The organism is Desulforhopalus sp., from assembly GCA_030247675.1.
Lineage (GTDB): Bacteria > Desulfobacterota > Desulfobulbia > Desulfobulbales > Desulfocapsaceae > Desulforhopalus_A.
The window spans coordinates 692,059-749,729 of record JAOTRX010000002.1 but is presented as its reverse complement, the minus strand read 5'-3'; the positions used below and the strand labels follow the sequence as shown (position 1 = coordinate 749,729).

43 protein-coding genes, 1 tRNA gene and 1 pseudogene (1 of these 45 running past the window's edge) are annotated in these 57,671 nt (G+C 54.1%); 23 read left to right on the top strand and 22 right to left on the bottom strand.

What is annotated here, in order from left to right:
- From OEL83_03305 to nhaD, 4 genes and pseudogenes are all read right to left on the bottom strand, one after another.
- Positions 1-57: pseudogene (locus OEL83_03305) on the bottom strand (SLC13 family permease) (it extends 1,422 nt beyond the left edge of the window).
- Between the two features lie 18 nt (positions 58-75).
- A complete protein-coding gene (locus tag OEL83_03300) occupies positions 76-615 on the bottom strand; it encodes a CBS domain-containing protein (protein MDK9706056.1) in 540 nt (179 codons plus the stop codon).
- A 140-nt stretch (positions 616-755) separates the two neighbouring features.
- A complete protein-coding gene (locus OEL83_03295) occupies positions 756-1,196 on the bottom strand; it encodes a response regulator (protein MDK9706055.1) in 441 nt (146 codons plus the stop codon).
- Between the two features lie 135 nt (positions 1,197-1,331).
- A complete protein-coding gene (gene nhaD, locus OEL83_03290; protein MDK9706054.1) occupies positions 1,332-2,618 on the bottom strand; it encodes a sodium:proton antiporter NhaD in 1,287 nt (428 codons plus the stop codon).
- Between the two features lie 1,012 nt (positions 2,619-3,630).
- Between nhaD and OEL83_03285 the strand changes: the two genes are divergently transcribed.
- A complete protein-coding gene (locus OEL83_03285) occupies positions 3,631-4,233 on the top strand; it encodes a TetR/AcrR family transcriptional regulator (GenBank protein MDK9706053.1) in 603 nt (200 codons plus the stop codon).
- Between the two features lie 365 nt (positions 4,234-4,598).
- Positions 4,599-4,790 (top strand): hypothetical protein, encoded by a 192-nt coding sequence (locus OEL83_03280; protein MDK9706052.1) that lies wholly within the window; start codon positions 4,599-4,601, stop codon positions 4,788-4,790.
- Positions 4,791-4,938: 148 nt separating this feature from the next.
- Here the strand turns inward: OEL83_03280 and OEL83_03275 are convergent.
- Positions 4,939-5,028 (bottom strand) — tRNA-Ser (locus OEL83_03275).
- Positions 5,029-5,349: 321 nt separating this feature from the next.
- On the opposite strand from OEL83_03275, the gene OEL83_03270 reads away from it, so the two are divergent.
- The 6 genes from OEL83_03270 to OEL83_03245 all read left to right on the top strand — a co-directional run bounded on the left by OEL83_03270 (position 5,350) and on the right by OEL83_03245 (position 14,031).
- A complete protein-coding gene (locus OEL83_03270) occupies positions 5,350-6,903 on the top strand; it encodes a GGDEF domain-containing protein (GenBank protein ID MDK9706051.1) in 1,554 nt (517 codons plus the stop codon).
- 44 nt (positions 6,904-6,947) lie between these two features.
- Positions 6,948-7,580: a TIGR04282 family arsenosugar biosynthesis glycosyltransferase gene (locus OEL83_03265; protein ID MDK9706050.1), complete on the top strand. Its 633-nt coding sequence runs from the start codon at positions 6,948-6,950 to the stop codon at positions 7,578-7,580.
- Between the two features lie 130 nt (positions 7,581-7,710).
- A complete protein-coding gene (gene sthA, locus OEL83_03260; GenBank protein MDK9706049.1) occupies positions 7,711-9,150 on the top strand; it encodes a Si-specific NAD(P)(+) transhydrogenase in 1,440 nt (479 codons plus the stop codon).
- Positions 9,147-10,028, top strand: a complete 882-nt coding sequence (locus OEL83_03255; GenBank protein ID MDK9706048.1) for a DMT family transporter — start codon at positions 9,147-9,149, stop codon at positions 10,026-10,028. Before sthA ends, OEL83_03255 begins: the two co-directional genes overlap by 4 nt.
- Positions 10,029-10,228: 200 nt before the next feature.
- Positions 10,229-12,910 carry a hypothetical protein gene (locus tag OEL83_03250; GenBank protein ID MDK9706047.1) on the top strand — a complete coding sequence of 894 codons (2,682 nt, stop codon included), beginning with the start codon at positions 10,229-10,231 and terminating at the stop codon, positions 12,908-12,910.
- Positions 12,907-14,031, top strand: a complete 1,125-nt coding sequence (locus tag OEL83_03245; GenBank protein MDK9706046.1) for a peptidoglycan-binding protein — start codon at positions 12,907-12,909, stop codon at positions 14,029-14,031. The genes OEL83_03250 and OEL83_03245 overlap by 4 nt, the downstream gene beginning before the upstream one ends.
- A gap of 44 nt (positions 14,032-14,075) precedes the next feature.
- Here the strand turns inward: OEL83_03245 and OEL83_03240 are convergent, their stop codons facing one another.
- Entirely contained in the window at positions 14,076-15,023 is a 948-nt protein-coding gene (locus tag OEL83_03240) for a radical SAM protein (GenBank protein MDK9706045.1), read from the bottom strand.
- Between the two features lie 162 nt (positions 15,024-15,185).
- Between OEL83_03240 and OEL83_03235 the strand changes: the two genes are divergently transcribed.
- The 3 genes from OEL83_03235 to OEL83_03225 all read left to right on the top strand — a co-directional run bounded on the left by OEL83_03235 (position 15,186) and on the right by OEL83_03225 (position 19,354).
- Positions 15,186-15,980 (top strand): EFR1 family ferrodoxin, encoded by a 795-nt coding sequence (locus tag OEL83_03235; protein MDK9706044.1) that lies wholly within the window; start codon positions 15,186-15,188, stop codon positions 15,978-15,980.
- A gap of 88 nt (positions 15,981-16,068) precedes the next feature.
- Positions 16,069-17,160 (top strand): chorismate synthase, encoded by a 1,092-nt coding sequence (gene aroC, locus OEL83_03230; protein MDK9706043.1) that lies wholly within the window; start codon positions 16,069-16,071, stop codon positions 17,158-17,160.
- Positions 17,161-17,257: 97 nt separating this feature from the next.
- Positions 17,258-19,354 carry a chloride channel protein gene (locus tag OEL83_03225; GenBank protein MDK9706042.1) on the top strand — a complete coding sequence of 699 codons (2,097 nt, stop codon included), beginning with the start codon at positions 17,258-17,260 and terminating at the stop codon, positions 19,352-19,354.
- Positions 19,355-19,379: 25 nt separating this feature from the next.
- Here OEL83_03225 and OEL83_03220 read toward each other — a convergent pair whose 3' ends face one another.
- The gene (locus tag OEL83_03220; protein MDK9706041.1) at positions 19,380-20,648 is read right to left on the bottom strand and encodes an MFS transporter; all 1,269 of its coding nucleotides are present in this window, start codon (positions 20,646-20,648) and stop codon (positions 19,380-19,382) included.
- Positions 20,649-20,854: 206 nt separating this feature from the next.
- On the opposite strand from OEL83_03220, the gene OEL83_03215 reads away from it, so the two are divergent.
- The 3 genes from OEL83_03215 to OEL83_03205 all read left to right on the top strand — a co-directional run bounded on the left by OEL83_03215 (position 20,855) and on the right by OEL83_03205 (position 27,246).
- A complete protein-coding gene (locus tag OEL83_03215) occupies positions 20,855-23,635 on the top strand; it encodes a PAS domain S-box protein (GenBank protein MDK9706040.1) in 2,781 nt (926 codons plus the stop codon).
- Positions 23,636-23,650: 15 nt separating this feature from the next.
- Positions 23,651-26,248 (top strand): PocR ligand-binding domain-containing protein, encoded by a 2,598-nt coding sequence (locus tag OEL83_03210; GenBank protein MDK9706039.1) that lies wholly within the window; start codon positions 23,651-23,653, stop codon positions 26,246-26,248.
- 110 nt (positions 26,249-26,358) lie between these two features.
- Positions 26,359-27,246 carry a DMT family transporter gene (locus OEL83_03205; GenBank protein ID MDK9706038.1) on the top strand — a complete coding sequence of 296 codons (888 nt, stop codon included), beginning with the start codon at positions 26,359-26,361 and terminating at the stop codon, positions 27,244-27,246.
- Here the strand turns inward: OEL83_03205 and OEL83_03200 are convergent.
- The gene (locus tag OEL83_03200; GenBank protein ID MDK9706037.1) at positions 27,225-27,575 is read right to left on the bottom strand and encodes a 2Fe-2S iron-sulfur cluster-binding protein; all 351 of its coding nucleotides are present in this window, start codon (positions 27,573-27,575) and stop codon (positions 27,225-27,227) included. The genes OEL83_03205 and OEL83_03200 overlap by 22 nt on opposite strands.
- Before the next feature lie 190 nt (positions 27,576-27,765).
- Between OEL83_03200 and kdpA the strand changes: the two genes are divergently transcribed.
- From kdpA to OEL83_03175, 5 genes are read left to right on the top strand one after another with little or no spacing between them, the layout of a single operon-like run.
- On the top strand, positions 27,766-29,466 hold the full coding sequence (gene kdpA, locus OEL83_03195; protein ID MDK9706036.1) for a potassium-transporting ATPase subunit KdpA: 1,701 nt from the start codon (positions 27,766-27,768) through the stop codon (positions 29,464-29,466).
- A 2-nt stretch (positions 29,467-29,468) separates the two neighbouring features.
- On the top strand, positions 29,469-31,538 hold the full coding sequence (gene kdpB / locus OEL83_03190) for a potassium-transporting ATPase subunit KdpB (GenBank protein ID MDK9706035.1): 2,070 nt from the start codon (positions 29,469-29,471) through the stop codon (positions 31,536-31,538).
- Positions 31,539-31,596: 58 nt separating this feature from the next.
- Entirely contained in the window at positions 31,597-32,166 is a 570-nt protein-coding gene (kdpC, locus tag OEL83_03185) for a potassium-transporting ATPase subunit KdpC (GenBank protein MDK9706034.1), read from the top strand.
- Positions 32,163-34,820, top strand: coding sequence for a sensor histidine kinase KdpD (locus OEL83_03180; GenBank protein MDK9706033.1), 2,658 nt, complete (start codon positions 32,163-32,165; stop codon positions 34,818-34,820). Before kdpC ends, OEL83_03180 begins: the two co-directional genes overlap by 4 nt.
- Before the next feature lie 59 nt (positions 34,821-34,879).
- A complete protein-coding gene (locus tag OEL83_03175; GenBank protein MDK9706032.1) occupies positions 34,880-35,578 on the top strand; it encodes a response regulator in 699 nt (232 codons plus the stop codon).
- 315 nt (positions 35,579-35,893) lie between these two features.
- On the opposite strand, the gene OEL83_03170 is transcribed toward OEL83_03175, so the two are convergent.
- The 8 genes from OEL83_03170 to OEL83_03135 form a co-directional block, all read right to left on the bottom strand.
- The gene (locus OEL83_03170; GenBank protein MDK9706031.1) at positions 35,894-36,742 is read right to left on the bottom strand and encodes a M48 family metallopeptidase; all 849 of its coding nucleotides are present in this window, start codon (positions 36,740-36,742) and stop codon (positions 35,894-35,896) included.
- Complete coding sequence (locus tag OEL83_03165) at positions 36,739-37,182, bottom strand: YbjQ family protein (GenBank protein MDK9706030.1); 444 nt, start codon at positions 37,180-37,182, stop codon at positions 36,739-36,741. Before OEL83_03165 ends, OEL83_03170 begins: the two co-directional genes overlap by 4 nt.
- Positions 37,183-37,192: 10 nt before the next feature.
- Complete coding sequence (locus OEL83_03160) at positions 37,193-37,534, bottom strand: YbjQ family protein (GenBank protein MDK9706029.1); 342 nt, start codon at positions 37,532-37,534, stop codon at positions 37,193-37,195.
- 96 nt (positions 37,535-37,630) lie between these two features.
- Positions 37,631-38,164 carry a hypothetical protein gene (locus tag OEL83_03155; GenBank protein MDK9706028.1) on the bottom strand — a complete coding sequence of 178 codons (534 nt, stop codon included), beginning with the start codon at positions 38,162-38,164 and terminating at the stop codon, positions 37,631-37,633.
- 110 nt (positions 38,165-38,274) lie between these two features.
- Positions 38,275-38,568, bottom strand: a complete 294-nt coding sequence (locus OEL83_03150) for a hypothetical protein (GenBank protein MDK9706027.1) — start codon at positions 38,566-38,568, stop codon at positions 38,275-38,277.
- A 66-nt stretch (positions 38,569-38,634) separates the two neighbouring features.
- Complete coding sequence (locus OEL83_03145; GenBank protein ID MDK9706026.1) at positions 38,635-38,811, bottom strand: hypothetical protein; 177 nt, start codon at positions 38,809-38,811, stop codon at positions 38,635-38,637.
- Positions 38,812-39,015: 204 nt separating this feature from the next.
- Positions 39,016-39,198 (bottom strand): transposase, encoded by a 183-nt coding sequence (locus OEL83_03140; protein MDK9706025.1) that lies wholly within the window; start codon positions 39,196-39,198, stop codon positions 39,016-39,018.
- Positions 39,199-39,424: 226 nt separating this feature from the next.
- Entirely contained in the window at positions 39,425-40,075 is a 651-nt protein-coding gene (locus OEL83_03135; GenBank protein MDK9706024.1) for a PEP-CTERM sorting domain-containing protein, read from the bottom strand.
- Positions 40,076-40,526: 451 nt separating this feature from the next.
- Here OEL83_03135 and OEL83_03130 point away from each other — a divergent pair, with 451 nt between their 5' ends.
- From OEL83_03130 to rsgA, 3 genes are all read left to right on the top strand, one after another.
- On the top strand, positions 40,527-41,294 hold the full coding sequence (locus tag OEL83_03130; GenBank protein MDK9706023.1) for a sugar phosphate isomerase/epimerase: 768 nt from the start codon (positions 40,527-40,529) through the stop codon (positions 41,292-41,294).
- 289 nt (positions 41,295-41,583) lie between these two features.
- Positions 41,584-42,858 carry a MerR family transcriptional regulator gene (locus tag OEL83_03125; protein ID MDK9706022.1) on the top strand — a complete coding sequence of 425 codons (1,275 nt, stop codon included), beginning with the start codon at positions 41,584-41,586 and terminating at the stop codon, positions 42,856-42,858.
- Positions 42,859-42,862: 4 nt separating this feature from the next.
- A complete protein-coding gene (gene rsgA, locus OEL83_03120; GenBank protein ID MDK9706021.1) occupies positions 42,863-43,933 on the top strand; it encodes a ribosome small subunit-dependent GTPase A in 1,071 nt (356 codons plus the stop codon).
- A gap of 145 nt (positions 43,934-44,078) precedes the next feature.
- Here rsgA and OEL83_03115 read toward each other — a convergent pair whose 3' ends face one another.
- The 3 genes from OEL83_03115 to OEL83_03105 are packed head-to-tail and all read right to left on the bottom strand — an operon-like array spanning position 44,079 to position 48,735.
- Positions 44,079-46,445: an ATP-binding protein gene (locus tag OEL83_03115; protein MDK9706020.1), complete on the bottom strand. Its 2,367-nt coding sequence runs from the start codon at positions 46,443-46,445 to the stop codon at positions 44,079-44,081.
- Positions 46,445-47,557 (bottom strand): spermidine/putrescine ABC transporter substrate-binding protein, encoded by a 1,113-nt coding sequence (locus OEL83_03110; GenBank protein MDK9706019.1) that lies wholly within the window; start codon positions 47,555-47,557, stop codon positions 46,445-46,447. Before OEL83_03110 ends, OEL83_03115 begins: the two co-directional genes overlap by 1 nt.
- A gap of 5 nt (positions 47,558-47,562) precedes the next feature.
- Positions 47,563-48,735 (bottom strand): spermidine/putrescine ABC transporter substrate-binding protein, encoded by a 1,173-nt coding sequence (locus OEL83_03105; protein ID MDK9706018.1) that lies wholly within the window; start codon positions 48,733-48,735, stop codon positions 47,563-47,565.
- A gap of 242 nt (positions 48,736-48,977) precedes the next feature.
- On the opposite strand from OEL83_03105, the gene OEL83_03100 reads away from it, so the two are divergent.
- A complete protein-coding gene (locus OEL83_03100; protein ID MDK9706017.1) occupies positions 48,978-50,885 on the top strand; it encodes a GNAT family N-acetyltransferase in 1,908 nt (635 codons plus the stop codon).
- A 67-nt stretch (positions 50,886-50,952) separates the two neighbouring features.
- On the opposite strand, the gene ppdK is transcribed toward OEL83_03100, so the two are convergent.
- The 3 genes from ppdK to OEL83_03085 all read right to left on the bottom strand — a co-directional run bounded on the left by ppdK (position 50,953) and on the right by OEL83_03085 (position 57,520).
- Complete coding sequence (gene ppdK / locus OEL83_03095) at positions 50,953-53,679, bottom strand: pyruvate, phosphate dikinase (protein ID MDK9706016.1); 2,727 nt, start codon at positions 53,677-53,679, stop codon at positions 50,953-50,955.
- 349 nt (positions 53,680-54,028) lie between these two features.
- Positions 54,029-55,327, bottom strand: coding sequence for an MFS transporter (locus OEL83_03090; protein ID MDK9706015.1), 1,299 nt, complete (start codon positions 55,325-55,327; stop codon positions 54,029-54,031).
- Between the two features lie 270 nt (positions 55,328-55,597).
- Complete coding sequence (locus OEL83_03085; protein ID MDK9706014.1) at positions 55,598-57,520, bottom strand: potassium transporter Kup; 1,923 nt, start codon at positions 57,518-57,520, stop codon at positions 55,598-55,600.
- Positions 57,521-57,671: the final 151 nt, after the last annotated feature.

Genomic DNA, 57,671 nt, shown 5'->3' with positions numbered 1-57,671 from the left:
GCGTTTCCAATCGAACGGAGCCTTAGCCTCCGCTGCCTCAACATATGTAGATGACATGGTATCCATCCTCTTTGGCTATTTGCCGTTCATAGCTATGAGTTTATCGCCGAGAGCCCCGAAGACCTCGGCAAGCTTGACCACACCGACCAATTTGCCGTTCTCCTCAACCGGCAACACCGTTTCCTTGCAGATAACCATGACCGCCATGGCGTGGAGAAGATCGGAAGTCGCCGGCAGCACCCTGATGTTTTTTTCAATGACCGCGGTCAGGGCAGAGTTCAGATGATGGACGCCCTCTTTAATCAACACCCCGTCAAGCAGGGTCGAAAGATCACTGAATTCGGCGGTCTTGCCTTCGAATCGTTTGATGTCCACCGGTTCCAGCAAGGTTGCGAAAAGTACCTTGAGGATGCCCTGCTGGCTTACCCGGCCGACCAAACCTCCTTTTTCGTCAACAACCATCAGCTCACTAAAGCCGCAGGGGCCGGTGCTGCCGATGGGACAAAACGACCGGAGCTGGCGAATGGCTTCCTGAACCGTTCCGCTCTCCTTCATACAGGGAAAGCCAGTGAGGGGTAACATGATGTCGCGTACCGTCTGGTTTTCTGTGCTCACAATTTTTCTCCTTTTCGTGGATGCTTACCTTCCGGGCAAAGCTCAATTAAGCAGCTTGTCTGCTCAAACGAATCGTATGCCCGTGTGGTGTAACGAGGATGAACGGGAGAGTTTTTCTACCTCAGGTCTCTCCCGGTGGTTTACCAACCCTTAGTATGGAGAATCTTCTCGATTTCCTTGATGCTCTTTGACTCAAGGACCAACAGCCGCTTATCCTTGGCATTGCTTATCTTGTCGAGCAATTCAGACATATTGACCGGCTTTTCCATAAAGTCTTCCGCACCAAGCTTCATCGCCTCAATGCTGGTCTTGATCGAGCCCTGGCCGCTGAGAATAATGATCTCTGCGTCCGGCTGTTTCGCCTTGATCCGTTTCAAGGCCTCAAGGCCGTCCATGCCCGGCATCGCCAGATCAAGGACAATAAGATCAAAGCCCTCCTGCTCCACCTTCTCCACGGCCAGTTCACCACTGGTGACGGTATTGACCTTCAGGCCCCGGTTCTCCAGTCGCTCGGCCAGGGTCGCCAGGAAATCTTCCTCATCGTCTACCAGCAGCACCTTGGCCTTCAGCTCTTTGTCCATACGCCCATCCCCTTACAATAGTTGAAATTATTATCTTCGCCATCGCCACCCACCCTCCGGCTTTTCAGTCCAGGGTTGCGGGTGACGACTGATGCACCAGTTTCCTTCGTGGCCCCGGCGGTTGATAAACTGCTCTCAACCGTGCGTTAACTTGAACTGCACGATATAGACAAAAATGCCCGAGAAATAGCCAAGAGCGGCAAGGGCGCCGATCTTCTTGGCGTACCAGAAGAAATGGATCTTTTCGAGGCCCATGGCGGCAACACCGGCGGCAGAACCAATGATCAGAATTGAACCACCAGTTCCGGCACAATAGGCCATGAATTCCCAAAGGAAGCTATCGGTCGGGTAGGTAGCCATGTCGTACATCCCCATTGACGCAGCGACCAAGGGCACATTGTCAACGATGGCACTGAGCAATCCGATTAAAGTGACAATTACATCCTGTCTTCCGAAGGTTGCATCAAGCCACTTGGCAAGGGAGGTAAGGATATGGGTATGTTCAAGAGTGGCAACGGCGAGAAGGATACCGATAAAGAACACAATGCTGCTCATGTCGATATGCTTAAGGGCTGACACCAGGGTAAGGTGTTCTTTATACTCGTCTTCTTTGTTGCGATGAATTATTTCACCAACCAGCCAAAGAATACCCACACCAAAAAGAATGCCCATAAAAGGCGGAAGGTGGGTGATGGTCTTAAATACCGGCACGGCAACCAGACAACCGATGCCCATGAAAAACATCAGATTTTGTTCAAAGGGGCTGGTTTTGATATCACTGCCGTCATCAACTACAACCGGACTGATGACCTCTTTTCCCCGCAAGGTAAAATTCAAAAATAACAACGGAACAACCAGGCAGGCCAGGGAAGGCAAGAATACCCCCTCGATGATGGCAAGCGAGGTGATCTGACCACCTATCCACAACATGGTCGTGGTAACGTCTCCGATTGGCGACCAGGCCCCGCCGGCATTGGCGGCAACGACAATGATCCCGGCAAAAAACAACCGGTCATCGTGTCGATCAAGAAGCTTTTTCATCAAAGAGATCATGACGATAGTAGTAGTCAGATTATCCAGAATGGCACTGAGAAAAAAGGTAACGAAACCTACCAGCCACAGCAGTGAGGTTATCTTGGTTGTCTTGATCCGAGAGGTAATGACATGAAAGCCATTGTGGGCATCAATCACCTCGACGATGGTCATGGCGCCCATCAAAAAAAAGACAATCTGGGCTGTTGCCGCCACCGATTCCTTAAGATTTTCCGACACCAGATGGTGATCGCCACCCAAAAGGGCGTAGATCGTCCACAGCAGACCGGCGCCTATGAGTGCCGATGCTGATTTATTGACCTTGAGCGGGTGCTCAAGGGCAATAGCTGCATAGGCGAGAATAAAAACAACTACCAACGCGGTTAACATGATGACTCCTCTTTATTAAAAGTTATAGATCAAGACCGACAATCCACCCAATCAATCAACCTATCATACTGAAATTATAGTTTTATTTTAGAAAAACCGGCCGACTGCTTTAAAGATAAAAAAAGCCGCAAACCAAAGCGTCAGCTTCAATTTGCGGCTCGACCAACGAACTCTTCAGGAACAGCAAACCGTTCCTGAAGGTATTATGTATTCCGTCGGCCAAAAGTCACAAACTCAAGCAAAAACTTCAGTTAGCGGCCCGACTAACAGACAAACCCTCCAGGGGCAATCCTCTGCCCCTGAACCCATAGCTAAGCTAATAATTTTCCATTAAAAACAAAAAGCCGCAAACCAAAGCATCAGCTTCAGTTTGCGGCTCAACCAACAGACTCTTCAGGATAGGTAGATTATTCCTGAACGAACTATGTATTCCGTCGGACAAAAGCCACAAACTCAAACAAAAACTTCAGTTAGCGGCCCGACTAACAGACAAACCCTCCAGGGACGTCTCTCTGTCCCTGAACCCACAATCACACTCAATTTGAGGCAAAGATTAATTTATGCGATCTATTTGTCAAGACATTTCTGGAGCATCCAGAAACATTTTGAACTGCCACAACAGGCCGTTTCAATACGTTTCACACATCCGAGCTTGGTAGGATTTGAAACACACGGTCAATATAGCTGATCGCGCTTAAGCAAAGACCCGATCACGGTCACCCTTGCCGCGCATGACGGCAACTACACGGCTATTTTGTATATTTTTATTGGCGTTCCCTTTTTCCAGTCTCACCTTGAGGCTGCACCTTCTCACCCTCAATCTCTATTCTTGTTTGCTTTTCAAGCACCGTCCAATCATCACGTTTCGCTTGATTTTTTCAGTATAATCCACTAGCTTTGCTAGGCAGTGATTGCCGGTTCTTCGATGAAAGTTTTTCCATCTCAAGGTATCGCCACAAATCATGGCACCTCCAGAAATACACCCGGAGCTTGCTGCAAAGGAGATCGCCCCTTGGTACAAAAGAGAGAACACACCGAAATACGACAACAGCAGATCATCGATGCTGCCGCAATCTTGATTTTCAAATACGGCAGCGAGCACCTGACAGTAAGAAGGATAGCAGCGGAGGTCGGCATTTCTGAAGCAGCCATCTATCGGCATTTCAAGAGTAAAAAAAGCATCATTTCTTTTCTGCTCACCCATATCGAGGAAGTGCTCCTGACGGACATCTCTTCACAGGCCGTGGCCAACGAGCCGATAACCCTTGAAATCATAGAGAAAGTTATAGGGACTCACTTTTCCATGATCAGTAGGCGTAAAGGAATCTCATTTCAGGTTATCGCCGAGATTATCAGTCTCGGCGATAAAAAGCTGAACAAACAAGCCTCGCTAATGATTGACAAATACATCTCCCGCTTGAAAGAACTCCTCACCGATGGTGTCCGTGACGGCGCTGTCCGCCCGGATATAGACCTTGATGCCTCGGCAACCTTGCTCTTCGGTGTCATCCAAGGCTTAGTAAGCATTTGGTCCCTGAGCGAGGGCAAGTTCCCGCTGCTTGAAAAATACACCGCCCTCTGGCAGGTTTACCGCGAAGCCGTAGCCCCCCGGTAACTGCACCCACCGAACAACGCTGAATAAACCATAAATTTTCGGCGCCACGCACTGCCTCTTCCGCATCTTCGATTGTATCGATAGTTTTCTCTGAGCCCCAGCCACGCATTAAACGGCATGCCATTCTCCATCTTCAAAATTTTTGAGTTGACATGTTAGTGATCGTTTACTATTTTTGAAGTGATCACTCACCAACATAGCACAAGGATATGTCAGTTAGTAATTAGAAATAATTTAATATTTTTAAATACATATAAATTGCTTTTTAACACTGTTGCGCGGTGCAACCTGAAACCAAATAAGTCTAACAAATATCCGGTAGAATAAGGGCACGTACACCCAGCGAAGAAGATAAGGAGAGAACTATGTACTATTTCAGCATGCTTGCCTGCCTCGGCTGTGTTGTCGGGGCGCTTTCGCTTATAAAGAGTTTGGACCTGAGCGACGGTTTAACTGCGGCTATTGCAATTCCGGTGATCTTGCTGGGCGTTGTCGGCATTTCCTGGTTATCGGCCAAGGATTCTGCATCAGAAACTGCCCGAAACAAGGCAAAATAGCAAACAGTACCACAAATACCATCATCTCAATTCCCAGCCATTCACTACCTCCGAATCACACAGCCTGCCTTACACAATAAAAAAACCCGCGAGCCAAACGGCTCGCGGGTTTTTTTGCACTCTGTAAATTTTTTTGATTTTTTCAATTTGGCGGAGAAGCAGGGATTCGAACCCTGGGTGGAGTTACCCCCACAACGGTTTTCGAGACCGTCCCGTTCGACCGCTCCGGCACTTCTCCGTCCGACGGCAGTGATACCAGGTAATGATGAGTTCTTCAACAATATTAAAAGCCATAGTCGGCAAAAATCCCCGTCGATACTTCCCTGGGGCATTTTGGCTAAAGGTATTTCCTTCAATGCCCGAAAGTTATGGATTTCCCGCAAGAACACTTCTGCTCACCCTCACTGGCCCGGCAAGGGAGATAGCTGTTCCTAGACCGCAAGGGCATACGTTTTCTATGAGCAGACCAGCTGCTCAACTCAGTTTTTAACCATTGGCAAATCTTTCAATCGGCTATATGATTCGAGAGGATAACCATTCCCAAAACCTTTGAGACATCATGGCCAAACAAACAGACACCATTGAGATAGAGGAGCTGATCAAAAAGCAGATCAATCTGCCATCGCCACCGGCAATTGCGGTAAAAATCCTCAATGTAGTGCAAGAAGCTGAATTTTCACTGAAAGACCTTGAAAGAATCCTTTCCGCCGACCCAGCCCTGGTCAGTAAACTGTTGCGCGTTGCCAACTCGGCAGTCTATTCCCTGCCCAACAAGATCGGCAACATCAATCGAGCGCTTTCGATACTTGGAACCAATCTGGTAAAAAATATCGCCTTATCCTTTATCATTGCCGAAGAACTCCGCGGTCGCGCCGGCTCCACCTTCGATTTTGACTATTTCTGGAGAAGATCCGTCACCGCCGCGGTGGCTGCCGAGCTGGTGATGGGGATGACCAATAAAAAAGATGCCAACATTTTCGTGACTGGCCTGCTCCAGGACGTTGGGGTCTTGGTCCTGCACCTCACCAAGGGCAAAGAATACGATGATGTCTTGAAAAACTGCATCATCAGCAGTGATGTACGTATCAACACCAGCGAACAGCAGCATTTCCGCTATGACCATCAGCAGGTTGGCAGCATGCTTCTGCACAACTGGGGTCTTCCTGAATCGGTAACGGCGCCGACACGCTTCCATCATGAGCCCGAGCATGCCCCCAGCGATTTCCGACAAACCGCTCTGGTGCTGCAAATTGCCAATATGTTGTCGGCCATCTGCAATGGCCGGGCATCGACCGCCCTGCTCCTGGAAATCAAGGAAAAGCTGGCGACATCGTTAAATATAGACCCGGAGCGAAGCCACGAGCTTCTCGACGATGTTGCGAGAAAAAGCATCGATATTCTAGAGATATTTGAAGTCGATCCGGGAAAGATAAAACCATATTCGCTGATCCTCCAAGAGGCCAATGAGGAACTCGGCCGGTTGAATTTCTCCTATGAGCAATTGCTTCTGGCCCTCAAGGAGGAAAAATCCAAATCAGAACGATTCGCCGAGGAGCTTCGCCTGGCGAACGCCAAGCTCGAACAGATTGCCTTCCGCGACGGCCTGACCAACCTGCATAATCATCGATCTTTTCAAGATATCCTGCAAAGAGAAATGGCCCGTACCAAGCGTTATGGCCACCCCCTCAGCCTGGTGTTATTTGATATCGATTATTTCAAGGACGTCAACGATACCCACGGCCATCCGGCGGGGGATCAGGTCTTGATCAATCTCGCCAATACCATCAGCAGTGCGGTGCGTCCCAACGATATTGTCGCCAGGTACGGCGGAGAGGAGTTCGCGGTCATCCTGCCGGAAACTGATCGCATCGGCATGCGCATCTTTGCCGAGCGATTGCGGCATTGCGTAGCCACCATCACCACGGTTACCAACAGCGGATCAATCCAGATCACCATCAGCTGCGGCGGCATCCAATATGCTCAAGGCGATACCCTGACCCAACAGGAACTTCTTGAAGCGGCCGACCGGGGTCTGTACCTGTCAAAAAGAAATGGCCGCAACCGGGTGACCATCATAACCATTGATAAAAAGGGCCAGGAAACGGCGAGCTAGGTGTCTTGCTGCACATATTTCCCCAGCCCTCCGCCGAGCCGTTTATGACCAATTGCGACGTCTTGCTCCTCTTCACCCGCTACCCCGATCCCGGACACACCAAGACCCGGCTGATCCCGGAGCTTGGCGCGGCCGGTGCCGCCCGCCTGCAGAAACTGCTTACTGAGCGAGTTGTCGGCCAGGCGAGAACCCTCAATGAAAAAGGCGGCATTGCCAGCATCGTTCATTACAGCGGTGGCAGCCGGGACAAAATGGCTGCCTGGCTGGGACCGATGAGTTATGAAACCCAGGCAGAAGGCGACCTCGGCCTGCGGATGCAAACCGCCTTCGCCAGTGCCTTTGCCGGCGGAGCGAAAAGAGCGGTGCTCATCGGCAGCGATATCCCGGATCTCACCGCCGCCTTGCTTGCCGAGGCCTTCACTGCCCTGCGGAGCGCCGAGGTGGTAATCGGCCCCAGCCGGGACGGCGGCTATTACCTGATCGGCATGCAAGCCGAAGCCGCCCATCGCCTCTATCCCCTCCTCTTTAACGAAATGATCTGGTCTACCGCCGAGGTCTTTACCAAAACCATCAGGCGCCTGGCAAGTGCCGCAATCTCCCCGACGGTTCTTGCCACCCTCCGCGATATCGACACCCCGGAGGACCTGGACTTTGCCCGGGCCAAGGGCCTCCTCTAATACCGGCACACCATCCCCCTCGCACCTTCCCGCAAGACAGTGATTTGCAAATCATCAGGAGCGGTGTACAAAGAGGAAAACACCTACTGCAGAGCAACCCTCAATTCGCCCGATATCCACGGCAAGACCCATGACTGCACCATACTACGATTTCATCATCATCGGCACCGGTCCCGCCGGACTGGCAGCGGCAATGACCGCCGCCAAGGCCGGCAAGAAGATCCTGGTCCTGGAAAAGGAAGGCTCCCTCGGCGGCGTCTGCGTCAATACCGGCACCTTTCCCAGTAAGACCCTGCGCGAGGCGGTGCTCTACCTCACCGGCCACCTGAAACGCAAGGTCTTCGCGGATGAGTCCTGCGTTACCCAGGATTCGGAAATCTCCATGGAGAAGCTTAAGCAGCGTCTCTATAATGTGCGGATTGAGGAGCAGGCGATCATCACCTGCCAGCTCGAACGCAATGGCATTACCCTGATCCGCGGCTCGGCCCGCTTTCTCGATGCCCACACCATCATCGTCAAGAGTCTGGCCGCCGGCCGGGAGATCGAGGCAAGGGGCGAGCGGATCATCATCGCCACCGGCTCAAGTCCCCGTAATCCGCCGGAGGTCCCCTTTGATCACGAAACCATTCTCGACTCGACCTCGATCCTCACCATCAAACACATTCCGGAAAGCATGATCATCGTCGGCGGCGGGGTTATCGGTTCCGAGTACGCCACAATCTTTGCCGCCCTCGGGGTCAAGGTCACCCTCCTCGACCGGGGCGACAAGCTGCTGAAGTTTCTCGACCACGAAATCACCCGCGAACTGCAGAACAACTTCCCCGGCGGCAACATCAACTATATCAATAATTGCGGAAACTTCCGCATCGAAAAGTGCCCGCCCGGCGCTATGATAACCCTTGCCGATGGAAAGATTTTTGCCGCCGAATGCCTGTTTTTCGCCCTCGGCCGCGAGGCCAATACGATGGGTCTCGATATCGACCGGGCCGGCGTGCGCCTCAATGAGCACCACTATATCGAGGTCAACGAACTGTACCAGACCTCGGCGGCGAATATCTACGCGGTGGGCGATGTGGTCGGATGGCCGAGCCTTGCCTCCACCTCGATCATCCAGGGCCGTCTGGCGGCACTGAACGGCCTGAAGACCCGCGCCGAGTCGTTTCCGCAGATCTTTCCCTTCGGCATCTATACCATCCCGGAGATCTCCTATGTCGGCATCACCGAGGAGGAGGCCATCGCCCGCGACTACAAGATCGTCGTCGGCCGCTGTCACTACCACGAACTGCCGCGCGGCCAGATCTCCGGCGAACGTGAGGGCATGCTGAAGATGATCGTCCACCGCGATACCCGGGAGATCCTTGGTGTGCATATCATCGGCGGCGGGGCGACCGAGGTCATCCATATCGCCCAGATGGCCCTGTTGTACAACGCCAAGGTCGATGTCTTTATCGACAATATCTTTAATTTTCCGACCTATTCCGAGGCCCTGAAAATTGCCGCCCTCGCTGCCTCGAACAGTATCAAATACGGTGAAAACCAGGAAGACGAGACCTGCCGGAGAAGCAAATGACCAACCTCCGGGCCTATCTTGCCTGCGTTTTTATCGTCTGCGCCTGGTCGGGGTGGATTACCATCTCCCGCTACGGCGTCCAATCCAACCTGCAGCCTGCGGATATCACCCTGATCCGCTATGTGACGGCCTTGCTCTGCGTTCTGCCGCTGGTGGCGCGCCATCACTGGCACCGGTTCAAGCTGCATCAGTACCTGATCATGGGCCTCGGGGTCGGTTTCCCCTACACCATGACCTCGTTCTACGGCCTGAGGGAATTGAAGGCGGCCCATGCCGGCGTCCTGGTCAATGGCATGCTCCCGGTCCTCGGCGCGGTGGCGGCCTGGTTCATCCTGCGCCAGCGGGTTTCGGCGCTGCGCTATATGGCGATTGCCTTGATCTTTATTGCCAATTTCGTTATGGCCGGAGGCGACACCTTTTCGCCAGGTCATTCCTTTGGCATACTCCTTCTGCTCAGCGCCGCGGTCTTTTACACCGCCCATATGATCGCCATACGTTTCTGGGGCTTTCAGTGGCGGGACGTGCTGGTTACCGTGCCGGTGGTCAACACCCTTTTCTTCCTGCCGATGTGGTTCTTCCTGCCGACCTCCCTCAGCAAGGCGAGTATCGGGGAGATAGCCAGCCAGGCGGCATACCAAGGAATTATTGTCAATATAATCGCCCTGATGTGCTCGACCTATGCCATCGCCCGAATCGGCACCATCACCGTGTCGATCTTTATGTCCTTTGTGCCGGTAACGACCGCCCTGCTCGCCTGGCTGCTCCTCGGCGAGGCACTGAACCCCTGGGAACTGGTTGGCATCACCGGCTGTTCCCTTGGCCTGTTTATTTATGCCTGGGGCCAGATTATCGAAAGCCGCAAACGTATTCTCGAATAGAGAATTTCAGCGCACCAGCAGGCGGCGGATGAGGGCCGCTGTATCGCGCTGGTCAAGACGCCTGGCAACAAAATGATTCCAAAAACTCCTTGGGTTAGATAATTCTGGACAAATGCCTTCCAGAAAGCTGAGAATATGGCAAATGCAATTCCTCCTCATAAACAATTGCCTTTAAAACCGTCTTGGGAGAAATCATATCGATGAATAATATGCAAATGAAGGGGCTCTTTGCCTTTCCATCTTTCAAGTTATTTCCAGCAATTTTCCTCCTTCCTCTAATCCTTGTATCTGCACCCATTCTTGGACATTGCGAAGAACTTCCCGGCAATTCACAAATTTCTATAGCACCGGTGGCAATCTCGTCTCCACAATCTGTGCATCAAGCCAGCCAACAAGCTCAGCAGGAGCAGATCAACAATACTTACCAGCTAAATCGGCTAGAGTTTGAAACCCGGAAGAAGGAAATCAGCGGCGAGGTTTCAGGGGAATTAAATAAACTTCAGCAAGAAATAAGCACTTTAAACCGGGAAATCGCCGACGGCGAGCAGCAACTCAAAAGCTCCAGCCAACCATCCAACCCTGAGATACCAGCAGAACTGGCTAATACTGTTCGCAATCTCGACAGCACAATTTCCGAATACAATAGTCTGCTTGAAATGTGTAAGGCTATCAACACAGCAGGGTCCAGTATCCTGCCCATCACCGTTCTTAATGTATTTCTCTATTTGTTTTTTAGGAGAGTAACTGTTTTTGTTAGACACAAAAAGGCCCTTATCGGCATTTTAATTATTGTCTTTCTTGCAACTGCCACCTCATTATTTGCTGAGCCACTCGACAAAAGACTGGAAGTTGAATCCAAGTTGCAATATGCAGAAGAGATGTTGATGTTGACAGGCAACAAGAAAGCTATCTCCATTCTGGAAAACAAACAATCCCAACAAATTGTTCTTCCCGACGGCTTATCATCAGGCGATTCAGGTCTAATGATTTACAAAACGGTAGCCGCCAACAGTCCTGAGTATTATTGCACTCTGGCCGCTTTATACACGGCGGAGAAAAAACTCAGCAAAGCGCTAGAGGCAATTACTGCTATTGCTGAAAAGAAAGGACTTATTGGCAATCCGAATGAACAAATCATTATTGCTTCGATTCATTTCTTAATAGAAAACAACTCAGCAAGTATTGCCAGTAAAGCCGTGGCAAATCATGTTGGTGTGATCAATGATACAAAGGCATTGCTCGATTTGGCTGACTACCTCAAAGCCAAAGCCATGCAGGTTTCATCGGATTTGGTCATGGATTTCGTGCAAACTAAAACAACCAGTAGTTCAGGCCTGGTTGTTTTGGCTGATTACTCTTTCAAGACAGGAAAGACTGACAAGGCGATTGCATATTTGTCACAAGCATTGAATAACTCAAGAGACATCGCCGATATTCTTTTGGTAGCCGAAACCTCTTCAAGACTGGAAGCAGAGAGTGTGTTTTCTAAAATCCCAATTAAAGCAAAGACGCTTAAAGGTGAAGTTGAGCAGTTTATCGCCTTAGCAAAGATCTTTAATGAGCGAGGGGAAAGCATTCAAGTTGCCAATTCCCTGCAACAATCCTTGCTTGTGTTAACGAAGTTTGAAAAGCTCCATCTGGTAGTTCAAGCAATAATTGATTTCAAACAAGGGCCGGTAATGGCGAATTTAAGGGAAAGAGCTGTTCTTCTTTCATCAGATCTTCAACGAAATGCCAATGACAAATTGTTTACTCAGGCATATTCCCAGATCACCAGCTTGGTCGATTTTCTCATCACTGTAAACAGGACAGAGGATGCTATTTCACTTTTTGACGATTTGGTTAAAAAGATCAGAGAAGAAAGGAGGAAAGACCACCAATATGCTGCATTAATGCTTGATTGTACCCGCGACGCACTTCGACGGAACTTCAAAAAACAAGCCGCAGACATTGTCCTTGAATTAACGTTCACAAACCCTAGAGAAAAAGCGTATTCAACCTACATAGAACTTCACGAGGATTTTCTCAAATCTTTACAGAATGTCCCTGACAGGACTTTGATTTCACTGCCGTTATACAATGGGTTGATTAACGAAGATATCGATCGCCTCAGTGATGCCGAAAAAGTATATATGCAAGCTGTCCTTTTTTCTCTAGAATCTATAAACAACAGTTTGGGAGAATATTTACCCGATACTTTGAACCATTTTTTTCTTCTTGGAAGACTGTGGCAAAAAGAAAACCGAACCAATGGACTTACCTCCCTTGACGGGGTTTACACGCTTCTTGAAAAGAAAATGTTAAAGGATTTGAAGGAGAAAGAACGGCAAAGAATTCTCACCAAGCCAAACACTCACCTTGCCGAGTTAAAAGAAAAAAGAAGGCAGCAGCTTTCTTTGCTCGCGGAGCGCAATACCCAGCTTGAAAAGCAGAAAGCCGAACTTGCCATTAAACAACAGGAATTGATAAAAGCCACTGAAGTGACAATCGAAGAGAAAAAACAAAACCTTTCAGTGCTAAGCAGGAAAGCAATGCTCAATGCTCTGGCTTCGATAGTATTTCTCGCCACCATGCTTGGCCTTTTGGTTGGATGCTCTAGGCTGGCCTGGCAATACAGTCAACGGCTCAAAGAACATAAAACCTATGGGTTTTTTACAAAGTTTACGGAATGTATTGGTTGGTTGGGGGTATTTTCAATTGTCGGTTTGATACCAGGATTTCTGTTGATTTTCTCAAGCCAATTATCGCAGATTCTGCAAAAAATGCATGAAATTATCGCTGGGCAGGTCCCACAACTGAGTTATGCAGATCCCGATGTTTTCCCAACCGAGAAAAATCCTGAGCTACATAACAGTGACCCAATAAGAGGAGAACAGCTTTGAGACATGGGTACCTTTGTTTATCATTTATCCTGCTATTCTCGACAACTCTGCTTGGATGCAGCAGCAATATTCATCATATAGATACCAACATCTCCTGCCCAGTTGAATTTACCTTCAACGCTCCATTTGAAAAAACCTGGTTGGCATCATTAGCCGCAGTTAAATCATTTGCCACTGTCAACAATCTCAATAAAGAAGTTGGCCTGATTTCAACAAATATTGCTACCGTTGACGGCAACAATGAGCACTCCCGGCAACAATCATTTTGGGATGAAACATATACATTCAGTTTCACCATTATTATGTCTCCGGAGAATGGTGATAGCGCCACGCATGTTGAAACAAAAGTACAGCTCTATCGTCAACAGTTCGTAATGGCCTCAAGGACGGGAGCCCGCGTAGAGTCGGTAGAAAACTATCTGAGGGAAATGTTATACAAGGAAATCTGCAAGAATTTATTTCCAGATGGTAACGGACACTGTAGCTCAAGATTTAACATCCAACCGGTTGTCACCACTCCACTCAAGTCAGAATCTCCTCCACCTGAACCTCCTGCTCCGAAACCAAAGCCCAAGTTTGACGCAAAATTGCAGGCTGCTCAAAAAGCTTTAATCGAAGCGGGCTACACTCCAGGCCCAGCTGATGGTTTCATGGGGAAAAAAACAAGAGAAGCTTTGAAAACTTTCCAAGAAGACAATAACCTCACCATAAATGGAAAATTGGACAAAACAACCTATGAGTTTCTAATTAGCCAGAACACCGCAGGAACACCTCGTCTTGAACCAAAATTGACCCAAGACTTATTGCCCAAAACCCAACCGAAAGCCACAAACACAGAAGCCTCTCTCGTCATCCAGGACAGACCGCTATTAACACCTTCTCCCTCGGCAGCTCCAACAGGTTCTGTTGTAACGGCAACAGAAAAGAAACCTTCAGGAAATTTCGTAACGAAGGACATTGCTTATCTGCTTAAAAGTGCGGATGTCTATGGCTCAGAAATCATGGATTCTATTCCAGCCAAAACCGCTCTCCATGTCGTTTCCAGAAGCGGTGAATATTATCAGGTCAAATATAAAGGCAAGGAAGGATATATCTATTCTGATTCGGTCAGTGAACAATAGGCGAGACCCATTTATTTTCTTGCCAAAGGATGTCCCAATAGCACTTAAAGCGACAGCAGGCGACAAATAAGGGCTGCCGTATCACGTTGATCAAGACGGGTCAGACCAGCACTGGTCGCCGCCTGGACAGCCGCCGTGTACAACGCCGGGGTAACGATGGATCGGCTGCCGTACCGGCCCGCCAACTCGCCGCAGGGCCGGTATTGATCCATGATATTCAGATAACACTCCGGCGAAATCTCCTCAGCGAGAAACCGAAAAATCGCCTCCGCCTCGGCAAGACCATCCGGCATCAGGAGGTGGCGAACCAAGAGACCACGGTCGGCCAGGCCCTCCTTGTCGAGGTGCAAATCACCGACCTGCCGCTGCATCTCGACCAGCGCCTCGCGCATTCTTTCAGGATAGTCGGCTGCATCCGCATAGCGATGCCCTGACTGTGCTTCCCAGAATTTGGCGTCGGGCATATAGATATCGATGATGCCATCGAGCAGTCGCAAGGTTTCGACTCCTTCATAACCGCCGCAGTTGAAAACAAGGGGCAGACGAAGCCCGGCTTCGATGGCTGGGGGCAGGGCCGCCAGGATCTGCGGTACAACGTGGCTCGGCGTGACAAGGTTGATATTATGGCAGCCCATATTCTGCAGCTCGACCATGATCAGCGCCAGCTCGCGGTCGGCAACCGCCTGGCAATCCCGGTCTTGGCGGTGGCTGATTGCAAAGTTCTGGCAGAAGCTGCACAAAAGATTACAGCCACAGAAGAAGATCGTTCCGGAGCCGCCGCTACCAACGAGCACACTCTCCTCGCCAAAATGCGGCCCATAGCTCGCCACCTCGGCCAGGCGACCGGTGCGGCAATAGCCCCGCTCCCCCGCCGAACGGTTCACCCGGCACTGCCGGGGGCAGAGGCTGCAGGAAGTAAGAACCGCATGACTTTCTTGTATCCGTTTAGCCAAGAGGCCGCTGGCCATTGCATCAAGATATTTTGCCGTCATCGTCATGTACCTTGGTGAGCGCTCTTTTTTTCCATGGGAAAATAGTTATCTCTATCCTCTGCAGATCCATCCTTGTTATTGTAACAGACAACCATGGCCTGTCATACCGGCAATCCATCTTCCACCTCCAAAACCACACTGGCAACTATTAAGACATTCACAATGAAAACAGTTATCTACTACTATACAGGTACCGGCAACTCACTATGGACTTCTCGCCTCGTCGCAGAGCAACTGGGCGATACAAGGCTGTTTCCCATGGCCCTGATGAACGGGGACGCTCTGGCTGAAGCCGAGACGGTCGGTCTGGTGTTCCCGGTGCATATGTGGGGTGTTCCCGGTCTCGTTTTGAATTTCCTGGAGAAACTTCAAGCATCCCCCGATAAATACTACTTTGCCTTTGCAGTCAATGCCGGTCAGGTGTCACGCACCCTGATCCAGCTGCAAAACCATATGACTTCCCTTGGCCTGAGGCTATCCCTCGGTTTTGATATCGTCCTGCCGAGCAATTACATCCCCTGGGGTGGGCCAGGGCCTGCCGAAAAACTCACCGGACTTTACCGGGCCGCGGAAGAGAAAATCAAAAAGCTGGCCCCCCGCATCGCCCAGAAACAATCCGCTCCGGTGGAAAGAGGGCCTCTCTGGCAAAGGATCGTCTTTACCGCCATCTACAAATTGACCTTCAGGATGATCCCGAAGATGGACGGGGATTTTTGGGTGGATGAGAAATGCAACGGCTGCGCCATCTGCGCAAAAGTCTGCCCGGTTGGCAATATTGTCATGACCGGAGGAAAACCGGCATGGCTGCACCGCTGCGAACAGTGCCTGGCCTGCATTCAGTGGTGCCCGCAGGAGGCCGTTCAATACGGCAAGAAGACCCCGAAATACCCACGATATCACCACCCGGAGGTGCGTTTGCAAGACATCATCAGCAGCGCCCCAGGAAAACGCAATTGACGGAGTTTTTTGAACACTATAAGGTAGGGGCGCAACGCAGAGCTTCACACCCCTTAGCCATGACCGCACATTACAAGGAGAACACCCCATGTCCAGCAGTTTCGGTACCCTTTTTCGTGTCACCACCTTCGGCGAATCGCACTGCAAGGCGGTTGGCGTAGTCATCGACGGCTGCCCCCCGGGCCTTGCCCTGACGGAGGCCGATATCCAGGCCCAGCTTGACCGCCGCCGCCCTGGCCAAAGCGCCTTGTCCACCGACCGCCAGGAAGCGGACCAGGTGGTCATCCTCTCCGGTACCGAAAACGGCCGCACCCTCGGCACCCCCATTGCCCTGCAGGTCGCCAATAAGGACCAGCGGCCGAAAGATTACGGCAATATGCGCGATATCCCCCGGCCGTCGCACGCCGATTACACCTACCAGATGAAGTACGGCATCAGGGCCTCCTCCGGCGGCGGCCGGTCGAGCGCCAGGGAGACCATCGGCACGGTCGCCTCCGGGGCACTGGCGGCGAAGATTCTCCAGGAAAAATTCGGCATTGAGATTGTCGCCTGGGTGTCAAGCGTCGGCGATATCGACGCCGCCGCTATAGACAGCAACACGATCACCCGCCGGGAAGTCGACGCAACGCTTATCCGCTGCCCGGACCAAGAGGCAGCGGCGCGGATGGAGACCTTGGTCGCCGAGCTGAAACAACTGGGCGATTCGGTCGGCGGCACGGTGTCCTGCGTTATCCGCAATGTCCCGGTGGGCCTTGGCGAACCGACCTTTGAGAAACTGGAGGCAAAACTTGCCCAGGCGATGCTGGCCATTCCGGCGACCAAGGGCTTTGAGATCGGCTCGGGCTTTGCCGGATCGCGGATGCGCGGCTCGCAGCACAACGACCCCTTCGTCCAGAAGAACGGACGGCTCGGTACCGCCACCAACCGCTCCGGCGGCATCCAGGGCGGCATCAGCAACGGCGAGCCGATAACCCTGCGTATCGCCTTCAAGCCGCCGGCAACTATCTCCCTGCCCCAGCCGACCGTTGACTTTGCCGGGCAGGACGCCGTCCTTGAAGCGAAAGGCCGCCACGACCCCTGCGTCGTGCCGCGCGCCGTGCCCATTGTCGAGGGCATGGCCGCCCTGGTCATTGTTGATATGCTGCTGCGGCAGGAGGCGAGAAAGGCGCTGCAGTTTTAACGTCCTCGAAATTCTCATGTAACTCTGCTTCCCTGTTTGCTGTGATGAAGGCATCGCAGCAACTCAGGGCGGCGTATTTTCTTTTGTGGAACAAGCCATGACTCCAAAACAGCCGTTTCTCAGCTGGTGCCTCGACCATTTTTCTCCACCGGAAGGACTCCTTCTGCTCATCATCTCGGTGATTGTCGGTTCTATCACCGGACTGGCCTCGGTGTTCTTTGTCAAACTGATCTTCGCCATCCAGGACCTTTCTTTCGGTTCGATTTCCGAGGCATTGCCTTTTCTCGGCAAGTGGATCTATGTGCTCGTCCCGATCCTCGGCGGCCTGCTTGTCGGTCCGTTGATTCTCTTTGCCCAAGAGGCGAAGGGTCACGGTGTCCCAGAGGTCATGCAGGCCCTGATCTTGCGCGGCGGCCGCATCCGCGCTCGGGTCGCCGTCGCCAAGATAGCCGCATCCTCACTGTGCATCGGCACGGGCGGATCGGCCGGACGTGAGGGCCCAATCATCCAAATAGGCGCAGCCCTCGGCTCGACGATGGGGCAGGTGCTGCACCTCTCCGATGAGCGAATCCGCAATCTCGTCGCCTGCGGCGCGGCGGCGGGAATTGCCGCGACCTTCAACGCCCCCATTGCCGGTGTAGCCTTTGCCATCGAGGTATTGATGTGCGGCCTGCAGATGCGGGCCTTCGGCAATGTCGTCATTGCCGCTGTTGCCGCCTCTGTCGTCAGTCGCAATCTGGTCGGTTTTAAATTTGCCTTCCAGGTGCCGGCCTATAGCTTGAACAGCTCCCTGGAGATAGTCCTCTACCTCATCCTCGGACTGACCGCCGCCCTGATCGGCATCATGTTCATCCGCATGCTCAACCTCGCCGAAAATGTCTTTGACCGCTGGAAATTCCCGCAGTTGTTCAAACCAGCGGTGGGTGGCCTGCTCCTTGGTCTGGTAGGACTTGCCTATATGCATCTGCCGGGATTGACCTTCCCGGCGGGATCGGGAGCGCACAGCGGGGCGTTGGATGTCGCTATTCCCCATATGTACGGCTCCGGATTTCCCTCCATACAGGCGGCAATTCAAGGCCATACTCCCCTATGGATATTGGTCGTCCTTATTTTCCTCAAACCACTGGCCACATCCCTGACCCTCGGTTCCGGCAACTCAGGAGGCGTCTTCGCCCCGTCCCTTTTCACCGGAGCCATGCTCGGTGGGGCCATGGGCCATCTGTTCAACTGGTGGTTTCCGGCCATCGGCCTCAACACCGGAGCCTTTGCCCTGGTCGGCATGGCCGCCCTGTTTTCCGCCACCGCCCGGGCACCGCTCACCGCCATGCTCATCGTCTTCGAGATGAGCAATGACTACTTCATGATCCTGCCGTTGATGGTCGCCGGGGTCTCGGCCAGCTATTTCTCCCAGTGGCTGCATCCGGAATCGATCTACACCTTAAAACTTGCCAAACGAGGAGTGCGCTTCGTTGAAGGTCGGGACATGGACATCATGCAGGGGGTTAAGGTCAGCGAAGTCATGCGCAGCAAGCCGGTGACCATTCAAAAAGACGCCAGCTTCTCAGAACTTATGGGCCTCTTCCAGGAAACTAACCTGCTCGGTTTTCCCGTCCTAGCCGACAACCATAAACTTTGGGGAATCATTACCTTGCAGGATGTGCACCGGGCACAGTCCCGGGAAGATTTCAGCCCGAAAGGGCTTACAGTAGCCGACATCGCGGTCGGCAGGCCGATCACCGTCTTCCCCGACGAACCGATCTGGGTGGCGATACAAAGAATGTCGCCCCGTGATCTGGCAAGGTTGCCGGTGGTTTCGCGGGATGGCTCCGATACCCTGTGCGGGGTCATCAGCCGCAGTGACATCCTCCGCGCCTATGATCTGGGAATAGTCCGAAAACAACGGGGCAACATCGTCGAACAGCAAGTAGAACTGCGCAAACCAAAAGAAAATGGTTTTGTCGATATGGTCCTCGGCGAGGAAGACTCCTGCAGTTATGCCCTGATCAAAGACCTGCACCTGCCGGAAACGATCAATCTGGTATCCATCCGGCGGGGCAGCCAGATTCTCATCCCGCGGGGCAACACCCAGTTGCAGCCGGGCGATGTAATCGTCGTTTATGGCAGGCTCACCGATATGGAAGGGGTAAAAAACATCCTCAATTCCTGCCAAGTGCCAAACCGGCCACCGGCATGACAATCCTGCCAGGGACCATCCCCCTTTAGACCTCGCTCTCCTTCACCAAACCAAGAAGGAGAGCGCCAATGACAAAGAGCAGCAGAATACTCAGCACCCCCCAGCGGGTTTCGCCGGTCCACCGGCCGACCACGGCCATGAGAAAGGGACCGGTTATCGCTGCGAATTTCCCGAAGATATTATAAAAACCAAAAAATTCGGCGCTCTTTTCCGCCGGTATCAATCGACAAAAATAGCTCCTGCTCAGCGCCTGGATGCCACCCATCGACGAGGCGACCAGGATGGCGATGATCCAGAAGGCCAGGGTCTTGTAGAACATATTGTCGATGGCCGGCAAAAAGAAGGCGGCCAGGGTGGCAAGGCAGTAAATCCCGATGCCGACAAAGATCATCCGCCGGGTGGAGGTGAGCCCGGCCAGCTTGCCGAACAGCAGGGCAAAGGGGAAGGCGACGATCTGGATGACCAGTAGGACAACAATGAGCAGGGTAACGCCAAAGCCGAGATCGCGGCCATAGGCAGTCGACATCGAGATAATCGTGTCGACCCCATCGATATAGAAAAAATAGGCGGCAAGAAAGAGAAAGGCCTGTTTATACCGGCGAATATCCTGAAAGGTCCGGTACAGCTGCCGAAAACTTTGGCGCACCGGCTGGGTACCGCCGGGAAGGCAATGCACCTGCTTGAGATTCTTTATCGCCGGCAGGGAAAGAGCCAGCCACCACAGGGCGACGATGACAAAGCCCACCTTGCTAGGACCTGCCGGAAGGCCGCCGGCCATGCCGCTGCCAAGAAGGATGCCGATAATAACCAGAAAGGGAAGAACGCTGCCGATGTAGCCATAGCCATAGCCTCTGGCGGAAATGAGGTCCATCCGCTCCCGGGTGGTAACGTCCGGCAGGAAGGCGTCATAAAAAATATTTGCCCCGGCCCAACCGACCCGGGCGAGGACAAAGAGGATGAGGCAAAGAAGCCACTGGCCACGGCCGACAAACACCAGCAGCAGGGTAAAGGCTATCCCCTGAAACAGGAAAAAAAGGAAAAACCGCTTCTTCCGGCCCTGGAAGTCGGCCATCGCCCCGAGCACCGGCGCTAAAACAGCCAGGATCAGCGAGGCGGCGGAATTGGCAAAGCCCCAGTTGGCGGTCGACTCCACGCCGCTCATCGTCGCCGCCGCGAAATCCTTAAAAAAAATCGGCATGATGGCGGTAACCATCACCAGAACAAAGGCGGAGTTGCCGACGTCGTAGAGCACCCAGCTGAGTTCTTCGCGGCTCATCTTTGCTGCTTTGCCCATCCGCTTCCTCCTTTGTCCGCCTTGCGACCAAAATCCCTTCATCCACCCGCTCGTCATTGCCGTTGCTGCAATCCTCAGTGATTGTACCTGCTCCCCTGGCCCCTTGGCCAGACTTTCCTTCGTCGATTTCACTATTGCAGAAATCTATGCTATCCTTGTCGATTGGATGCGCTTTTAAAACCCTGCAACACCGAAAAGGAAGACCCATGGGCATTTCGCCTGACAATAATTCCTCTCAGAACAATCCTCCGGAAAGCACTCTGCCCCCGGCCAGGGCCGGTCGATGGGACCGGCTGGCTCTTCTGCCCGTACCGGTCCTGCTGCTGCTGATTGCCACCCTGTGGCTGCTCGACCTGCGGACCTCCTTCGAGCAACCCCTCCTCCTGATGGTTCTCAATATGACCTTTTCGACGGTTATATCTCTTGCCATCGCCTACCTCGTGGGACGTAGCTTTCTGCAGTGGCACAACCCGGGACTCCTCCTTTTGGGCTGTGGTGTCCTGGCCTGGGGTGCCGCGGGGGCCACCGGCGCCCTTGCCGGCTTGATAAAGCCAGGCGATGGAACCTTCGATGCCAATACCCTGGTGACTGTCCACAATATCTGCATCTGGTTGTCGGCATTCTGCCACCTTAGCGGCGCCGCCATGGCGCTGCGCTGGAATGACTCTCTCCAGGCACCTCGCCTCTGGCTGGGACTTGCCTATCTGGGGATATTGATCGTTGCCGCCTTGATTGTCCAGGCAGCCCTTTCCGACTACTTTCCAGAGTTTTTCGTACCCGGTCATGGCGGGACATTGCTGCGCCAATTTGTCCTCGGCTCGGCGGTTGCCATGTTCGTTCTCACCGCAATACTCCTGCATCTGATTAACCACCTGAGCGGATTGGCCTTTGTTCGCTGGTACAGCCTGGCAGTTCTCCTTTTGGCCATCGGCTTGATCGGCGTATGGAGCCAAAAGGTCAATGGCAGTCCGGTGGGTTGGGCTGGACGCCTGACCCAATACCTCGGCAGCATCTACATGCTGATGGTCGCCGTTAGATCGGCGAGAGAACCCTACCGAAAAGTCATCTCGGAAGAAAAACTCTTCGCCGCCACACAGCAGTTCCGTCCCTCCATGGCTATAGCCATCACAATTGCCGTGGCCAGCACCTTTTCCGCCGGGGCCTTCCGTCTGCTCTTCCTGCAAAATCTCGGACAAACCATCCCCTATGTGACGTTCTTTCCGGCGGTCATCCTGGCAGCGGTGTTTGGCGGTTTGTGGTCGGGGATTGCCGCCTCCATCCTCTCAACCCTCCTGGTCATACTCTTCTGGACCGATCAAATCGGCCATGCCACCATCCATCCTGAAGCAATTACCGGCATGGTCATCTTCTTCGGCAATGGTATTATCATCTCCTTGATTGCCAGTGCCATGCGCCATTCGCAACAACGGGTTATCCGTGCAGAAAGCGAGGCCAGGTATGCCGCCGAACGGGAACAGGCCTCGAAAATGCTCCTGGCCAGCGAGGCCCGCTACAAAACCCTGGTACTCACCGCGCCCGTCGTCATAGCCGAAATCGACGACCGGGGTCTCATTCAATTTCAGAACCGGAGCCTGGTGGGAACTGCCCCGTCCGCCCTTATCGGCACCAGCAAATACGAGTACATCATGGAGGAAGACCGGCAGATCTTCCGAGAAGCCCTGGCGCGAGTGTTCGAGTCCAGGCAGCGACAACACCTCGTGGTACGCATGCTGCGGGAAAACCGGAAAATGGGCTGGTGGGTAATCGTCCTCGGCCCGGTAGTCGTAGCCGATACGGTGAAATCGGTGGTCCTGATTGCCAACGATATCACCGAGCAAAAAGAGATGGAAGAGCAGGTGAACCGGCTTATGCGCGAGCAAAACCTCATCCTCCAGACAGTCCCGGTCGGCATCATCAAGACCGTTGACCGGCGGCTGGCATGGGTGAACCGGAAGATCGAGGAGATGTTCGAATACCCAAAAGAAGAATTGATCTCCGGGACTACCCAGAACCTCTTTCACTCGCCGGAGGCCTATAAACAGTTCATAAGAGATGCCTATCGCCTCCTTGCCGAAGGAGAGGTTTTTGCTGCCGAACAATGGATGTTCCGCAAAAACGGCACGCCGATACTGGTCAAATGCGTCGGTGAAGCGATTGATTTCGCCGATATAACCAAGGGCATCATCTGGACCATTGAGGATATCACCCAGCGCAAACAGGCAGAGGCGGAACAAGCCAAATTTGCCACCCAGTACCAGCAACTGCAAAAATCGGAAAGCCTGCGTCGCATGGCCGGGGCCATTGCCCACCATTACAACAACCTTCTCGGTGCAGTAATTGGCAACCTGGAGATGGCGATTGACGATACCGCCGGGTCCCCGGGTGTCAGCGAAATCCTGGCCCACGCCATGAAGGCCACCAAACGCGCCGCCGAATTGAGTCATCAGATGCTGGTCTATCTCGGGCAAAGCAACAGCCAACCCGGGCCTCTCGACCTGGCCGAGATCTGCCGCACCAGCGTTGCCGAGATCACCGCGGCTCTACCAGGGCAAACAAGCCTTCATACCGTCCTGCCTCATCCCGGCCCAACCGTCACCGCCAACGCCAGTCAACTGGAACAAGTCGTGAAAAACCTGGTGACCAACGCCAGTGAGGCCATCGGCAACAAAGCCGGCAGCATTCACCTGACCGTCACAACGATCCCTGCCGGTAAAATCCCGGCAAGTTGCCGTTTCCCGGCGGACTGGCAGCCCCGGGATTCTCTTTATGGCGAACTGCAGGTGCGGGATACCGGCTGCGGCATCGCCAAAGAGTCCCTGGAGAAACTGTTCGATCCTTTTTTCACCACCAAATTCACCGGTCGTGGCCTTGGCCTCCCCGTGGTACTGGGGATTGTCCAGTCACAGGGCGGAGCAATTGCCGTTGCCAGTGAAACCGGGCAGGGAAGCACCTTTCGGGTCTTTCTGCCAATAACAACCTCCCAATAAACCTCGACAATCATCATGGCCGGTTCAATACCCTTCTCTTTTCTCGACATTCCTATGGCAGACCTTAAGGCCGGTGGCTATTCCGCGGCGAGCAGCATGGCTGGACTTCATTCTCCCGGCCTTGCAGCACCAGTTGACCTGGACCTCGTGACTATCGACTCGATGTTCAGCCTCGAAGAATTGCAGCGCCTGCAGGACGACTTTTCCAAGGCAACCGGTGTGGCCTCAATCATTGCCCACCCGGATGGCCGACCGATCACCCTGCCCAGTAATTACTCCCAGTTATGCGGCGAAATTATCGGCAAGACAGAAATGGGATATGTCGAGTGCTGCACTGCCTATGGATCGTTCACCCCACCCAAATCCGACAGTCCGACAATCAGGCAATGCCGCAACGGTTTGTGGTGTGCCGCGGCGGGCATCACCTTTGCCGGGAAGCATCTGGCAAACTGGATCATTGGCCAGGTGCGAGAGGATAACCAGGACGAAGGTAAGATACTGGCTTATGCCGAAAGGATCGGGATCGATCGAACCGATGCATTGGAGGCCTTCCGCAAGGTTCCCATCATGCCACGCGGGCAATTCGCGATGGTGGCCCAGCTGCTCTCTACCTTTACCAGACAGCTTTCCACCAGCGCCTGCCGGAACATGCACCAGTCCCGAATCATCTCAAGCCTCAAACAGGATGAGGAAAACCGCGAACGCTTCCGCCGCATATCATCTGTATCCTCTGATATTTCCTACTCCTGCCTTGAAGATGGAGATGGAGTTTTTCACATCGATTGGATGATGGGCGCCACCGAAAAGATCTGCGGCTATTCGGTGGACGAGATACTTGCCGAAAAATGCTGGCGTTTCCTCGTTGTTGAAGAGGATCTCCCGGTCTTTGCCGACCATGTCACCGGCCTTCCACCAGGCAGCCACAGCTCGTGCAATCTACGTATTCGCCATAAAAACGGCAAGATAATCCATATCAGCTGTCGTACCGAGTGCGCGGGCGGAGGTGCTGGCGGCGGCAAGATTCTCTACGGCGGCATCGTTGACGTCAGCGAACGCAAGCGAGTGGAAGAGGCCTTGCGGACAAGCGAGGAGCAATACCGGTTGATCGTCAACACCGCCCGGGAAGGTATCTGGGGCAAGGACAGTTCGTGGCGGACCAACTTCGTCAATCCGCAGATGGCGGCAATGCTCGGATATACCCCGGAAGAGATGCTCGGCCGGCCGGTTGCTGATTTTGTCGTCCCAGAGGAAATGGAGGACCATTACCAGCGGATACAAAAACGCATGGGCGGTGGCGGCGAAAGCTATGAACGGACCTTTCGCCATAAGGACGGCCGCAGCGTGTTGACCCATGTCTCAGCCATTCCAATCCTCGACGAACAGGACCGGTTCACCGGTTCCTTTGGCATGTTCACCGATATAACTGAGTCCAGACGGGCCGAAGAGGAAAAACATGCCTTGATTGGCCAGCTGCAGCAAGCCCGGAAGATGGAGGCCATCGGCACCCTGGCCGGCGGAATCGCCCATGACTTCAATAATATCCTCTCAGCCGTTATCGGCTATTCGGAGATGATCCGCGATGACTGCCCCGAGGGTTCAACCATGGCCCACGATATCGCCCAGGTCCTGAATGCCGGCAACCGCGCCAAGGAACTTGTCAAACAGATCCTTGCCTTCAGCCGCCAGGCAAAAACCGACAAGATCCCCCTGCAACCCTGCATGATTATAAACGAAGCCGTTAAATTGCTGCGCGCCTCATTGCCGGCAACCATCAATATAATCCAGGATATCGAGGCGGATGCCGGGACAATTCTCGCCGACCCCACACAGATCCATCAAGTGATCATGAACCTCTGCACCAATGCCTTTCATGCCATGGAGGTGAAGGGTGGCACCCTCACCATTGCCCTGCGGCAGAAGGTGCTGAATGAGGAAGGTCTCAACGGTGAGTCGCCGGTCCAGCCGGGCGGCTATGTACACTTGTCGATCCGCGATACCGGATCGGGTATCCCCGCCCACATCAAGGAGAAGATATTCGAACCGTTTTTTACCACGAAAGAGGTCGGCAAGGGTACCGGAATGGGCCTTGCCACGGTGTATGGTATCATCCAGAGCTACGGCGGGGCCATTACCTGCAACAGTTCGCCAAGAGAAGGCACCGTCTTTGATATCCTCCTGCCGATTATCGCCACTACTCCCGCACAAGAGAATAAACCGAAGGATTCTGCACCGGTAGGCAAGGAACATATCCTCTTTGTCGACGACGAGGGAATTCTTGCCGAGATGGGCAAGCTGATCCTGGAGCGACTCGGCTACCGGGTGACCGCCAGATCAAACAGTATCGAGGCCCTCACCACCTTCCAGAATGAACCGGAGGCATTCGATCTGGTTATTACCGACCAGACCATGCCGGGGATGACCGGAGTCGATCTTTCCCGGCGTATTCTCCAGATCCGTCCGGAAACACCGATTATTCTCTGCACCGGCTACAGCACCCTCATCTCCGAAGAACAGGCAAAGGCAATAGGCATCAAGGGTTTTGCCATGAAGCCCATGGCCAGAAAGGACATTGCGGTCATTATCAGGAGGGTGATGGACCAGGGGCAGCCCTGAGACCGGCTAAGAAAAGAACTTGACCTTTTGCTGCCGATCCCGTTAATCCTCATCTCCGACTTTTATCGTCCGCAGATGTTTTGTTGCGCTTATTCAAAGGAAGGCCGTTCATGCCTGTTGTCACCTATCTTTCGCTGGTTTTTACCATGTTTTTGTGGGGCGGCACCTTCATTGCCGGACGCCTGCTGGCAGGAGCGGTTGAACCGGCCAGCGCCGCCTTTCTCCGTTTTTTTATCGCCTCGGTGGCCATGCTGGTATTGACCAAGGCAATCGAGGGCAAGTTTGCCATGCCCTCGCCACGACTCTGGCTGTCCCTTCTCCTTCTCGGACTGACCGGGGTCTTTGCCTACAATGTCTTTTTCTTTTCCGGCCTGCAGTATATCAATGCCGGCCGGGCCTCGCTCATTGTTGCCGGGACGCCCTTGGTCATCACCATCTTTGCCGCCCTCTTCCTGAAGGAACGCCTCTCCCTGCTGAAGGGCTGCGGGGTTCTGGTGTCGCTTACCGGGGCTATTTTGGTCATCAGCAACGGCCACCCCGGATCGCTCTTTACCGGCGGCTTCGGCCGTGGCGAGCAGGCCCTGCTCGGCTGCGTCGCCAGCTGGTCGGCCTATTCGCTGATCGGCCGGTCGGTACTCCGCTCCCTGCCGCCGCTGACCGCCGTCTGCTATTCATCGATCATCGGCACTGTCTTCCTTGCCTTCCCGGCCGTGGGAGAAGGTCTCATCGGCAAGCTCGCCACGATCACCACCCTGTCCTGGATAAGCCTTGCCTACCTCGGTATCGGCGGCACCGCCCTCGGCTTTTCCCTGTACTATATCGGCATCAAGAAGATCGGCGCCAGCCGGGCCGGAATCTTTATCAACCTCGTCCCGGTATTCTCCCTCATTCTGTCCTGGCTGATCCTCGGCGAGTCGGTGCGAATGGCCGTTTTGGCCGGCGGATTGCTCGTCCTCTGCGGCGTCACCCTGGCCAATTACCGCAAAGCCGGGTCCTGAACCACCCTCTCCTTCTTTTTCCTGCAGGCCGGATCAAGTTCCTCAGCTGTCGGCAGGTGAATGGTGATATCCCGAAGGGTGTGGGTTTGACAGGCTAGACGCCAACCGGCCGCCAGCTCTTCGGCGGTCAGCCGGACTTTCTCCCACTCGTTTACCGGCGAGATTCCTTTCTTGCCTTCGACAATCCGGATTCGACAGCAGCCACATCTGGCCCGGCCACCGCATACGGTATGGATCGGCTGATCTTCAAGGACCAAGGTGTTCAAAAGACTCCGACCGGGTTGTGCGGCAATGGTTACCTGAAGATTCTCTATGTTTATCTGTGCCACGGAAGCACCTCCTCTATACGGTTTTGCCTGCAATACGCCAGGTCTTTTATTGACACATTCTTGACACATTTGCCGGAAGATTTGATCTCCTCTTTATATAAAAATCGTTACAGTTACTGTCAGAAGAAACAAATGCAACGAGGTCACTCTGAAGTGTAGCTTTATAATAAACGTGATCGGGAGAACAGCAATGAACACCCATGAATGGCTGGCAACTTTCCTCTTTTTTGCCGTACTTTTGGCGCTGGTCAAGCCCCTCGGTGGTTTTATGGCCAGGGTCTACCAGGGACAGCGGACATTTCTCTCGCCGCTTTTCGCCCCTTGCGAGAAATTCATCTACCGAATCTGCGGGGTACAGGCGGAGGAGGAGATGGATTGGCGACAGTACGCCGGGGCCGTGCTGCTCTCTAATCTGGTGCTTTTCCTTATGCTCTTTGCCATGCTGATGCTGCAGCAGCTGCTGCCGATGAACCCCAAGCAACTGCCGTCCTTCACCTGGCAGTTGGCGCTGAACACGGCGGTCAGCTTCGTCACCAACACCAACTGGCAGAACTACGCCGGTGAACAGACCGCAAGCTATGTCACCCAGATGCTGGGGTTTACGGTGCACAACTTCGTTTCCTCGGCCACCGGCATGGCCGTGGCCATTGCCCTTATCCGTGGTTTTGTGCGGCGCAAGACCCCAACGCTCGGCAACTTCTGGCTTGATATGACCAGGAGCATTCTCTATATCCTCCTGCCGCTGTCCCTCGCTGCCGCACTCATCCTTGTTTCCCAGGGCGTCATCCAAAACTTTAGTCCCTACAGGACGGTGACCTTGGTCGAGACGACCAAGGAGGTCGTTCTCCCCATGGGGCCAGTGGCATCCCAGGAAGCGATCAAGGAACTGGGCACCAACGGCGGCGGCTTTTTCAACGCCAATTCCGCCCACCCCTTCGAGAACCCGACGCCGCTTTCCCACTACCTGGAAATTCTTTTAATCCTCCTCATCCCCGGCGCTCTCACCGCCACCTTCGGCAGCATGGTCGGCAATCCGCGGCAGGGATGGGCCCTTTTCGGGGTGATGCTGTATCTCCTCATCGTAGCCTTTACCCTTATGCACAGCCTTGAGGCAGGCGGCAACCCACTCTTGACCGGCCTTGGCGTCGAGGGCGGCAATATGGAGGGCAAGGAGCTGCGCTTCGGCACCGCCGGGTCCAGCCTCTTTGAGGTTGCCACCACCGCCACCTCCTGTGGGGCGGTGGCGGCCATGCACGACTCGCTGACACCGCTCGGCGGCATGATTCCCCTGGTTTTGATGCTTCTTGGCGAGGTGGTCTTCGGCGGCGTCGGCTCCGGTCTCTACACCATGCTGGCCTTTGCCATCATCGCCGTCTTCGTCTCCGGCCTGATGATCGGCCGGACTCCGGAATATCTTGGGAAAAAGATCGAGGCACGGGAGATGTGGCTGTCGGTGGTGACCATACTCACCGCCGGCATCATCGTCCTCATCCTTTCCGGGGTGGCCGTCCTCGTCCCTGCCGCCGTGGCATCCATCGCCAACCCCGGCGCCCATGGCCTGACTGAAATCCTTTACGCCTTCGCCTCCATGGCCAACAACAACGGCAGCGCCTTCGCCGGCTTAAGCGGCAACACCAACTTCTACAATCTCCTTGGCGCCCTGGCCATGCTCCTTGGCCGCTACCTGCCCATCGTGGCGATACTGGCCATGGCCGGGTCGCTGGCGGCCAAGCGGTTCGTCCCGCCAAGCATCGGCACACTGCCCACCGACAAACTGCCCTTTGCCCTGTGGTTGACCCTGGTTATCCTCATCGTCGGTGTTTTAACCTTTTTCCCTGCGCTGTCGCTCGGCCCGATAGTCGAGCACTTGACCATCTGGGGAGGGAAATAACCATGGCCAGACGAACCCCTGCAAGGGTCTCCATCTTCGAGAGGCGGATTCTCCTCACGGCCCTCGCCGACGCCTTGAAAAAGCTCAATCCCCGCGCTCTATGGCGCAATCCGGTGATGCTCGCCGTGGAAGCTGCCAGTACCATCACCCTGGTGGCGTTTATCCTGTCGCTCTTCGGTGTCAATGAAGAACCGGCCTGGTTCTCCGGGCTGGTGTCGCTGTGGCTGTGGTTGACGGTGATCTTCGCCACCTTTGCCGAGAGTCTTGCCGAGGGGCGCGGCAAGGCCCGTGCCGCCAGCCTGCGCAAGGCCCGCGTCGATGTCCAGGCAAAACTCCTCAAGAGGCCGGAGTTCGACAGCCCCTATGAGATCGTGGCCGCCGCACAGCTGCGCAAGGACCACCACATCCTGGTTGAGGCCCATGATATCATCGCCGGCGATGGCGAGATCATCACCGGCGCCGCCCTGGTCAACGAGGCGGCGGTAACCGGCGAATCGGCGCCGGTGGTGCGGGAAGCGGGTGGCGACCGCAGCGCCGTCACCGGCGGCACGACGGTACTTGCCAATGCGATCATCGTCAGGATCACCGCCAATCCCGGCGAGACCTTCCTCGACAGGATGATCTCGCTCATCGAAGGCGCCAAGCGGCGCAAGACCCCCAATGAGGTTGCCCTCGACGTGCTGCTGATCTCCCTGACCGCGGTCTTTCTCCTGGTCTGCGCCAACATCAGCCCGCTGTCGCTGTACAGCGTACGGGTGACGGGACAAGGCGAGCCGGTGTCGCTGACCGTCCTCGTCGCCCTCTTCGTCTGCCTGGCGCCAACCACCATCGCCGCCCTCCTCCCGGCCATCGGCATCGCCGGCATGGATCGGCTTTTCCAGAAGAATGTCATCGCCCTGTCGGGACACGCCATAGAGGCGGCGGGCGACGTCAACGTCCTGCTCCTCGACAAGACCGGCACCATCACCCTCGGTAACCGCGAGGCGGTGGAGTTTATCCCGGTGGGCGGCTACCGCGAACGGGACCTGGCCGAGGCGGCGCTCCTTGCCTCGCTTGCCGATGAGACACCCGAGGGCAGGAGCATCGTCACCCTCGCCCGGAAAAAATACGGGCTGCATGAACTCGTCCTCCCGGCCGATGGCAAGGGCATTGCCTTCAACGCCGACACCCGCCTGTCCGGCGTCGATATTCACGGACGGCAGTACCGCAAGGGTGCCGTCGACTCGGCGATATCCTTTGTCAAGGGCCTTGGCGCAAAGACAATTCCGAGCGGCCTAGCGGACATCACCGACCGGGTGGCCCGGGCCGGCTCGACCCCCCTGGTGGTCACTTGCGACAAGGAGATTTTCGGGGTCGTCAACCTGAAAGACATCATCAAGGGTGGCATAAAGGAGCGGTTCCAGCAGCTGCGCAACATGGGCATCAAGACGGTGATGATCACCGGCGACAACCCGCTGACCGCCGCGGCCATCGCCGCCGAGGCCCAGGTCGATGACTTCCTCGCCCAGGCAAGACCGGAGGATAAGCTGCGCCTCATCCGCCAGTATCAGGAGGCGGGCCAGATGGTGGCCATGACCGGCGACGGTACCAACGACGCCCCGGCCCTTGCCCAGGCGGACGTGGCGGTGGCGATGAACACCGGCACCCAGGCGGCAAAGGAGGCGGCCAATATCATCGACCTCGACAGCAATCCGACCAAGCTCCTCGACATCGTCCTCGTCGGCAAGCAGATCCTCATGACCCGCGGCAATCTCACCACCTTCAGCATCGCCAACGATATCGCCAAGTACTTTGCCATCGTCCCGGCCATGCTGCTTGCCACCTATCCGCAGCTGAGCGCCCTGAACGTTATGGGGCTTGCCAGTCCGATGAGCGCCATTTTGTCGGCAGTCATTTTCAACGCCCTCATCATCCCCCTGCTGGTGCCGCTGGCGCTCTACGGCAGCACCGTCCGGCCGATGTCGGCCGAGAGAATACTCATCTATAATCTGTTGTTGTACGGGCTTGGCGGCATGATTGTGCCGTTTATCGGCATCAAGGCCATCGATTTAATCCTGGCAATGGTGCTATAATGACAAGCCATTGCCGGCAATGTGACCGGGCACTCGCCCGGTGTGAGAGGAAACGATCATGAAGGAACTGAAAACAGCAGTGCTGTTCTGTCTTACCGTCACCCTGCTCTGTGGCGGTCTGTATCCGGCGGTGGTGACCGGCATCGCCGCGGCACTCTTTCCCCGGCAGGCGGCGGGCAGCTTGGTCATCGACGACCAGGGCAGAACCATCGGCTCGCAACTGATCGGCCAGCCCTTCACCGCCCCGCAATACTTCTGGCCACGGCCGTCGGCCACCCCTGAATTCCCCTACAACCCTGCGGCATCAGGGGGGTCGAACTCCGGCCCGAGTAATCCGGATTTCCTGAAAACCGTTGCCCAAAGGGTGCAAGCCATCCGCGACAGCGGCGTCACCGGTGCCATCCCCGCCGATCTGATACTTGCCTCGGCCAGCGGCCTTGATCCGCATATCTCCCCCGAAGCGGCAGCAGTGCAGACGACTCGGGTTGCCATGGCGAGGGGAATCACCGGGGCGTTGGTCGGCCATCTGGTCGCGGCCCACACCGAGGACCGGCAGGCGGGCTTTCTGGGAGAGCCACGAATCAACGTCCTGGCCCTTAACCTCGCCCTCGACAAGGTGTCACCATGAGCCTGCCGGAAGATGAACGGCCGACGCCCGAGGCCATGCTGAAGGTCGCTCAGGCCGAGGAACAGGGTGAACTCCGCGGCAAGTTGAAGATCTTTCTCGGCTACGCCGCGGGCGTCGGCAAGACCTATGCGATGCTCAAGGCGGCAGGCCAGCAAAGGCTCGAAGGCCATGATGTGGTGGCGGCCTACGTCGAGTCGCACGGCAGGCCGGAAACCGACGCCCTCCTCGACGGCGTGGAGACCATTGCCAAGGCCCGCATCCTCTATCAGGGGGTACTCCTGCCGGAACTCGACATTGACCGGGTGCTGGAGCGAAGGCCGCAAATCGTCCTGATCGACGAACTGGCCCACACCAATGCCCCCGGCTGCCGCCACGAAAAACGCTGGCAGGACATTGAGGAGATCCTCGTGGCCGGCATCGATGTCTGCACCACCGTCAATATCCAGCACTTTGAGAGTCTCAAGGATATCGTCGCCCAGATCACCGGGGTTACTGTGCAGGAAACCGTTCCCGACCGCATGCTCGACCTTGCCGATGAGATCACCCTGGTCGACATCCCGCCGGAGGAACTCTTGCAGCGCCTGCGCCAGGGCAAGGTATATATCCCCGAACAGGCCGCCCTTGCCGCAAAGAAATTTTTCCAGCCCGGCAATCTCATTGCCCTCCGCGAACTCGCCATGCGCCGGGCGGCCAGCAGGGTCGACGAAGAGATGCGGAACTATATGGAGACCCGCGCCATCCCCGGCCCCTGGCCGGCAAGCGAACGTCTTCTGGTCTGCGCCAGCGGCAGCCCGTTCAGTGAAAAGCTCATTCGCACCACCCGCCGCCTCGCCGACGAGCTGAAGGCGCAGTGGTATACCGTGTATATCGAGACCCCGAGCGTCGGCAGCCAGCAGCAGGAGAACCGCGAACGGATCTGGCGCGACCTGCGTCTTGCCGAGAGCCTCGGCGGCGAGGTGGTGACCATCTCCGCATCGTCGGTCGCCGAGGCGGTCATCGACTATGCCCTGCGCCATAACGTCACCCGCATCGTTGTCGGCAAACCGGCAAAATCACGGTGGCGGGAACTGTTCCGGCCACCCATCGTCGATCAGATCATCCGCCTCTCCGGGGCCATCCATGTCCATGTCGTCAGCATCAGCGACCTCCCCGCCAAACCGCCACGCCACCTCAGCCGGCGGCCTTCCATCCCCTGGATCGACGCCCTGGCAAGTCTCGGTCTGGTGGCTGCGGCCACCCTGCTTTCGGCCCTGGCGGCGCCCTTTCTGTCGCCGATCAACCTGGTCATGCTCTACCTGCTGGCGGTGGTGATCGCCGCCATCCGCTTCAATCTGCGACCGGCCATCCTCACCGCGGCACTCGGCGTCCTGGCCTTCGACTTCATTTTCATCCCGCCGCGTGGCAGCTTTAAGGTCCAGGACACCGAATACCTGTTCACCTTTTTCGGACTGTTCGTCGTCGGAGTGGTCATCAGCACCCTGGTGAGCAAATCCCGCGAACGGGCGGAGGTCATGCGCGAGCGCGAGCTGCAGACGGAAAGTCTCTACTACCTGAGCCGCGATCTGGCGGCGGCAAGCGACCGGGAGACGGTTTTCGCGGCGGTGGTGAAGAACATCGGCGAGGCGATGCAGGCGGAACTGGCGGTCCTCGCCCCCCATGGCGAACAGATGGAGATAGTTGCCTGCAGTCAAGGCCTGCACCTCGACATCAAGGAACTGGCTGTCGCCGACTGGACATTTCGCAACCAGAGGGAGGCCGGGATCGCCACCAATACCCTTGGTTCGGCCGCCCTCCTCTACCTGCCACTGGCGACCCCTGCCTGCCCACTCGGGGTCCTCGGCGTCAAGCTGCCGGACATCGCCGGGTACCGCAACCCCCACAACCGCCGCCTTCTCGACGCCTTCGTCACCCAGATATCGCTGGCCCTGGAACGGGTCCATCTGGCCGAGCGGGCCAAACAGGTGCAGCTTCTCCAGGCCCGGGAAAACCTCGAAAGGGCGCTGCTCAATTCCATCTCCCATGACCTGCGCACCCCGCTGGTGTCGATCATCGGCGCCCTCAGCAGCCTCCGCGACGACAACCTCGACATCGACGCCCCAAAAAGGCAGGCCCTGCTTACCGGCGCCTGGGACGAGGCGGAACGACTGAACCGCTTTGTCGGCAACCTCCTCGATATGACCAGGCTTGAGGCCGGCGAGCTCAGCCTGCGGAGAGAGCCCTGTGACGTGCAGGACCTCATCGGCTGCGCCCTTGCCGCCCTTGAAACACGGCTGGGCGACAGGGAGGTGCAGGTAAAACTTGCCGAAGACCTGCCGCCGGTCGACATGGATATGGTGCTGATGAGCCAGGTACTGATCAATCTCCTCGATAATACCTTGAAATATTCACCGTCTGGGAGTCCTATAGAGATCACCGCCCAGGCCGAGGAGCGACACATCCTGCTTGAGGTCCTCGACCGCGGGCCGGGCATCCCCGAGCCCGATCTCGGGCGGGTTTTCGAGAAGTTCTACCGCCTGCCGGCGGTGGAAGGAACGAGCGGCACCGGCCTTGGCCTTTCGATCTGCAGAGGCATCGTCGAGGCACACGGTGGCACCATCCGGGCGAACAACCGCCCGGACGGAGGTGCCCGAATCACCATCCAACTCCCACGGTAGAGCTGCGTTGAGCAGCCAGCTGCTCAAACGAAACCTGCCCTTGAGGTATAACGAAAGATATGTCCCAGGAAAAACATCCCCCGCGCCTGCTCATCGTCGACGATGAACCGGCGATCCAGCGCTTTCTAAAAACCGCCCTCGAAGGCGGCGAATTCGAACTCCATCAGGCAATGGACGGCCGCGCCGCGCTGACGGCAACCGTGGCGGAAAAGCCCGATCTCATCCTCCTCGATCTCGGCTTGCCGGATATGGACGGGGTTGAGGTCATCACCAGAATTCGCCAATGGTCGCAGGTGCCGATCATCGTCCTCTCCGTCCGCGACCGCGAGACCGACAAGGTGAAAGCCCTCGACAGCGGGGCGGACGACTACCTGACCAAGCCCTTTGGCGTCGGCGAGCTCCTCGCCCGAATCCGCGCGACCCTGCGCCGGGCGCTACCGCCAAGCCCGGAGCCGGTCTACCGCATCGACGACCTGGAGGTCGACCTCGCCAATCGCCTGGTACGCCTCCGCGGCGAGGAGGTGCAACTTACCCCCACCGAATACGACGTCCTCCGCCTGCTGGTCAGCAACGCCGGCAAGGTCCTCACCCACCGGCAGATCCTCAAGCAGCTCTGGGGCGCCACCTACCTCGAACAACCACATATCCTGAGAGTGAATATCAGCAACCTCCGCCACAAACTCGAAAACGACCCATCTCGTCCTCGCTATATCGTCACTGAGACCGGGGTGGGATATCGTTTTAAAGGGCTGGGGTGAAGGGGCACAAAGCAATTATCAGGCTTAACCAGCCTTTTTCTGTTGTTTGCCCTACGTTTGGCGTAATGCTTCTTGTTTAAAAATCGAGTTGATCGACAATCAGTCCCATGGCATTGGCGATCTTCTTCAGGCTTGCCCTCCGCGGCTTCGCGATATTTTCCATTTGGGCATAGGCCCCTTGGGTCATACCGGCCCGAGCCACCAATTCTCGAAATACACAGAAGTCAAGCCTGACACTGACACGGCTAAACTGTTACCTTTGTGACGTTTTCCACTCTCAACAAGTTACATAACTTACCAATGTCCACTCTGTTTTCACTCTACTTTTCCCTTTCTATCATTAAGAAAAGGAAGCACGCCAGACTCCGGGAGCGGCATGATAGGGCCTATCGGATATTTCTTTAGTTGCAGGTAGCTGGCAAGTGTTTGCATGCGCCAGAGGGTGTCCGGATGTGTCGAAATTATATCAGGCCGTTTGATGCCACCTTCATGGCTAGCCAACACCTTAAAGACGTCAGTTGTACCTCCAGCATGACCATAAGCGCGGGCAAACAGATCGATGGCGTAACGATCTGCAGCCGACTCCCGATCACGGGAGTGTTTTAAATCAAACGTCAGCACTGAAGGAGCTATAAAACCTGGGAGATCGCCGGAGAGGCCCAACAAGGCCGTAATAGACAATAGGACAAGCCCCCTACCCAATCCTCGCAAATGGTCACGATGGGCATAATGGCCCAACTCATGGGCCAAAATCATTGCTACTTCATTCTCCGTTTTCAATTCAGAGAGCAGCCCTTTGAACACGACAATATTTCCAGCCGGCAATGCCACCGCATTAACAGCGGCCTGATCATCAACTGTAACTTTGTACGTGAATGGCGGCAGCCCCTCTGCCGGAGTCACTAAAGAGTCGAGAATTTTCTGCAAATAGTTGCTGGTGCGGGGAAAGCCACTCTGAGCAAAATTGGAGGTGATGCCGGTGGCAATGGCTACTTCAAATTTTGGGGGCATACGCTCCGCGATCTTCTCAGCCGCATACCCCAGAACGAAGTACACTCCGAAAACAATCCCCAACAACCATAAACTCAGGCGGATAAATTCCCGGAAATGGTTGTGCGTCGGGACATTTACGTTAACCTCGCAGTATCGCGGTTCAAACTTCATTTAGAATAATAGACCGCCGTGCCGCATGCCATGGCCTCTATCCCGGTTATTTTTTTTCGTTCGCCTATTTTCATGTTCTCTATCCGGACGTTAAGGATTGCATCCGCCCCCACAGCTTTCTCTTTCATACGAAGGACCGCTTCGCGGCGCGCCCTGTCCAGCATGGCTTCGGCAACGGAAATCCTCATGCCAAAAAGACTGGCCAAACTTGCCACGACCTGCTTAAAAAAATCACCGCCAATTACGACACTACCCATTACCAGTTCCGATTTGACAACAGGGCGGTCTTCCGCGAACTTCAAGGTTAATGTCGGAAGCGAGACAAGAGCTTTTTCTCTTTCAACAATGTTCCTTAAATGAGCTTTTTCTCTATGCGTCCCGATAAAATAGGAAATCCCGAAGAGTGCAATCCAGATTGCCCAGGTAATCAAGTCTGTCATGGTTGCGCTCCTATTCTACCCTGACAGCGGTGCCGTAGGTGTAGATCTCTGCCGCACCTGCAGCGACATCGGATGTTGCAAAGCGTACATTTACGATTGCATTGGCGCCTAATGCGGTTGCCTGTTGAATCATTCGGCTTATGGCTTCTTGACGCGTTTCTTCCAGCAGGCGTGTGTAGTTTTTCAATTCCCCTCCGAACATATTCTTAAAAGACGCTCCGATGTCCTTAAAAGCATTCTTCGAACGCACCGTACTGCCGCAAACCACTCCATAATGCGTTGTGATTTTCTTGCCGGGGATAGTTTCGATGTTTGTGATTTCCACTGCTCCTCCTTTTGTGTTGGTGATCATAATTAAACACCTTTCTGTTTTGTCGTGCATTTTACGTAGAATTCAGCGGACCCGCGCTGTTCGCGGGGTCCGCTGAAATGTCTGGTTGGGTAATTATTATTGAATTTTCCACCAAGACTTGCCATGCAAAGGATTCGACTCTAGTGGGCAGAATTTTGGCGTGGCCATTTTTTGAATGTCCATTGATTCTAAGAAGTCAGATGGGAATATTATTTCTACGCTGGATATTGGATTTAAACGATTTCTGAATTGTTCATCTCGAGTTAGCAGAACGTTGATGCCTGCAAATTCTGCCTCAGCCAGTAAAGTGCAATCTTTTTCCTTAGGGTGTGATTTTAGCAGTACTTCTTTTCTCATTTTCAAATCATTTTTTGACCAATTTGGAATTACCTCATGGAAAAGAACTCCAGCAGTTGATTCATGAACATCTCTCCATTTTTCTTTTGAAATATCTCCAACCTCTTTCAATACCTGAGGGAGAATGCCACAACACAACCCACCGTACAGGAATATTCTTATCATTGAGACTCGTTGTATATAATTTAACTGTAGGTCATTCAACGGATCATAATCAGGATCAATTGCTTCTATTAAATAAGTCAAAGCGTTTGAGTCTAATGATATGTTCATTTTTTATACCCAACGGTGAAATACCTGCCAGCGAATGAGCAACAACCTATTAAAACTGCCGATTGGAATGGTGTGGTTTGCTGATTAATTAGGCACAGTTTTGTGACGATTTATTTATCGAATTCCGTAAGCTTTGGCCATGAAACACGAGCGTGTTTTCCATTGCCTTTTGAAAGTTTTTTTCTTTCAATAAATCGACCTTCAAATTCGAAACCTTCGGTGATTTTTACCACCAACAGTTTGTTGAAGTTGCCTCCACGCTTTACTTGAACCATCTCTCCCGCCTTTTCTGGAGAAATGGTTTTAATTTCAATATAATCATTGCCAAGCTTACCATCTGAACCACTGGTATGTGGTTTGTGGCGCTTAATGCCATACTCGATTTCAGCATATAGCTCACCCAACTCGCCCCATATTTGTAGGTAGCGTCCTGTGAGCTCGTGGTAAGATATTGCGCTCTCGACCAGGCTCTAGAAAATTATAACCAGTTCAGGGTCAGGGGCAGACTGTGGCCACCCAACCGGCAAATCGCATTCCTCTAGGAGTTGCCACTCCCAAGGGTTATAACCGCAAGCAGCGGCATCAGCTATTTGCTCTGCGCTATAGCCGTCATTATGCATATCGTGCAGAAAATCCCAATCGCTCATATTTTCTCCTTGCCCAACGAGTCTGTAGAAAAAGCCAATTTTCAGAATTCCATATTTTCACCGGCCCGTTTATCTCAGCCTATAATTAATAGAACCGTAATTTAAGTCTTTTCGAATATCTGTATTTTAAAGTTCATTCCCAACTCTTTATTGCCCAAAAGAACTAGTCAATATCATACATTTCCTATCTCTTTCTGTGGGTACTTAGGCAAATCCCACCCCATACCTGAATATCTTTATCAGATTATGGACAATGCAGAAAAGATTCCACTGGGTGTTGACCTTTGCCTTCCCTCGCAAGGTAAATCTATCAAGGCCAAGGGCTGAGCGAATATGCAGGGAAATAGAGGGACATGGAAATAGAGGAACATCATGCTTATTTTTCATGGCTTGACATCTAATTGGCATGGTGTCCCTGTATTTCCTGGTGGATTTTATAGTTGGAAATGTGCAAAGTGTCCCCCTCATTTTCATTGAAATTGGGCTTTTTGTCATAAATGTTTTGCAATGTAAGTAGCAACGTCCCCAAACTTCATATTGGATAAAGCGTAATTGTGGTCTGTCCCTGTTTCTTCTCAGAATGTCAATATGTTAAGCCTGACCCCGTCCCTACCTATCGTTTATTTTTCCTCCGAGCATTTACCAATCCAGCTAGACCAATGCCCATTAACAGAATGGTAGCTGACTCGGGGACTGGGTCAACTTTCTCAAGTTTGATATCATCCAAAAGCATACCAATGTCATCACCCCCAATGCCTTCAAAGCTCAATTGGACTAGCTCTATTGAAGCTATGGAGAACTCTTGAGTAAAGGATGTAAATGGACTGTCCCAGGACAGAGCGTGACTGGAATTTACAAGAGAACCTTGACCAACACTTACATTAACTTGATCAATGTCCAAAGGCCTCCTTTGGTTCCCTGCCAAGCTATAGCTGAGGATGTAATCGCCTGGATCTAAGGTGAAAATATGTGTCATCTTTCCAGCATCCATATTTCCGAAATGTAAACCAGATCCATCCATGTCTACAAAAAGGCCATTGTCGGTGAGTGTATTGATTGAAAGGACAGCATCTAATGGCGCACTTACCAAATCAACATTACCATCTGAAACTGTCCAATTATCAAATGAGACATAATTTGGACTAATATTTCCATTATTTTCACCATCGAAGTTATCGCTGAAAATAAGGGTGGCGTTAACCATCCCAGCCATCCCAAGTAACATCATTCCACACGCAATTCCAACCAAGTATTTTTGTTTCATTTGTCTTTTCTCCTAAGTTTTTGCATTCAGTTAGACCACCCAACAAGGGATTATACGAACCGCCTATCAATCGCCAAAATCCCGCAAGTCGGTTCAATTCAACACATTCTCTAACATCACTCATGTATTTCCAATCCCCTTGCTTCCTGTCAAGTGGTATTTTGTAATATACTAGAATTTCACACATTATTTATTAACTGGATTATCTCTTGCCCGTACACCAATGGATGCGTTTAATTTAGCGAGAGTAAAGATATCTGCACCAAGGGAATTTTCGTGATTGTACCTCCTCCCGCTCTATTGACTGAATGCATATGTCTGGGGGAGCCATGCTTCATTTATGGGTGTTTTTCTCGCTGGATGACATAGTATATTGATTGAGCTTTGGGATAGATTGGAGGAAAGAGAAACATCTGACGTAACCAAATTTCCAGCAACTGAGGAACGCACCATGAAAATTGGCATAATGAACAACCCGTCAAAATCCATCTATGACGAGGCACGGTTTTGTGGCAAAGGCGGTTTCGACTTTTTGGATTTAACCATCGAAGGCCCTAAAGCCAGCAACGTTGATAGTGCTCAATTACGGCCGATCCTTGATTCTTATGGTCTATCGATCACTGGCCATACCGACCCCTGCCTGCCATATGGATATCCGGTCCAGGGAGTCCGGGAAGCATGTCTTAAAGAACTGGAGCGATGTGCCGGGATTTTTTCCGACCTGGGGGCGAAGGTCATGAATATTCATCCCTGCTATTTTTGTCCGCCGGCCATGAGGAAAGATTTGCTTTCCTTCCATATAGAGGCATTGCAGCCCATTGTGGAAATGGCTTCATCGTATGGGTTGACCATGGTATTCGAGAACTTCAAAGCCCCTTTTGACAAAGTTTCCACCTTTAAAACCTTACTGACGGCTGTGCCCGGTTTACAGCTGCATCTCGATTTCGGACACGCAAACTTCGGAGCCGATAATCATGAGGTTTTTTGCGCTGAACTGGGAGAACACCTCCGGCATGTTCACTTTTCCGATAACCGGTCCAGGTCAGATGACCATATGCCTTTGGGTGTAGGGTCGGTAAATTGGCAGAATGCGGTGAAATCCTTAAAGGCAACCGGATATAACGGTACCATTACCCTGGAGGTCTTCTGTAATGATCCGAATATGCAACACAAATATCTGAACCTGAGCCGTGAATTGATTTTGGAACTCTGGGAGTAGTGTCCGCTCTTCCCCAGGCGATTTCCCGTGGATATTGAAGATTACCAAGCGGCTCCTTGCGCTAGTCCGAGAGAATTCAGCAGAACGTTTGGCTCTGGATTCCTCTGCTCAGCATACCTTCACGCAACACTTCCCAGGCCAAAGAGCGCAATAGCTGAGTTGAGCAGCTTGTATGCTCAAACGAAACGTATGCCACCCTTGCGGTATAAAAGTATTTCTTTGTACTAAATCCCGCACAATCAAAAATTCCCTTGACCCGACTACAGCTTCACAGTTTAGGATATGGCCGATGAAGAACTATCGCATTACTGAACTTGCCCATCACTTCGGCCTGTCGCGCTCGACGCTGCTCTACTACGACCGCATCGGGCTGTTGCGACCGAGCGGACGAACCGAGGCCAACTACCGGCGGTACACCCAGGAGGACCTGGCCAGGCTCGAACGCGTCTGCTTTTTTCGTGAGGCGGGTCTCGGTCTTGCTGAAATATGCCTTTTACTGGACAAGGCCAGCGCTGACAGTTCGATACTTGAAAAGCGCCTGGGTGAGATCGGCCGGGAGATTGCGCGGTTAAAGGCTCAGCAGCGAGTCCTTGCCGGCATGCTGAGGAAGGTTACGGCCGGGGGCGACGGTTCAGGCCTCGACAAGGAGTTATGGCTCAGCCTTTTGTCGGCCTGCCACTTCGACGAAGCGGCGCTCAAGCGTTGGCATATTGAATTCGAACGCCGGGCGCCGGTCGCCCATCACGCATTTCTTCTCAGCCTCGGGCTTAGCGAAAAAGAGGCACTCCAGGTCAGGATGCTGACCAAAAACATCAAGGAAAACACAGTAGCAATGAAATATTTTTACCAACTCTTCGAAGATCTCCCCAGGCAGGGCCCCGGTTGCCGGGAAGCCACCCTCAAAGCCCTGGGCCTGCTGGCGGATCTGCCGGCACAACCGACAGTCCTCGATATCGGCTCCGGCTGCGGCATGCAAACCCTTCTCCTCGCCCGGCAACTGCGCACGAAAATCCTGGCGATCGACAACCACCGGCCGATGCTGGACCGCCTGGACAAAGCAGCCACCGCCGAGGGTCTGGACATCGAAACGGTAGAAATGTCGATGATGGACATGACCTTTGACAAAGACAGTTTCGACCTGCTGTGGAGTGAGGGCTCAATCTTCATCATCGGCCTTGCCCGCGGACTGAAGGAGTTCCGGACCTACCTCAAACCGGGCGGCTACCTGGCCTTCACCGAGCTGTGCTGGCTGACCGATGATCGCCCCGCCGAGGCGAAGGCCTTCTTCGACAAGGTGTATCCGGACATCAGGTCGACGAGCGAGGTATGCCTGCTGGCCGCCAAGGAAGGCTACAAGGTGGTTGAGACCTTCAACCTGCCGGACAGCGCCTGGTGGGACGATTACTACACGCCGATGCTTGCCCGTATGGTAGAACTGCAGGTGAAGAATGCCGGGATACCCGAGGCCGAGGCAGTCTACGCTGAATGCCAGACCGAGGCGGAGATGTTCCGCAAACACTCGAAAAGTTACGGCTACACATTCTTCGTGCTGCAGAGGAACTGACACCATGAATAACCAATACTCCAAACTGGCAATGCTCGGTTGGACAGACTGGTTCGAAAAGCGGATCGAACCGGCCCCCGGCGAGGGCAGCATCGCCCGGGTTATGGCAGTCGACCGGGAGGTGCTCTTGGTTATCAACCAAGATGGCATTTTCCGGGCAAAACTTGCCGGCAGATATCACTACCAGCATGTCCTGGCACAGGATTTCCCCAGTGTCGGTGACTGGGTGCGTATCGAAAAACAACCGACCGACGATTTCGGCATAATCCAGGCGCTGATCGAGCGCAAGACCGTTCTGCGCCGGAAGTCGGCCGGAGAATCAGTCGAATATCAGATGATCGCCGCAAACCTTGACTGGGCAATCATCGTCCAATCCTGCCACTTTGACTTCAACGTCAACCGGCTGGAGCGATATCTCGTCATGGTGCGCGATGGCGGGGTTGAGCCCTGCATTCTTCTCACCAAAACCGATTTAATTACCCCGGAAACCCTGGCCGACCAGTTGGCGGAGATCGAGGCGGTGGGAATCACCGCACCGGTTATGACCCTAAGTAACGTCACAAGGGAAGGCATCGACGCGCTTTATTCGGCACTGCAGCCGGCCAAGACATATTGCTTTGTCGGCTCCTCGGGGGTTGGCAAGAGTACAATCATCAACAATCTGATGGGTCGTGCCCAGCTCCATACCGGCGACATCAGCGGCAGCGGTGAAGGAAGGCATACCACCGTCCGTCGGGAGCTGCTCATCCTGGAAAGCGGCGCCCTGGTCATCGATAATCCGGGTATGCGTGAATTTGCCGTCCTCGGCGCTGAAAACGGCATAGATACGAGCTTTTCCGATATCATCCAGCGCACCTCGTCCTGCCGTTACCGCAATTGCAGCCATACCGGCGAGCCGGGTTGCGCCGTCATTGAGGCCTTGCGTTCCGGCGACCTCAACCAGGAGCGCTACGACAACTACCGGAAACTCAAAGAGGAATCGGAATATTATCAAATGTCCTACGCCGAGAAGAGAAAGAAGGATCGTGACTTCGGCAAATTCATCAAGTCCGTGAAAAAGCATAGCAAGGGGTAAGGGGGTGGAGCGAAAAGAAGACGGTAAAACAAAACACGCCGCCGGGTCCGGCACTGGCCGGTACTCTGACAAAAACGACTCACCGGCACGTGCATCTCTTGCGAAATTACCTTCTCGTTTTTATGACGGCTTTACGGGAACGGTCCTAATTGCGCATTGAGCCCGCTTTGCGCAGCGGATGCTGCTGGGCCCGCGGAGAGCTGATCACAGTGTGGAGGGTGGCCGCAAATATGTCAGGTTGAAATGGTTTGGTAATATACTCGTCCATTCCCGAGAATATGCACCGTTCCTTATCTTCACTCATTGCATGGGCGGTCATGGCGACAATCGGCAGATGTTTGCCGCGCAGCCTTTCGGTCAAGGAACCAACGAGATCGTCTGGTAAATCGACAGCAAGCGGCGCCCCCTCCTCGATGGAACGGATGGCCGCAGTTGCGGTGAGGCCATCCATCACCGGCATCTGGATGTCCATCAACACCGCATCAAAATCACCCGAGGCCATGGCCTGCAAGGCTTCCATCCCGTTGCCGGCGGTTGTGGCCCGGATGTCCGCCCCCAGTATCATACAGGCCAGATCGCGATTCAACTTGTTGTCGTCGACGACCAATATATGCAGGTCTTTGATCAAGGCGGGCGGCTTGACATCCTCCGCTACGGTGTCTTGATCCGGCACTACCTGTTCGAGGGAGGGTCGCAGAGGCACGGCAAAATGAAAGGTACTGCCGACGTTCACCCGGCTTTCAACCCAGAGACGGCCTTCCATCAAAGCGGTCAATTGCCTGCAAATGGCCAGGCCCAAACCGGTGCCCCCATATTTTCGCACATAGGAACTGTCTCCCTGCTCGAATGTGTTGAAAATCATCGATAATTTTTCTTCAGGAATGCCGATACCGCTATCTTCTATGGAAAAATGCAGGGTATGCTTGGCGTCGTCGGATTCGCTGTTTTCCAAAGTCAGGCGTATGGTGATGGCGCCGGTGGGCGTGAACTTGATGGCATTGCCGACTAGATTGAGCAATATCTGCCGCAACCGGAGATCATCGCCGATAAATACCAAAGGCCCATTTTCCGGCGGACAACTCAACAGCTGCAAACCTTTTTCCCTGGCAGTGCCACTCATAGTTGCAACAACGCTATCAAGTAGCTGCCGAAGGTCAAAGGGAGCGCTGTTTAAGTGGAGTTGGCCGGCCTCCATTTTTGAGAAATCGAGGATGTCGTTGAGGATGCCGAGCAGGCTTTCCGCGGAATGCTGTACCGTTTCAAGAAATTGCTGCCTTTTTTCATCGGTTTGCGCCTCTTTGGCAAGATGGGTCATGCCGATGATTGCCGTCATCGGTGTACGTATCTCATGGCTCATATTGGCGAGGAACGACGATTTGGCCCTGGTAGCAGTTTCCGCCGCCTCCTTGGCCTGTTGCAAAGCGACATTCTGTTCGGCAATTTCCTGCTGGCGCAACTGCAGTCTGGTGGTCATGGCGTTGAAGGCGGCGGCCACATTGCGTATTTCGTCAGGGCCGATCAGGTCGAGACGGAGATCCTGGTTGCCGAGGCTGATCTGCTGCACGCCCAGCTGCAATTGCTCGATGGGCCGCAGGAATTGACTGTTAAGAAAGCGGGTGATGATAATCACCAGCAAAACGGAGATGCCAAACGCCGCCGCGAGGATGACCAGCAAGGCATTGAGACTTGCGGCGTGGGCCTCAACCAGTGGCAGTTCGGTGACGGCAATCCATGGCGTGCCGGGAACGGGGATCATGGTGCCGATCACCGGTTCTCCCTTGAAGCTTCTATACGAACCGGACCATATCTCTCTATTGGCACGGATCAGCTTGATAATATCCGACTGGTCTTCCAGTTTAGTATTAGCGAGCGCCACCTCCGGTGACGAATGGGCAACAACCCGGCCATCCCGGTTGATCAGATAGGCAATACCGGTCTTACCGAAGTGAAGATTGTCAACCACTTCGTTCAAGATATGCATGCGCAAGCGGCTGGCGATCACCCCGCCATCTTTCACCGGAATGGAAAAAAACAGGTAGGGCTCATCGGTCACCGATAATTGTCGATCACCGATATAATTCTCTCCATTACGGGCCGCTATAAACCAGTTGGACTGAGGAATGGTAAACAGATTCGCCAAAATTTTCTGATTTGCCGGGGCATGGGCGATAATCCGGCCCTGGGAGTCGACATGGATCAACTCCTGGAGAATGGGTTCATTTTCCAGGAATTCTTCAAATTCTGGTGAAATATCGGAAAATTTCTGCAGTCCGAAAAGTCGCAGTAGATGCAGCAGGCTCTGCTGCCGTTTAATGAAGTCGCCGACGGTTTGCGCAACCCGCTGCGTTGCCTCCCGCTGCCTTCCCAGCCAGCCCTCGTATTCGGTTTGCCGCACCAGAAAATACAAGCCGGTTATACTGGAAAACATCACGATGAACATGGCAATACCGAACACCTTCAACAGGTTACGGCGCAGACTGCCGGATGTCTGTGGTGATGGTTCAGTATTCATCAGTCACCTTGTTGCCGAGGCGGAGCAGCGAGAAAACGTTCCCAGGCCTTATGGTACAATGATCCCGCCGCCATCTGGATAGGAAGAAAGAAATGGGCCTGACGGAGCTCTTCCGCCGTGGGGAAAATAACCGGATCATTACGCACCGCAGGATGAACGAGGGGAATGGCCGCCTCATTGGCGGTCGGGTAATTCTTTTCATTGACGATCTGGGCGCTGATCTCCGGCCGCAACAGGAAATTAATGAAGATCGCGGCAGTATAGGCGTTGGGGCTGCTTGCCGGAATGACATAATTATCACTCCACAGGGCCGTGCCTTCCTTGGGAAGAACATAGGAAACGGCCGGATTGGCCCCATGCGCCTCCTGATAGTCAAGGGGCCACCCCAGCATTATCACGGCTTCGCCGCTGAGAATTCTCGCCACCGCCTTGGGGGTATCGACCTCGATCCACTTGACGGACTGTTTCAGGTCAATGAGGCGATCAACCGCCGCATTGACTTCCTCCGGTTTTTCCGAATTCAGCTTATACCCCAGCGACAGCAGAGTCATGCCAATCAGCTCTCTTTGCTGAAGCCGTAAGGCTACCTTTCCGGCGTAGCGGGAATCCCACAGATCGTTCCAGCTGGTCACTCCGTGGCCGATGAGATCGGTGCGCACCAGTAAGCCGGTGGTGCCATAATGATAGGGGGCGGTGTAACGGTTGCCTGGATCAATGGCCAGATCGCGAAAATTCGCCGAGATATTCTTGAAATTGGGGACATGATCAAAATCGATCTCGGCCAGACGGTTGGCCGAGATCAACGCGGGAATGAAGGGATTTTCCAGGACCGCTACATCGTAAACATTGCCTTTCAGGATATTGTCGACGGCCTCTTCCTGGGATTCAAAGGTGACATAATTAACCTTGACCCCATATTCCTTGGTAAAGGCATCAAGCACCGACTTCGGCATGTCGTCTACCCAGTTATAGAACACCAATTCCTTGGCAAGTGATGGCGGGGGGGCCTTCTTCGGCCGGCTGGAATTCTCACACCCATACAGCAGTGATATCAGCGCCAAACCGCAAAGCACCGACAGCCATCTTTTTGTGAACTTCGACGAATTCCGCATCAAGGTCACTCCGTCATAAATTGTGCCCAAATATCGGCATACAACTTTTTCCCCTCCGGACTGAGGGGCAGGACGATCGAACCGTGTCCCAACTCTTTATTTCCGGGAAATACCACCGGATTGTTACGTATCTCCGGATGGACCAAGGGAAGTGCTGAGTCGTTGGGTTGCGCGTACTTTTTTTCGTTGATAATCTGCGCGGTGACTTCGGGACGCAACAGATAATTGATGAAAAGTTCCGCGGATTGCTTCTGGAGGCTTCTCGCAGGGATGGCATAGCTCTCTCCCCACAGGGCTGTCCCTTCCCTGGGCAACACAAAGGTGACCGCCGGGTTTTCTCTATGGGCCGCCCAATAATCTCCGGCATAACCGTGTAGAACGGCAATCTCGCCCCGCAACAGTTTCGCCGCCGCCTCAGCCGCCTCTATATCAAGCATGACGACCGAGGGCTTCAGCTGCAGAAGGCGCTGCAGTGCTGCTGCCAGTTCCCGGGGATTTTCCGAAGCGAAGGGAAAACCAAGGGATGTCAGGGTCATACCAAGTATCTCCCGGGGCTGCACCCGCAGTCCGATTTTACTGGGAGGCTGCAGATGCCAGAGATCCGCCCAGCCCTGTATGTGATCGCCGACGAGGTCGGTGCGCACCACCAGACCGGTGGTTCCGTAGGAGCCGGGAACCGAATAACGATTGCCGGGGTCGTACACCAAATCACGGAAATTAGCCGAGATATTCTTGAAATTCGGAACACTGGCAAGGTTGATCTCGGCAAGGAGACGATCTTTGATGAGCGAGGGGAAGAGCTGATTTTCTATCAACACCACATCGTAAACCTGGCCGGATCTGATGCGTTCCTCAGCCTCCTCGGAGGATTGAAACGACAGGTATTGGACGGGAATGCCATATTCCCGGGTAAAACCATCAAGAACTCCCTGCGGCATACTTGCGGCGTAGGTATAAAACACCAGTTGCTTTGCCGCCTGGGATGCCGATGCGCTGCAAAGCGCTTGCCCGGGCAGGCAACAGCTCAAAACCGCCAGCGTTATCGATAGCAGCAGGCCACGACAAGCCGGCAGATGGCCCCGCTTTGCTGTTGCCGACCTTCGGAGTTGCAGCAAGGCAGTACCTTTCATGAATGTGTCGTACTCATCTGAGGTTCTTTGCTCCACATTGAATGCCATCTTCATTTTCCAGCAGGCAATGCCTTGCCCATGTCAACGAAAACACAAAGATCAGATCATTTCTACTTATATATGAAAAAATGCCGGAAATACAAAAATGCCGGATGATTTTTTATTTTTTCAATCAAGGGGGATGAATGCCTTCTCTCACCAAGCCGTCCTTGCGAAAAGCACCAAGACCCAATAGTATGAGGAGAGAAGACACCACCCTGGATGGCAAACATCTGAAGATGGAGCGTGTTATGACAAGTAACTCGGGTTATTGGGCAGACAATTATCAAAGCAACAGGTTGTCGGTCGAGGACGCCATTGCCAAGATTAAATCTGGCCAGCGAATCTTTATCGGTTCCTCCTGTGGTGAGCCGCAGCAGTTGGTGAAGGGGCTGGCCGATGCCGGGACGACCTTTACCGATCTGGAAATCGTCAGGATGTTCAGCGGCGAGAGTACCTCCTTGTCGCGCATCGCCGAAAAATCGAAATCCCAGAATCTCAACATCCGCTCCTTTTATCTTGGTTCGGCAAACTCCAAGAGCTTCAAGGGCGATCTACGTTTTATCACTCCAATTAATATCTCCGATGTCCATAAGCTCATAAAATCGCGGCTGATGCCCCTGCAGGTCGCCCTGATTCAAGTCAGCCCGCCCGATGATTTCGGCTGGATGAGCCTCGGCATCTCCGTCGATGTCACCGCCTCGGCAGCAGCGGCGGCCGACCTGGTCATCGCCCAGGTCAACCGCCACATGCCGCGCGTGCTTGGCCGCAGTTCCATCCATGTCAACGATATCGACTATTTTGTCGAACACGATGAAAAGCTCATTGAGATCGGTACCTATCCGGATGTGGCAATGGCCGGGATGATCGCCCGCTACATTGCCCGCCTTATTGAAGACGGGTCGACCATGCAGATGTCCCTGGGCGGCACATCCCAGGCCAATATTGAGGCGCTGCGGGAGAAAAATGACCTGGGCATTCACACCCAGTACATGACCAACACCATCATGCGCCTGATGGCCATGGGGGTCGTGAACAATAAACGCAAGGGCTTCAACACCGGCAAGGTTATCTGCAGCAATGCCATAGGCGACCAGGAACTCTACGATATGCTCGAAAACAATACGGCAATCGAGTTTCACCCATCGAATTATGTTAATGACCCGCGGAAGATCGCCAAAAATAACCGGATGGTGGCGATGAATATGTGCCGACAGATCGATCTCACCGGCCAGGTGGTCGCCGACGCCCTGCCCTTTAATAATTTCTCCGGGGTCACCGGCATCCTCGACTTTTTTCGCGGTGCGGCGCTCTCTAAGGGTGGCAAGTCAATCCTCATGCTGACCTCCACGACCAAAGATGATAAAAACAGCCGGATCGTCCCGATGCTGCAGAACACCGCCGTCGTCGTGCCGCGCAGTGAGGTGCAGTATGTGGTAACCGAATATGGCTCGGTGAACCTCTTCGGCAAATCTCTTCAGGAGCGAGCAACCGCCCTCATCAGCATCGCCCACCCCACCTTCCGCGACTGGCTTTTCGATGAGGCAAAGGAACTCGGCCTGCTCGGGCCGGAACGAAGTCTGCGCGAGGAAATGCTTTCGATCTATCCTCTGGGACTTGAGGAAACCAGGGTAGTCGACAAGCACCGCATCACCTTCCGCCCGGTCAAACTGACCGACGAACGGATACTCCAGGAGCACTACTACGGCCTCGACAAGGTCGATGTCGTGTCCCGGTTTTTCCACGAGAAGACCAGTTTTGTCCACAAACAGATCGAACGCACCTTTGTCATCGACTACACCAAGGACCTGACAATCGTCGCCGTCGAAGGGCCGCCGGGTTTTGAGAAGATCCTGGCGGTGGGTGAATACTATCTCAATCCGGAAACGGAAATGGCCGAGATAGCATTTTCAGTGGTGAAGGAATGGCAGGGACGGGGTTTGTCGTCCATCGTCATTATCAAGCTCGCCGAGGCCGCCAAACGAAGCGGAATAAAAGGACTGACCGCCTTCACGTCGCGGGAAAACAAAAGAATGGTAAAACTTTTCAATACCTTGGACTACGAGGTACAAACCACGATACAAGGCAATTCGATATACCTGGAGGCATCTTTTACCAAGTTGAAAGGCGCAAACCAGGATACATCGTCAGGGAGATAGGTGACCTGTCGCTATACCGGTCAAATCAACCCATCTCCCTTCTTCTTCCCTATTCAGCCTCCTCGGGTCAAGCCTTCTTCAATGCCGCATGGGCGGCGGCAAGCCTGGCAATCGGCACCCGGAAGGGTGAGCACGACACATAGGTCAGGCCCAAGCGGTGACAGAAATCGATTGACTGCGGATCGCCGCCGTGCTCGCCGCAGATCCCGCATTCCAGATCGGGTTTAACACTGCGGCCCTTACTGATGGCAATCTCCATAAGGGCCCCAACGCCCTCCTCATCAATGGTGGCAAAGGGGTTATGAGGCAGGATACCTTTTTTCAGGTAATCGATGAGAAAACCGGATTCGGCGTCGTCACGGGAGATGCCGAAGGTTGTCTGGGTCAGGTCGTTGGTGCCGAAGGAGAAGAATTCGGCATGCCCGGCTATGGCGTCAGCGGTGAGCGCCGCCCGGGGAATCTCGATCATCGTGCCGAATTTATAATCGATCACCATACCCTGCTCACGCATGACCTCCTGGGCAACCTTCTCAAGAATCTCCCGTTGCTGCTGCAACTCGTTGTGGTGGCTAGTGAGCGGAATCATGACCTCCGGATGAACATCCACACCCTCACGTTTCATCTCGCAGGCCGCTTCGAAAATTGCCCGTACCTGCATCATGGTCAGCTCGGGGATGGCGATTCCCAGGCGAACGCCGCGCAAACCCAGCATCGGATTGGCCTCGCGCAGCGTTTCCACCCGTTTCAATACCTGCTCCTTGATATGGGCCTGTTCGAGGATGGCGTTGAAGTCATCCAGCCGAGAGGCGTGCTGCAGTTGCAGCTTGAGATCGGACAACTCAGTCATCAACTCGATGTGGCTCGGTAAAAACTCATGGAGAGGTGGATCGATCAGACGGATGATGACCGGCAGGCCGTCCATAGCCCGGAACAAACCGGCGAAATCCTCTCGCTGGTAGGGCAGCAGAGCGTCCAGGGCCTCCTTGCGGTCAACCCGCCGATCGGACATGATCATTTTCTGAATCAGCGGCAGCCGTTCCGTCTGAAAGAACATGTGCTCGGTACGGCACAGCCCTATCCCCTGTGCCCCGTATTCCCTGGCCCGGCTGGCATCCTGCGGATAATCGGCGTTGGCCCATACCCCGAGGCGCCTGAATTCGTCGGCCCAGGACAGCAATCGAATCAGCCAGGGATCGCGGATATCGGGGATGATGGTGGGAATGGTCCCCAGATAGACATGGCCGGTAGTGCCGTCGATAGAAATCATGTCGCCCTCGTGGATGATCATCTCACCTACCGTCATCAGCCGCCGGGCAATCTCAATATTAAGGCTGGCGGCACCGACCACCGCCGGCTTACCGAATTGTCTGGCAACCAGGGCGGCATGGCTGGTCCGGCCTCCCTTGCTGGTAAGGATGCCTTGCGCCGCCAGCATACCGTGGACATCGTCCGGCTTGGTTTCCGGACGGACCATGATGACTTTCTTATTATGCTTTTTGGCCCAGGCCTCGGCAATATCAGCGTCAAAGGCAACAACCCCGCAAGCGGCTCCCGGTGAGACGTTGAGACCCGAGGCAACTTCCCGGCCGCTATCCCTGGCCTCCTTGATCGCCGCCGGATCGAACTGGGGATGCAAGAAGAAGTCAACCTGTTCCGGACTGACCCGCAGCACTGCCTCCTGACGGGTGATCAATCCCTCATCCACCATATCGACGGCGATACGCACTGCCGCCTGAGCCGTGCGTTTGCCGTTGCGGGTCTGGAGCAGCCAGAGTTTGCCCTTTTCGATGGTGAACTCGACGTCCTGCATTTCCCGGTAGTGGGTCTCCAGCCTTTTGGCGATCTCTTCGAGTTCGGCACTGGCCTTCGGTAACTCCTTGTGCATTTCCCGCAGGTCGGAGGTCTGACGGATGCCGGCGACGACATCCTCGCCCTGGGCATTGATCAGATAGTCACCTTCAAGGACCTTTTCTCCAGTCGAACCGCTGCGAGTCATGGCAACACCAGTGGCGCTGTCCGCCCCCATATTGCCGAAGACCATGGTGACAATGCTCACCGCCGTGCCGAGGTCATGGGCTATACCGGCGGCATTGCGGTAATCGACGGCCCGTTTGCCGTTCCAGCTCTTGAAAACCGCCTCGGTGGCCATATCAAGCTGATCGTATGGATCTTCGGGAAAGGGATGGAGGGTGTGATGGCGGTAGATTTCCTTGAATTCAGTGGTAACCGCCTTCCAGTCGGCAGCGGAAAGCTCGGCCTCGGACAGCACGCCGGCCTGACGTCGCACCCGGCTCAAAACCTTTTCAAAGACCTCGTCCGGCATACCCATAACCACGCAGCCAAGCATCTGGACCAGCCGCCGGTAGGCGTCGTAGACAAAGCGCTCGTCGCCGGTGAGATCGATCATGCCCTTGGCGGTTTCATCGTTCAGGCCGATATTCAGCACCGTATCCATCATCCCCGGCATGGAGAACTTGGCGCCGGACCGGCAGGAGACAAGCAAGGGATTGACCCGGCCGCCGAAGGTCTTGCCGGTGGCCACCTCAATTTTACGTAAGGCCTCAATTTCCTGAGCCCAGAGCTGGTCCGGAAGAGTTCCTCCTCCGGCAAGATAGGCGTTGCACGCCTCGGTGGTGACAACGAAACCGGCCGGCACCGGAATTCCCAGGCGAACCATTTCGGCAAGATTGGCACCTTTGCCGCCTAATAAATCCCGAACCTTCTCCCAACTGCCACCGTGGCTTTCCTGGATCTGGTTGACTTCATCGAAAAGATATACCCACTTTTTACCCATGGCCCCCCCCCATTGATGATTGTGTGATTCCTTTTCTCAATCAAGACGACAACGAAGCTGCAAGCGAACAGCTTGTCTGCTCAAACGAATCGTATACCCTTCCGGTATAAAAAGAAACCTGCCCACCTTTACTCGTGCTAAAGATGTTCTGATTTTGCTTTAGATAATCCTATCAATACTGAGGGAAGAATTCAAATTCGGAGAGATGGTTCGGCAACTGTTACCACCGCGCAAGTGGCTAAATACACCGAAATACCAAGACGATAGAATTATCTTTCGGGTCGGTGAAAGAGAACAACTTCGGTTGCCGGCAGGGCAATGCGCATGCCCAACGGAGGGATCCCCCGTATCATACCTGCTGACGGCAACCTGTTTCCCGGGAAAACAAGAGCAAGACAAGTGAGATAGCGATCCAGGCAAGCATCAACGAAAAACCCGTTTTATAGGCAGCGGCGCTATAGATACGCGCCCCCTCGGTCATCCCGCCGGTCCAGTTGCGGTCGAGTATCCAGCCGATAGCCGGCTGCAGGATCATCGGTCCGGTCATGACCCCCATATTGATAACACCGGAAATGGTCCCGGCCAGTTCCGCCGGCACCGACTCCTTGGCAAAGGCAAAGCTGATAATCATGCTTCCCGTAAAAAAACCAGTAAGCAGCAATACCATGGTCAATGCGGTCAAGGACATATCCTGAATCAGCACCACAAGCAACCAGCCCGCCACGGCGATGGCGCAGCTGCAGGTATAGATGGTCTTGCGGTTTTTCAGCCGGTCGGACAGCCAGCCAAAAAACGGCCCGCCAATCGCCCAGGCAACCATCAGTGCCGAGGTGAGCAGCGCGGCCTGGGCGGAGGGAATACCGTACACCGTGGTAAGATAGGGGACACCCCATAATCCTGAAAAAGCCAGGACGCAGCCCACCATGCCGCCGGGAATGACGCAGAGCAGCCAGGTGTTGCGATAGGCGAAAACCCGGCGAATTCCGGCAATGACCGGCCCGGTCAGTTTCTTGCCGGAGGAGGCCGGAGCACCCGGAAAATCACAAAACCCCTTCTGACTTGGGAAATCACGGACGAACACCCAGGTGGATACGGCAATTGCCAGGGTGGCCACCGCCGAGAACATAATCACCTGCCGCCAGCCAAAGGCATCCACCAAGAGCCGCAGTGGCGTGCCAGCAAAGACGGCACCAACTACCCCGAAAAAAAGCGCCAGCCCGGATACCAATGCGAATCGCTGTGGAGCAAACCATTGCGTCGCCAATTTGAGAAGGCCGACAAATGCCACGGCAACCGAGCCACCTATCAACAGCCTCCCGGCCGCCGCCCAGCCGACGCTCGGAGAAATGGCAAATACCACCGCACCGGCAGCTGCCAGCAAGGCCCCAAGAGTCAGCAGCAGGCGTGGCCCAAGACGATCGGCTAGAATCCCGGTGGGAATCTGCATAGCCACATAGCTGTAGAAATAAAAGGCGGAGAGATTCCCAAGAACAGTGGCACCGATCTGAAAATCAACCATCAGCTCACCGGTGATTACCGCCGGGGCAACCCGGTGGAAGAACCCCATCGTATAAAAAATTGCGCCAAAGCCCCAGACAAACAGTCCGGCGGCCATGGATGGATTTTTTCTGCTATTTGACTCTATCACCTTGCAATCTCTAGAATATAAAAAATATATCGGGATGTTAGCTAACACTGTCAGCTGCCGGCAGAGGCCAGGCTACATCTTGGAAGACGGCGGTGCCGCCACCAAGTCAGCGGTCAGTCAGTAAGGCTTCCCTGAAGACCCTGAAAAGCAGTATACCATACCAATTTTTCATATTATGCACAGTGGATTTGCAGCCAGGTGACAGTGGAACCCGTTTATTTACCGCAAGGGCATACGATTCCTTTGAACAGATGTTTCTGCTCAACTCACTTAGAGTTCTACATGCGTACCGAACTCAACCACCCGGTCAGGAGGAAGATCAAAGAAGGAAGTGGCGTTCCAGGCGTTGCGCGACATAAAGATAAACAGTTTCTTCCGCCACGTCGCCATAGGGGCGGTTCCCGAGGCGCTCATGGTTTCCCGGCCAAGGTAGAAGGAGGTTGCATACGGATCGATCGGCAGCCCCTTGCTGCCAATCAGTTCGAGAATTGCCGGGATATTCGGCGTTTCCATAAAGCCGTATTTCGCCTTGACCCGGAAGAATCCCTGACCAAGGTTTTCCACACAAACCCGATCCTCCGCAGTTACCCTGGGCGTCTCAAGAGACAGGACCGAAAGCAGCACGACCCTCTCATGCAGAGCATCGTTATGTTTGAGATAGTGAAGCAAGGTATTGGGTATACCGTCCGGAGCAATGGACATAAAGACGGCGGTGACTGCCAGACGCTGCGGCTTAAAATCGCCGATATCTTTAAGAAAGACCTCCTCCGGGATCCTCATCAGACTGTAGTGTTTCGCCAAAATGGCCCGGCCGTCCCGCCAGGTGATCATGGCCACGAGGATAGCTACGGCTATGCAGATCGTCACCCAGCCGCCATCAACAATCTTCAGCAAGTTCGCACCAAGAAATGAGAAGTCGAAGGCCAAAAACAGCACCAGCAGGGAGGCACTCTTCCACAACGGCCATTGCCATCGCAATCTGGTAACCTCGAAATACATAAACGAAGTGATGGCCATGGTGGCGGTTACGGCAATTCCGTAGGCGGCGGCCAGACGGCTGGATTGACCAAAGGCCAGAACCAGTGACAAACAGGCAATCATCAATAACCAATTGACGGTCGGCATATAGATCTGTCCCCTGGCCTGCTCAGAGGTATGAATGATATGCATACGCGGGATAAAGCCCAGCTGAATAGCCTGTTGGGTTAGCGAATAGACTCCCGATATCATCGCCTGGGAGGCGATGATGGTGGCAATAGTGGCCAGGGCGACCAGCGGGTAAAGCAGCGCTCTCGGAGCCAGGGCATAAAATGGATTGCCGTTTATCACCGCCGGGTCATGCAACAAGAGGGCGCCCTGGCCATAATAGTTCAGCACGAGACCGGGCAAAACCACCCCATACCAGGTCAAGCGAATCGGTGAACGGCCGAAATGTCCCATATCGGCATACAAGGCCTCGCCGCCGGTAATGCACAGGACCACTGAGCCGAGGACAACGATGCCATGGACATGATTTACAAGAAAGAATTGAACCGCGCACCAGGGATTGAGAGCCGCGAGGATACCTGGATGTTCGAGGATCGAGCGCATCCCGAGCACCCCCAATACCACAAACCAGACGACCATGATCGGCCCAAAAAGCTTGCCGATGACGGCGGTTCCATGCCGCTGGATGAAAAAGAGGAGAATCAATACCAAACAGGTGAGAGGAACAACGTAGCCGGCGGCGGCATCGGTTGCCATGTTCAGGCCCTCAATCGCCGACAGAACGGAGATGGCTGGGGTAATGACCCCATCACCATAAAGTAGCGCCGCGCCAAAGGCGGCCAGGAAGGTAAGAAGCCTCCACCATTTCGTGTCTTTTTTCAGCCTCACCTGCACCATGGCAAGAAGAGAAAAGATACCGCCTTCACCTCTGTTATCGGCAAGCATAATAAAGCTTACATACTTCAGGCCGACGACGAGCATCAAGGACCAGAAGATCATCGACAAGATTCCGAGGACATTCTCATGGGTGGGCGGCACGCCGTGAATCCCCGAAAAACATTCCTTCACCGTATAGAGGGGACTGGTGCCTATGTCGCCATAAATTATCCCCAAGGCAGCCATGGCAAGAAGTGGCAGCTTTCCTTGGGAAGAATGCCGAGCCGTGGAGTCCAGGTCTTTGGCAATCGCCATTGCCGGAAAATTCATAAGTTCACTCGCTTATATTTCATTAGACTCGCTAAATGAAATGACAATAAAATCATCAAGACAGAGTCGCTTTTGCCTAAAATGACTTTATCGACCCTTCGCCATCTTTGCGTCCAAGTGAGGTATTCTGCCTTTTTTGATATCAAAATGG

What these genes read in the sequence shown, in the direction of transcription:
- OEL83_03295 (MDK9706055.1), bottom strand. Translation starts at nt 1,196, where the DNA reads ATGGACAAAGAGCTGAAGGCCAAGGTGCTGCTGGTAGACGATGAGGAA.
- nhaD (MDK9706054.1), bottom strand. Translation starts at nt 2,618, where the DNA reads ATGTTAACCGCGTTGGTAGTTGTTTTTATTCTCGCCTATGCAGCTATT.
- OEL83_03280 (MDK9706052.1), top strand. Translation starts at nt 4,599, where the DNA reads ATGTACTATTTCAGCATGCTTGCCTGCCTCGGCTGTGTTGTCGGGGCG.
- OEL83_03270 (MDK9706051.1), top strand. Translation starts at nt 5,350, where the DNA reads ATGGCCAAACAAACAGACACCATTGAGATAGAGGAGCTGATCAAAAAG.
- OEL83_03265 (MDK9706050.1), top strand. Translation starts at nt 6,948, where the DNA reads ATGACCAATTGCGACGTCTTGCTCCTCTTCACCCGCTACCCCGATCCC.
- sthA (MDK9706049.1), top strand. Translation starts at nt 7,711, where the DNA reads ATGACTGCACCATACTACGATTTCATCATCATCGGCACCGGTCCCGCC.
- OEL83_03255 (MDK9706048.1), top strand. Translation starts at nt 9,147, where the DNA reads ATGACCAACCTCCGGGCCTATCTTGCCTGCGTTTTTATCGTCTGCGCC.
- OEL83_03250 (MDK9706047.1), top strand. Translation starts at nt 10,229, where the DNA reads ATGAATAATATGCAAATGAAGGGGCTCTTTGCCTTTCCATCTTTCAAG.
- OEL83_03240 (MDK9706045.1), bottom strand. Translation starts at nt 15,023, where the DNA reads ATGACGGCAAAATATCTTGATGCAATGGCCAGCGGCCTCTTGGCTAAA.
- OEL83_03235 (MDK9706044.1), top strand. Translation starts at nt 15,186, where the DNA reads ATGAAAACAGTTATCTACTACTATACAGGTACCGGCAACTCACTATGG.
- aroC (MDK9706043.1), top strand. Translation starts at nt 16,069, where the DNA reads ATGTCCAGCAGTTTCGGTACCCTTTTTCGTGTCACCACCTTCGGCGAA.
- OEL83_03225 (MDK9706042.1), top strand. Translation starts at nt 17,258, where the DNA reads ATGACTCCAAAACAGCCGTTTCTCAGCTGGTGCCTCGACCATTTTTCT.
- OEL83_03220 (MDK9706041.1), bottom strand. Translation starts at nt 20,648, where the DNA reads ATGGGCAAAGCAGCAAAGATGAGCCGCGAAGAACTCAGCTGGGTGCTC.
- OEL83_03215 (MDK9706040.1), top strand. Translation starts at nt 20,855, where the DNA reads ATGGGCATTTCGCCTGACAATAATTCCTCTCAGAACAATCCTCCGGAA.
- OEL83_03210 (MDK9706039.1), top strand. Translation starts at nt 23,651, where the DNA reads ATGGCCGGTTCAATACCCTTCTCTTTTCTCGACATTCCTATGGCAGAC.
- OEL83_03205 (MDK9706038.1), top strand. Translation starts at nt 26,359, where the DNA reads ATGCCTGTTGTCACCTATCTTTCGCTGGTTTTTACCATGTTTTTGTGG.
- kdpA (MDK9706036.1), top strand. Translation starts at nt 27,766, where the DNA reads ATGAACACCCATGAATGGCTGGCAACTTTCCTCTTTTTTGCCGTACTT.
- kdpB (MDK9706035.1), top strand. Translation starts at nt 29,469, where the DNA reads ATGGCCAGACGAACCCCTGCAAGGGTCTCCATCTTCGAGAGGCGGATT.
- kdpC (MDK9706034.1), top strand. Translation starts at nt 31,597, where the DNA reads ATGAAGGAACTGAAAACAGCAGTGCTGTTCTGTCTTACCGTCACCCTG.
- OEL83_03180 (MDK9706033.1), top strand. Translation starts at nt 32,163, where the DNA reads ATGAGCCTGCCGGAAGATGAACGGCCGACGCCCGAGGCCATGCTGAAG.
- OEL83_03175 (MDK9706032.1), top strand. Translation starts at nt 34,880, where the DNA reads ATGTCCCAGGAAAAACATCCCCCGCGCCTGCTCATCGTCGACGATGAA.
- OEL83_03170 (MDK9706031.1), bottom strand. Translation starts at nt 36,742, where the DNA reads ATGAAGTTTGAACCGCGATACTGCGAGGTTAACGTAAATGTCCCGACG.
- OEL83_03165 (MDK9706030.1), bottom strand. Translation starts at nt 37,182, where the DNA reads ATGACAGACTTGATTACCTGGGCAATCTGGATTGCACTCTTCGGGATT.
- OEL83_03160 (MDK9706029.1), bottom strand. Translation starts at nt 37,534, where the DNA reads ATGATCACCAACACAAAAGGAGGAGCAGTGGAAATCACAAACATCGAA.
- OEL83_03155 (MDK9706028.1), bottom strand. Translation starts at nt 38,164, where the DNA reads ATGAACATATCATTAGACTCAAACGCTTTGACTTATTTAATAGAAGCA.
- OEL83_03145 (MDK9706026.1), bottom strand. Translation starts at nt 38,811, where the DNA reads ATGAGCGATTGGGATTTTCTGCACGATATGCATAATGACGGCTATAGC.
- OEL83_03140 (MDK9706025.1), bottom strand. Translation starts at nt 39,198, where the DNA reads ATGAAAAATAAGCATGATGTTCCTCTATTTCCATGTCCCTCTATTTCC.
- OEL83_03135 (MDK9706024.1), bottom strand. Translation starts at nt 40,075, where the DNA reads ATGAAACAAAAATACTTGGTTGGAATTGCGTGTGGAATGATGTTACTT.
- OEL83_03130 (MDK9706023.1), top strand. Translation starts at nt 40,527, where the DNA reads ATGAAAATTGGCATAATGAACAACCCGTCAAAATCCATCTATGACGAG.
- OEL83_03125 (MDK9706022.1), top strand. Translation starts at nt 41,584, where the DNA reads ATGAAGAACTATCGCATTACTGAACTTGCCCATCACTTCGGCCTGTCG.
- rsgA (MDK9706021.1), top strand. Translation starts at nt 42,863, where the DNA reads ATGAATAACCAATACTCCAAACTGGCAATGCTCGGTTGGACAGACTGG.
- OEL83_03115 (MDK9706020.1), bottom strand. Translation starts at nt 46,445, where the DNA reads ATGAATACTGAACCATCACCACAGACATCCGGCAGTCTGCGCCGTAAC.
- OEL83_03110 (MDK9706019.1), bottom strand. Translation starts at nt 47,557, where the DNA reads ATGCGGAATTCGTCGAAGTTCACAAAAAGATGGCTGTCGGTGCTTTGC.
- OEL83_03105 (MDK9706018.1), bottom strand. Translation starts at nt 48,735, where the DNA reads ATGGCATTCAATGTGGAGCAAAGAACCTCAGATGAGTACGACACATTC.
- OEL83_03100 (MDK9706017.1), top strand. Translation starts at nt 48,978, where the DNA reads ATGACAAGTAACTCGGGTTATTGGGCAGACAATTATCAAAGCAACAGG.
- ppdK (MDK9706016.1), bottom strand. Translation starts at nt 53,679, where the DNA reads ATGGGTAAAAAGTGGGTATATCTTTTCGATGAAGTCAACCAGATCCAG.
- OEL83_03085 (MDK9706014.1), bottom strand. Translation starts at nt 57,520, where the DNA reads ATGAATTTTCCGGCAATGGCGATTGCCAAAGACCTGGACTCCACGGCT.